The sequence below is a fragment of the Sulfitobacter sp. M85 genome (assembly GCF_029285915.1).
In the GTDB taxonomy this organism is placed as follows: domain Bacteria; phylum Pseudomonadota; class Alphaproteobacteria; order Rhodobacterales; family Rhodobacteraceae; genus Sulfitobacter; species Sulfitobacter faviae.
In genome coordinates this window covers 337,305-393,793 of the sequence record NZ_JABECQ010000002.1, presented here as the reverse complement: position 1 = coordinate 393,793, position 56,489 = coordinate 337,305, and the positions used below count along the sequence as shown (strand labels likewise).

General features: G+C 60.5%; 53 protein-coding genes and 2 pseudogenes (2 of these 55 cut by a window edge). 19 read left to right on the top strand and 36 right to left on the bottom strand.

Features of this window, described 5'->3' with window-relative positions:
• The 3 genes from HKX24_RS05755 to HKX24_RS05745 form a co-directional block, all read right to left on the bottom strand.
• On the bottom strand, positions 1 to 311 hold the 5' portion of the coding sequence (locus HKX24_RS05755; RefSeq protein WP_276153859.1) for a hypothetical protein. 262 nt of this gene lie to the left of the window's left edge; only the first 311 of its 573 coding nucleotides appear in the window; its start codon is at positions 309 to 311; its stop codon lies off the left edge, out of view.
• A gap of 506 nt (positions 312 to 817) precedes the next feature.
• Positions 818 to 1,465, bottom strand: a complete 648-nt coding sequence (locus HKX24_RS05750; RefSeq protein WP_276153858.1) for a hypothetical protein — start codon at positions 1,463 to 1,465, stop codon at positions 818 to 820.
• A gap of 51 nt (positions 1,466 to 1,516) precedes the next feature.
• Positions 1,517 to 2,125 carry a hypothetical protein gene (locus tag HKX24_RS05745; protein ID WP_276153857.1) on the bottom strand — a complete coding sequence of 203 codons (609 nt, stop codon included), beginning with the start codon at positions 2,123 to 2,125 and terminating at the stop codon, positions 1,517 to 1,519.
• Between the two features lie 85 nt (positions 2,126 to 2,210).
• Between HKX24_RS05745 and HKX24_RS05740 the strand changes: the two genes are divergently transcribed.
• Complete coding sequence (locus HKX24_RS05740; RefSeq protein WP_276153856.1) at positions 2,211 to 2,468, top strand: helix-turn-helix transcriptional regulator; 258 nt, start codon at positions 2,211 to 2,213, stop codon at positions 2,466 to 2,468.
• Between the two features lie 151 nt (positions 2,469 to 2,619).
• On the opposite strand, the gene HKX24_RS05735 is transcribed toward HKX24_RS05740, so the two are convergent.
• The 6 genes from HKX24_RS05735 to thyA form a co-directional block, all read right to left on the bottom strand.
• Entirely contained in the window at positions 2,620 to 3,996 is a 1,377-nt protein-coding gene (locus HKX24_RS05735) for a site-specific integrase (protein WP_276153855.1), read from the bottom strand.
• 155 nt (positions 3,997 to 4,151) lie between these two features.
• The gene (locus HKX24_RS05730; RefSeq protein WP_276153854.1) at positions 4,152 to 4,706 is read right to left on the bottom strand and encodes a hypothetical protein; all 555 of its coding nucleotides are present in this window, start codon (positions 4,704 to 4,706) and stop codon (positions 4,152 to 4,154) included.
• A gap of 5 nt (positions 4,707 to 4,711) precedes the next feature.
• On the bottom strand, positions 4,712 to 6,739 hold the full coding sequence (locus tag HKX24_RS05725; protein ID WP_276153853.1) for a hypothetical protein: 2,028 nt from the start codon (positions 6,737 to 6,739) through the stop codon (positions 4,712 to 4,714).
• A 4-nt stretch (positions 6,740 to 6,743) separates the two neighbouring features.
• Positions 6,744 to 9,419 (bottom strand): hypothetical protein, encoded by a 2,676-nt coding sequence (locus HKX24_RS05720; RefSeq protein ID WP_276153852.1) that lies wholly within the window; start codon positions 9,417 to 9,419, stop codon positions 6,744 to 6,746.
• 8 nt (positions 9,420 to 9,427) lie between these two features.
• Positions 9,428 to 10,324, bottom strand: coding sequence for a thymidylate synthase (locus HKX24_RS05715; protein WP_276153851.1), 897 nt, complete (start codon positions 10,322 to 10,324; stop codon positions 9,428 to 9,430).
• A 194-nt stretch (positions 10,325 to 10,518) separates the two neighbouring features.
• The gene (gene thyA / locus HKX24_RS05710) at positions 10,519 to 11,241 is read right to left on the bottom strand and encodes a thymidylate synthase (RefSeq protein WP_276153886.1); all 723 of its coding nucleotides are present in this window, start codon (positions 11,239 to 11,241) and stop codon (positions 10,519 to 10,521) included.
• 223 nt (positions 11,242 to 11,464) lie between these two features.
• Here thyA and HKX24_RS05705 point away from each other — a divergent pair, with 223 nt between their 5' ends.
• Together HKX24_RS05705 and HKX24_RS05700 are read left to right on the top strand one after the other, a co-directional pair.
• A complete protein-coding gene (locus HKX24_RS05705; protein WP_271693263.1) occupies positions 11,465 to 11,899 on the top strand; it encodes a VOC family protein in 435 nt (144 codons plus the stop codon).
• 104 nt (positions 11,900 to 12,003) lie between these two features.
• Positions 12,004 to 12,747 (top strand): DUF1194 domain-containing protein, encoded by a 744-nt coding sequence (locus HKX24_RS05700; RefSeq protein ID WP_271693262.1) that lies wholly within the window; start codon positions 12,004 to 12,006, stop codon positions 12,745 to 12,747.
• Here the strand turns inward: HKX24_RS05700 and HKX24_RS05695 are convergent.
• Positions 12,741 to 12,989: pseudogene (locus tag HKX24_RS05695) on the bottom strand (winged helix DNA-binding protein); the annotation flags it as partial. The gene HKX24_RS05700 and the pseudogene HKX24_RS05695 sit on opposite strands and share 7 nt — an antisense overlap.
• A 47-nt stretch (positions 12,990 to 13,036) precedes the next feature.
• Here HKX24_RS05695 and HKX24_RS05690 point away from each other — a divergent pair.
• Entirely contained in the window at positions 13,037 to 14,596 is a 1,560-nt protein-coding gene (locus HKX24_RS05690; RefSeq protein ID WP_271693261.1) for a recombinase family protein, read from the top strand.
• Between the two features lie 1,764 nt (positions 14,597 to 16,360).
• Here the strand turns inward: HKX24_RS05690 and HKX24_RS05685 are convergent.
• The 4 genes and pseudogenes from HKX24_RS05685 to HKX24_RS05670 form a co-directional block, all read right to left on the bottom strand.
• Positions 16,361 to 17,584, bottom strand: coding sequence for an AIPR family protein (locus HKX24_RS05685; RefSeq protein WP_271693260.1), 1,224 nt, complete (start codon positions 17,582 to 17,584; stop codon positions 16,361 to 16,363).
• 762 nt (positions 17,585 to 18,346) lie between these two features.
• Positions 18,347 to 18,622, bottom strand: a pseudogene (locus HKX24_RS05680) (winged helix DNA-binding protein); the annotation flags it as partial.
• Positions 18,623 to 18,706: 84 nt separating this feature from the next.
• Positions 18,707 to 18,973, bottom strand: a complete 267-nt coding sequence (locus HKX24_RS05675) for a succinate dehydrogenase assembly factor 2 (RefSeq protein WP_271693259.1) — start codon at positions 18,971 to 18,973, stop codon at positions 18,707 to 18,709.
• Positions 18,966 to 19,367: a helix-turn-helix domain-containing protein gene (locus HKX24_RS05670; protein WP_271693258.1), complete on the bottom strand. Its 402-nt coding sequence runs from the start codon at positions 19,365 to 19,367 to the stop codon at positions 18,966 to 18,968. Before HKX24_RS05670 ends, HKX24_RS05675 begins: the two co-directional genes overlap by 8 nt.
• Before the next feature lie 85 nt (positions 19,368 to 19,452).
• On the opposite strand from HKX24_RS05670, the gene HKX24_RS05665 reads away from it, so the two are divergent.
• Together HKX24_RS05665 and HKX24_RS05660 are read left to right on the top strand one after the other, a co-directional pair.
• Entirely contained in the window at positions 19,453 to 20,655 is a 1,203-nt protein-coding gene (locus tag HKX24_RS05665; RefSeq protein WP_271693257.1) for a pyridoxal phosphate-dependent aminotransferase, read from the top strand.
• A gap of 11 nt (positions 20,656 to 20,666) precedes the next feature.
• The gene (locus HKX24_RS05660) at positions 20,667 to 21,068 is read left to right on the top strand and encodes a hypothetical protein (RefSeq protein ID WP_271693256.1); all 402 of its coding nucleotides are present in this window, start codon (positions 20,667 to 20,669) and stop codon (positions 21,066 to 21,068) included.
• A gap of 3 nt (positions 21,069 to 21,071) precedes the next feature.
• Here HKX24_RS05660 and HKX24_RS05655 read toward each other — a convergent pair whose 3' ends face one another.
• Entirely contained in the window at positions 21,072 to 22,427 is a 1,356-nt protein-coding gene (locus tag HKX24_RS05655) for an MATE family efflux transporter (RefSeq protein WP_271693255.1), read from the bottom strand.
• A 149-nt stretch (positions 22,428 to 22,576) separates the two neighbouring features.
• On the opposite strand from HKX24_RS05655, the gene HKX24_RS05650 reads away from it, so the two are divergent.
• From HKX24_RS05650 to HKX24_RS05625, 6 genes are all read left to right on the top strand, one after another.
• Positions 22,577 to 23,464, top strand: coding sequence for an alpha/beta hydrolase (locus HKX24_RS05650; RefSeq protein ID WP_271693254.1), 888 nt, complete (start codon positions 22,577 to 22,579; stop codon positions 23,462 to 23,464).
• Positions 23,465 to 23,511: 47 nt separating this feature from the next.
• Positions 23,512 to 23,760: a hypothetical protein gene (locus HKX24_RS05645; RefSeq protein WP_067263649.1), complete on the top strand. Its 249-nt coding sequence runs from the start codon at positions 23,512 to 23,514 to the stop codon at positions 23,758 to 23,760.
• Positions 23,757 to 24,134 (top strand): type II toxin-antitoxin system death-on-curing family toxin, encoded by a 378-nt coding sequence (locus HKX24_RS05640; RefSeq protein WP_271693253.1) that lies wholly within the window; start codon positions 23,757 to 23,759, stop codon positions 24,132 to 24,134. The genes HKX24_RS05645 and HKX24_RS05640 overlap by 4 nt, the downstream gene beginning before the upstream one ends.
• A gap of 96 nt (positions 24,135 to 24,230) precedes the next feature.
• Positions 24,231 to 26,186, top strand: coding sequence for a DNA topoisomerase IV subunit B (gene parE, locus HKX24_RS05635; protein ID WP_271693252.1), 1,956 nt, complete (start codon positions 24,231 to 24,233; stop codon positions 26,184 to 26,186).
• A 94-nt stretch (positions 26,187 to 26,280) separates the two neighbouring features.
• Positions 26,281 to 26,619: a DUF6693 family protein gene (locus HKX24_RS05630; RefSeq protein WP_271687912.1), complete on the top strand. Its 339-nt coding sequence runs from the start codon at positions 26,281 to 26,283 to the stop codon at positions 26,617 to 26,619.
• A 387-nt stretch (positions 26,620 to 27,006) separates the two neighbouring features.
• Complete coding sequence (locus tag HKX24_RS05625; RefSeq protein WP_276153850.1) at positions 27,007 to 27,684, top strand: hypothetical protein; 678 nt, start codon at positions 27,007 to 27,009, stop codon at positions 27,682 to 27,684.
• Position 27,685: 1 nt separating this feature from the next.
• Here HKX24_RS05625 and HKX24_RS05620 read toward each other — a convergent pair whose 3' ends face one another.
• The 4 genes from HKX24_RS05620 to proS are packed head-to-tail and all read right to left on the bottom strand — an operon-like array spanning position 27,686 to position 31,567.
• Positions 27,686 to 28,369, bottom strand: coding sequence for an ABC transporter ATP-binding protein (locus tag HKX24_RS05620; RefSeq protein WP_271693250.1), 684 nt, complete (start codon positions 28,367 to 28,369; stop codon positions 27,686 to 27,688).
• A complete protein-coding gene (locus tag HKX24_RS05615; protein WP_271693249.1) occupies positions 28,362 to 29,657 on the bottom strand; it encodes a lipoprotein-releasing ABC transporter permease subunit in 1,296 nt (431 codons plus the stop codon). The genes HKX24_RS05620 and HKX24_RS05615 overlap by 8 nt, the downstream gene beginning before the upstream one ends.
• A 54-nt stretch (positions 29,658 to 29,711) precedes the next feature.
• A complete protein-coding gene (locus HKX24_RS05610; RefSeq protein ID WP_271693248.1) occupies positions 29,712 to 30,218 on the bottom strand; it encodes a DUF2937 family protein in 507 nt (168 codons plus the stop codon).
• Between the two features lie 8 nt (positions 30,219 to 30,226).
• Positions 30,227 to 31,567, bottom strand: coding sequence for a proline--tRNA ligase (gene proS / locus HKX24_RS05605; protein ID WP_271687920.1), 1,341 nt, complete (start codon positions 31,565 to 31,567; stop codon positions 30,227 to 30,229).
• A 201-nt stretch (positions 31,568 to 31,768) separates the two neighbouring features.
• On the opposite strand from proS, the gene HKX24_RS05600 reads away from it, so the two are divergent.
• The 4 genes from HKX24_RS05600 (at position 31,769) to HKX24_RS05585 (ending at position 37,435) form a co-directional block, all read left to right on the top strand.
• Positions 31,769 to 32,851 carry an AI-2E family transporter gene (locus HKX24_RS05600; RefSeq protein WP_067265471.1) on the top strand — a complete coding sequence of 361 codons (1,083 nt, stop codon included), beginning with the start codon at positions 31,769 to 31,771 and terminating at the stop codon, positions 32,849 to 32,851.
• Position 32,852: 1 nt separating this feature from the next.
• Complete coding sequence (locus HKX24_RS05595) at positions 32,853 to 33,533, top strand: DnaA/Hda family protein (RefSeq protein ID WP_271693247.1); 681 nt, start codon at positions 32,853 to 32,855, stop codon at positions 33,531 to 33,533.
• 61 nt (positions 33,534 to 33,594) lie between these two features.
• Positions 33,595 to 35,769: an RNA degradosome polyphosphate kinase gene (locus HKX24_RS05590; RefSeq protein WP_271693246.1), complete on the top strand. Its 2,175-nt coding sequence runs from the start codon at positions 33,595 to 33,597 to the stop codon at positions 35,767 to 35,769.
• Between the two features lie 82 nt (positions 35,770 to 35,851).
• Complete coding sequence (locus HKX24_RS05585) at positions 35,852 to 37,435, top strand: Ppx/GppA family phosphatase (protein WP_067265464.1); 1,584 nt, start codon at positions 35,852 to 35,854, stop codon at positions 37,433 to 37,435.
• Here HKX24_RS05585 and HKX24_RS05580 read toward each other — a convergent pair.
• The 5 genes from HKX24_RS05580 to scpA form a co-directional block, all read right to left on the bottom strand.
• Positions 37,432 to 37,797 (bottom strand): hypothetical protein, encoded by a 366-nt coding sequence (locus tag HKX24_RS05580; RefSeq protein ID WP_276153849.1) that lies wholly within the window; start codon positions 37,795 to 37,797, stop codon positions 37,432 to 37,434. The genes HKX24_RS05585 and HKX24_RS05580 overlap by 4 nt on opposite strands.
• Before the next feature lie 77 nt (positions 37,798 to 37,874).
• On the bottom strand, positions 37,875 to 38,876 hold the full coding sequence (locus HKX24_RS05575; protein WP_271693801.1) for an endonuclease/exonuclease/phosphatase family protein: 1,002 nt from the start codon (positions 38,874 to 38,876) through the stop codon (positions 37,875 to 37,877).
• Positions 38,876 to 39,556 (bottom strand): molecular chaperone DjiA, encoded by a 681-nt coding sequence (locus tag HKX24_RS05570; RefSeq protein ID WP_067261634.1) that lies wholly within the window; start codon positions 39,554 to 39,556, stop codon positions 38,876 to 38,878. Before HKX24_RS05570 ends, HKX24_RS05575 begins: the two co-directional genes overlap by 1 nt.
• Before the next feature lie 52 nt (positions 39,557 to 39,608).
• Entirely contained in the window at positions 39,609 to 40,130 is a 522-nt protein-coding gene (locus HKX24_RS05565) for a GNAT family N-acetyltransferase (RefSeq protein ID WP_271693244.1), read from the bottom strand.
• Positions 40,130 to 42,271 carry a methylmalonyl-CoA mutase gene (gene scpA, locus HKX24_RS05560; protein ID WP_209219048.1) on the bottom strand — a complete coding sequence of 714 codons (2,142 nt, stop codon included), beginning with the start codon at positions 42,269 to 42,271 and terminating at the stop codon, positions 40,130 to 40,132. Before scpA ends, HKX24_RS05565 begins: the two co-directional genes overlap by 1 nt.
• 165 nt (positions 42,272 to 42,436) lie before the next feature.
• Between scpA and HKX24_RS05555 the strand changes: the two genes are divergently transcribed.
• Positions 42,437 to 42,892 (top strand): DUF4174 domain-containing protein, encoded by a 456-nt coding sequence (locus tag HKX24_RS05555; RefSeq protein WP_271693243.1) that lies wholly within the window; start codon positions 42,437 to 42,439, stop codon positions 42,890 to 42,892.
• 42 nt (positions 42,893 to 42,934) lie between these two features.
• On the opposite strand, the gene HKX24_RS05550 is transcribed toward HKX24_RS05555, so the two are convergent.
• The 7 genes from HKX24_RS05550 to HKX24_RS05520 form a co-directional block, all read right to left on the bottom strand.
• Positions 42,935 to 44,980 carry an acetyl/propionyl/methylcrotonyl-CoA carboxylase subunit alpha gene (locus HKX24_RS05550; protein ID WP_271693242.1) on the bottom strand — a complete coding sequence of 682 codons (2,046 nt, stop codon included), beginning with the start codon at positions 44,978 to 44,980 and terminating at the stop codon, positions 42,935 to 42,937.
• 137 nt (positions 44,981 to 45,117) lie between these two features.
• Positions 45,118 to 45,324 (bottom strand): hypothetical protein, encoded by a 207-nt coding sequence (locus HKX24_RS05545; protein WP_067261646.1) that lies wholly within the window; start codon positions 45,322 to 45,324, stop codon positions 45,118 to 45,120.
• Positions 45,325 to 45,643: 319 nt separating this feature from the next.
• Entirely contained in the window at positions 45,644 to 45,991 is a 348-nt protein-coding gene (locus tag HKX24_RS05540; RefSeq protein ID WP_271693800.1) for a hypothetical protein, read from the bottom strand.
• Between the two features lie 81 nt (positions 45,992 to 46,072).
• Positions 46,073 to 46,213 (bottom strand): hypothetical protein, encoded by a 141-nt coding sequence (locus tag HKX24_RS05535; protein ID WP_168613065.1) that lies wholly within the window; start codon positions 46,211 to 46,213, stop codon positions 46,073 to 46,075.
• 214 nt (positions 46,214 to 46,427) lie between these two features.
• Entirely contained in the window at positions 46,428 to 46,928 is a 501-nt protein-coding gene (locus HKX24_RS05530) for a DUF6497 family protein (RefSeq protein WP_276153848.1), read from the bottom strand.
• Positions 46,826 to 47,080 (bottom strand): Rho termination factor, encoded by a 255-nt coding sequence (locus tag HKX24_RS05525; RefSeq protein ID WP_271693241.1) that lies wholly within the window; start codon positions 47,078 to 47,080, stop codon positions 46,826 to 46,828. The genes HKX24_RS05530 and HKX24_RS05525 overlap by 103 nt, the downstream gene beginning before the upstream one ends.
• A 105-nt stretch (positions 47,081 to 47,185) precedes the next feature.
• Positions 47,186 to 48,718: an acyl-CoA carboxylase subunit beta gene (locus tag HKX24_RS05520; protein ID WP_168612268.1), complete on the bottom strand. Its 1,533-nt coding sequence runs from the start codon at positions 48,716 to 48,718 to the stop codon at positions 47,186 to 47,188.
• A 169-nt stretch (positions 48,719 to 48,887) separates the two neighbouring features.
• Between HKX24_RS05520 and HKX24_RS05515 the strand changes: the two genes are divergently transcribed.
• Both HKX24_RS05515 and HKX24_RS05510 read left to right on the top strand, forming a co-directional pair.
• Complete coding sequence (locus tag HKX24_RS05515; protein ID WP_271693240.1) at positions 48,888 to 50,102, top strand: multidrug effflux MFS transporter; 1,215 nt, start codon at positions 48,888 to 48,890, stop codon at positions 50,100 to 50,102.
• A 78-nt stretch (positions 50,103 to 50,180) separates the two neighbouring features.
• Entirely contained in the window at positions 50,181 to 51,581 is a 1,401-nt protein-coding gene (locus HKX24_RS05510) for a helix-turn-helix transcriptional regulator (RefSeq protein ID WP_271693239.1), read from the top strand.
• On the opposite strand, the gene HKX24_RS05505 is transcribed toward HKX24_RS05510, so the two are convergent.
• The 5 genes from HKX24_RS05505 to HKX24_RS05485 form a co-directional block, all read right to left on the bottom strand.
• Positions 51,582 to 52,172 (bottom strand): thermonuclease family protein, encoded by a 591-nt coding sequence (locus HKX24_RS05505; protein ID WP_271693238.1) that lies wholly within the window; start codon positions 52,170 to 52,172, stop codon positions 51,582 to 51,584.
• A 145-nt stretch (positions 52,173 to 52,317) separates the two neighbouring features.
• Entirely contained in the window at positions 52,318 to 53,976 is a 1,659-nt protein-coding gene (gene betA, locus HKX24_RS05500; protein WP_271693237.1) for a choline dehydrogenase, read from the bottom strand.
• Positions 53,977 to 54,133: 157 nt separating this feature from the next.
• Positions 54,134 to 55,591 carry a betaine-aldehyde dehydrogenase gene (gene betB, locus HKX24_RS05495; protein ID WP_271693236.1) on the bottom strand — a complete coding sequence of 486 codons (1,458 nt, stop codon included), beginning with the start codon at positions 55,589 to 55,591 and terminating at the stop codon, positions 54,134 to 54,136.
• A gap of 76 nt (positions 55,592 to 55,667) precedes the next feature.
• A complete protein-coding gene (gene betI / locus HKX24_RS05490; protein ID WP_209219056.1) occupies positions 55,668 to 56,243 on the bottom strand; it encodes a transcriptional regulator BetI in 576 nt (191 codons plus the stop codon).
• Between the two features lie 92 nt (positions 56,244 to 56,335).
• Positions 56,336 to 56,489: the final stretch of a DMT family transporter gene (locus HKX24_RS05485; RefSeq protein WP_276153847.1), read on the bottom strand. Its footprint extends 776 nt past the window's final position; the window shows 154 of its 930 coding nt (coding positions 777-930); its start codon lies off the right edge, out of view; its stop codon occupies positions 56,336 to 56,338.

The window sequence follows — 56,489 nt, the reverse complement described above, 5'->3', positions numbered from 1 at the left end:
AAAACTGAATCACGGTATTCATCATAGGCCCATACCCTCCCATGAACCCGCCAGGCTCTCGGCAGTTCGAAATCATCAACAAGAAGCATCTCACGCTCGATTTCGATCGCATCTGTTTCAGGATCAAAGTCCGTCGTTGCAGCGAGGACGAACCCGCTTTGCTTGTCTACACTGACGGCGTGATGCACCGGGACATTCAATACGCGATGAGCATGACGCCAGTTGGTAAGAATGGTCTGGACGTCAAAAGATATAACTCGGTTTCTCTTAGCGAAGCACTGCTTTGAGTTCTTGTCCTTACGGGCCGACATGTCCCTGCATTGACGATAAAGAAAATCTATACGCCTGTAGAGCTGGTCAGGGGCACACCTGTGATCTCCATGATCCGTCTTAATGGGACATTGTTGACCAAGAGGCGAAATATATCACCGGTTTCTTTAGTTTCTTGATGCCGCCGCGTAGGAGATCCCGCTGAAAAGGTCTTTAGACAAGATTTGCATTGAAAACGCGGATCACCTTTCGGCGTCGTGCCATGCGCGCGATATGCAGAAGGCATGAGCTCTGTGGGACTCCATGCGAAATACAAGCACGATTAGGGCATCGTTCCCTATATGTTCCCCAATTCAATGCTCTTAGCCGTGCGTATTAAATCGGTCATCGATGCAGTCATAAAGCATATCAATGCCTTATGCTGAGAGGTTGTCAATCCCTACACCCAAGCACCACACGAGCCAGAACGGCTGGGGGCCGTCCCCCCTATTCTGCCCCTTTTTTCGCTTCCAAAAGTGTCCCGCTTGACGCGCGGGTAGGCGCGAGATCACTGAGGTGGTGAAGTCTCTCTGCTACTGGCATTCGCACGGTAAGCAAGCTCAGCGCGTTGGCCTTCACGTTTCTCGAACACAGCAACCCGCACATTCGAGATAGACAATTTGTCGGCCAACCATGTGATCTCTGCGGTAGAGGTGCCCCAACTTTCCGGCACGACAAGGATGGACAATTGTCCATCCGCTGCTCGAAGGGCTGCCATCGCGAGGGTCTCCACGAGGTATCGGCGATGCCGGGTGCCGCGATGTGCTTTGCATTCCACCGCGGCGACCGATTGCCCGTCTCGCAAGGCGGTGAAGTCTGAAGGAACAAGACTGTCCTTCGATGTGCGAACGATTTCAACATTGTGACCGAGCTCGAGCTTTGAGGGGTGCCGCTTGAGGAATGTGAAAACCTCCTCCTCAAAGGCCATGGCACGCTTCATCCTCTCATGCCCGGCGACAAGTCGGCCGTGCTCCTGCTCGGCACGCCGCAGAGCGATGTCGAGCTGCCTCCTTGAAATCTCACCAGAAAAAAACTTCGGCGCAAGCTCCTCGGCTAAGCGCTTGGAAACAATTGAGATCTGCGACAGCTTGAGAACACCCGCCATCGAAACCCGGAGATCTTTTTCCGCAAGTGCTTTGGGCGCATTCTTTTTCATCCAATTTACTGCTGCGAGAGGGTTCCTGAGGCTCTCCTTGAGGGATGTTGATTATAGCATTCGGGTAAGATCGATAATCTGCTTCTCTTCCGCACAATTGCCTAAGCTGGCCGAAGAACCCACATTTTTGCTGCGCCGCAAAGCCACTAAGGTATCTCCAGCCAGCGGCGATTGACCGTCGGAGATCCGGACCACACGTTTAAGGAAGCGACTGTTCTTCCGGCGAATTTCCTCTTCGAGAAGTGCTTGCTGAGGGACAATTCCGTAGCCGTTATCGATGCACCGATATCGCCGAACCCCAGAGAGGAAAGTCTCTGCCAGCTCATTTGAGCAGAGTTCTTCGAGCAATGCGTGCAGTTCCGACCGTGCAACCCTGGTGGTTACGAGAGTCTCGAACTGGGCTTTGTAAAACAGGGGCTCATCAAGCGTAACTTCGTCATATGTGGCCAATAGATTCTCAAGCAAGATCCGAGCACCGGCGAGTGTCGTGCACTCATTTTCCACCAGTTCGGCCAACGGCAGTAGGTAGGGGTGGTCTACGAGACGCGCGAATGCGACTGCATGCTCGGCGTTAAGCAAACAGTGCTGGAGTTCGGCATCGCGTGCTCGGCGGGCTGCTAAGAATGCCTCCGTGATCAGGTCGTGTGGTAGTTTTACCATCAGCTAAACGTGCCCCAAATTATCTGAATTTTAGATAATCTATAAACCAGATTACGGCAACCGGTATCCTTTATTGTTGGTTGCCGTGCCGAAAACGATCCGAAGTTCCGGGCAGATCGCCCTGACCAAGATTTTGGTCAAAGAAAGAAAGAACGCTGCGTTGAGCCAGTCTTCTCTGGCTGAGCGCCTTCGTTGCCATCAGTCCTTAGTGGCAAGAATCGAAAGCGGCGAACGAAGGATCGATGTAGTCGAACTGATCATTATTGCCAGAGCGATAGGGATAAGGCCGGAAGAGATCGTGGCTCGCATTAGCGAGGTGGTTCCTCCAGACGAGTCGATTTAGGATAAACTACGCGGCCGCAGGCTTGCCATCTCGAGCGACCTGAACGTGATAGGTTGTTCCCGAGGTAATCTTCGTTCTGACATTTTCAGCGCTTAGCCCACTATTGGACCTATCGATCGCGCCGCTTAGAGAGCGGAAAATGCAACGCATTTTAATCCAACTGATCAGCTATCTTTCTCAATATAGCCGCCGCGTCGGCATTTCTTCCGGCTTGAATGAGTTCGGAGGAACGGTGAAGTCCTGTCTGGTGCTTCAGGCGGCGTTTCAATGTATCTTCATGTCGGCTCAGTTGACGCAGGCAGGAAGCCAAACGTTCTGCCTTGCTTGCGTCAGCAGTCTGAATTCGGCGGTTTAACACGCCTGTAAGATAGGGGCGAAGGGATTGAGGGCTGGTGTGACCCATCTGTTCTGCGGCCTTAGTGAGAATGGTTTCTACCCAACTGGATTCGGTTCCGACCTTGGTGCCGTCGAAGATTGCATCGACCATAGCCTCAATGGTTCGAACCGCGTGTCGAGCTCGAAGCCTGTGGATGTTCGCCCGCTCTACACCCGCCTCAGCGAAAATGTCCCGACCAATCGCAGTGACGCTGTCCAAGTGCAGAGGCATGCCAGTCGTGCTTGATAAGAAAATCTCGTCGGGTTCGCGATATCCTACGATCTTATCTCGGCAGTTGTTCACGATGTCTCGCCGCCCGAATTGGATATAGTCAGCCGTTCGGATTAGCAGCTCCGGCAAGACTGTAAAATACTTGGATTTTCCACCTTTTCGCGTGCTTAATATTTTCCATGGTTCATCGCGTTCAATCAAATCGGTCAACTGATGAGGCGAGGGCAACTGAGATTTACATAGGCGCATAAACTCTGCTCGTCGTAGGCCAACTTCTTCGGCCCACGACAGCATTAACGAGTCTCGCTCCCCATGGATGCGTTCGACAGCTACCCCATGTATGTCACGAATCTCATGCTCCGTTGGCGTATGACGGCTGTGATGCCCCCCTTCTGAAGGGCCTAAGGTCAAAGGCGTTGTCCAGCCCCCGTATACCCGACCGTTCCGCCCCTTTGTGTAGCTCCGTTTTGCACTAATCGGGAACGTGATGCCCGCTATCGCAGCAGGCAGCTCATCCAAAGGATAAATCCCCACGTGAAATCGGATACGCTTAGTCTCCTCCGCCCATTTGTAGAACGCAAAAACAGCATTCAAAGACGCATTGACCCGTTTTGAGGAAATTTTCTTTGTCCGGAGCTGATGCTCGCGCCAAAGGATAAGGAACGCATCATCTACCGACTGCCATGTCCTTCCGCTCTTTCGGCAAAACCTTAGAAACGGTCGAATTATCTTGGCATACTCCCGAGCGCTGCTAATGGCTACACCGTTTTCTACGACAAGAGCACGCAGCCAATCAGACGCGTCCTCATCAATCCCGTCAGGCCATATTAGTGTCGGTATACCTTCCCATGATCGCCCACTGAATTTACACGTTGTATTTGTGCAAACGATCAAACCAAGGTTGGGATTGGAGCTACGCATGTGGCTGTCCCCAACGCATATAAGTAGCACCGCGATTTGAAACTCTACGGGTCACTATGAGAGACTCGTGACGAGTATCAGGCCGATTGACCAAGGCCGGGGGGGGCGGAGAAGCGGCTTTCTGCTGATCAATGCCGTGTGGAAAGAGGTATGTTTCATTTCATTACTCGTAGCCCCTTAAAAGCGCCTATCTGGCGACGAAGATCAGCGATGAGCTGATCTTTTAGAGCGTTCTCCTCCAAGAGTAGAACGCTTCTTGCCTCTGCGCTGTCAGCGCGTTTCTGCTCTCGCAGGCGCTGCTCGCGCTCCGAATGCCACTGCGACACAGTTGCTTCAAGCTGCCGTTCAAAAGCTCTTTTATCAAAGCTCGGCAGGGCTCTTGATGTCCGACCTGCCCCGGCCTTTGCCGAACTACCTGACTCACGCCTCAGTTCGCTAAGTAGCACCGCAACTTCCCGCACCCTATCGCCATAGGTGTGATGAGTTTTGGTAAATTCGTTGGGAGACCTAATAGACTCGATACCAAGCTCTGGATCATCCCATAGGCGCACTGCTGTTAGACTCTTGGGAATTGCCTTGTCCGCCGGAACTCCCTCGCGAAGCCAACTCTGCAATACTTCCAACCTTCTTTCTATACGTGCTCCAACAGTTTGTCGTTTATCAGAGCCCCCAGACAGCATGTCGCAAACTGACTTATCTTTTTTACTCATCTGCCTTACTCTTTGTCCGAAGCCGGGTCGCCAAGCGGCTGAGCATGATCATAGCGCGTCCGTTTTACTTCGAACAACTCTAACAGCCTTGCCTGTTCCAGTTCACCGAAAAGGGTGCCACCTCTCGGCTTTGTTTCTGACACTGCTTCGAGATAGCCGATTTCCTCTTCGATAAAGGGCTTCCGGCCTCCTTCAATCATGGCATGCGGGCATGAAGGGCAAACCGAGGGACCAGCAGCTGCAAAGTTTGGACCGACCTCGTCGGTCTGGCGGGGCGAGCTCCGCCGACAAGCCGCCTGGGAAGTCGCAACGTATGTCCTGGGGCACGTGCAAGTTACCCAAGGCTTGGGCCGCAGCACCAACCCGCGGCGCTGCATGATCGTCGATAGACTTGCCCCAACCCGTTCCGAGGACGTTACATGCAGTTTGCGGCGGAAAGCATCATTCAGGCGGCGGGTGGTTTTCTTCATACGTTCTCCAGCTGCCCCGGACACGACACGTTCGCCGGCTACTATAGTGCGGGCTACATGTCCCATGTAGCCCCACTCTACATCAGTCCAGAGGGCAGCAGCTTCAGGATCTTGAGTGAGGTATTGCCTTGTCATTTCAAGATTGAAGTGCCTGAGATGGTGAGAGAGCGCCTCAATCGTAGCACCTTCGAAGCGGTAGAAGTATAAAATTGCGAAGAAACGTCGGAATTGGTGAGGGTGCCAGTGCCAATCAAAGGGCGGCTTGCCAGGAATTTGATGTTGAGGGACGTTTATTGCCGCTGCAAATTCGTCCAGCTGACGTCCCACATCAAGGCGAAATATGTTTCCGAGAGGACTACGCCACTGAAAAAGGTGGTCAGTGCCTGTTTGCTGCCTTGCCGAAAAGCTTATTTGTTCCAGTTTTCGAATAGCTCTTGCAACGAGGCCAGGCACCGGAATCCACTCCTTTCGTTGGAGTGTCTTCTCGATATATATTTGCAACCACCAGCCGGACTCGTCATCCCCCCGCAGACAACCATTCCTCAGGTCATCAATTTCCTCATCCCGTCGCGCAGAGAACGCTGCGATCAGAACCCAGCACGCGGCCACGTCAAGTAGAATTTCAGAGCGGGTAGTTGGTTCTGTTGAGCGATCTTCACAAATCCAGCGAACGGAATGCTCGAGAAGATATAATACGAGTTTCGGCGGTGGAGTAGGCGTTCGTTCTGTCCCCACCCCCTTCACTGCCGCTACCCGTGCCGCTCCATGAGGGAACGGCTTGAAGGAGATTCCGTCTGCTGCAATTCGGCGCCGCATTATATAGAGATCCTCAAGCGGAGCGAGCCATCGCTGCATCGATTGAGATGTCACATTGCTCAAGGGGCGTAAGGGTTTTAGCTTTGCACCATTTCTTTTTTTCAGACCATTGCGTTTAGCTTCTCGACCGATCAGTGCCGCAACGCGCGGCAATACCTTGGCATTTGAGGGCAACCCGCACGCTGCCATGATAGGGTCCACGTGAACGATCTTGGTCCGCGCGCCAGTGGTCGGGATAACATATCGAGGCAGGCCTCCAAAAAGCTTGGGCTTCAGGGCATTCGCTGCTCTTAGGGACTCCAGGTATGCTTCAACTCTTTCAGACGCACGGAGGACTGCATCCGCGCCGTATCGAATTTCCTCAGTCAATTGCTCGATATCATACGGCTGCAAATGTGCGAAGGACCAGATATTGCGGAGACTTAGCGCGTGGGCAAGGTGCATAAGGCTCTGCACCATCGTTGCGTGTGTAGATGCATCGTCTATTTTGCTATATCGAGGGTCGCGCAGCCACCAAGCATACTCTTTCACCGTAGCATACAAGCGATCAGCGTTAATTAGGTTACGACCGTCTGCAAGCCTGTAGTTAAAATTGATCAGAGCAGTTTTATTGGCATCATGGGTGTCCGCAACGGTCCAAACCGATGCAGAATAGTCACTTTGGAGCCATTGAGAACGACGGTATTCATCGAGTTCGGCCAGATGGGAACCGACTTCAGAAGGACGTGGAGCAGATGGTTTGGCCATACAGTTACCAAGGGCGCGGCGGCGAATAGCCGGTTTGAGCAGAAATTTCTGACGCTCGTTTCCGCGCTAATTTCCATACTTTTATCATCGGACCGCGCACCATCTTCTCTTCGACTACATCCGTAAGGCAAAGCCACGGCAGCCACACCTCTTCCCATCGTTCGGGTTGATCGCGTTCCCATTCTCCTTGCACAGCTCGCAATGACGCTTGCCAGAGCTGGAGAGCTGCGATTGCTTCGACCTCCGCTATGATTAGAAGGTGCGGACAGTTGTTCCAGCAATCAAGCGTCGAGCATGAGCTTTTCGCATCGCCTGAACGGTTGAATCCATCTTTGCAAAAGGTTCCAAGACCTGTTGCGCGAAGATCGCCCAGCCTTTTCTTGAACTGTTCAATTGAGAGTCCCAATTTCGCAGCGGCATCCTCCGTGCCCGACATGATCAAAGTTTCAAATGCATTCTGAAATTTGCGTATGTTCTCATCATATTTTAACCGCGTTGGCCACTTCTGTTGATACCCTTGACTAACTTGGAGCCCATGTTGACCCTGTGCAATGCCTACCATGAGCCGCCCGTCGTTGGACAGGGCGGTGTGCAAAAGGACGCTGGGCCTGATCATGCTTGGAACAAGCAGGATGTCCTCTAACCCGGGAACATCGGCGGCAAACTTTTTGAACCAATTCGTATACCAATGCTCGGTTACAAGCTGGAAGCGAGAGCCGATCCGCATCTTAAATAACCTCTTCGCGGAGGTTACCTCATCGCTTTGCTGGGCACCAACTATAGAAACCAACCATTCTATTGCGCGGACTGAGCGTGAGCTTTCCGGCAAGTCTACTACGATTGGTCTACCTCGCGCCCTTGTTTTGCTGCCAGTGATACGTCGATACCCAACTTGGTCGCTGGGTTTCAAACAATCCCCTCGCAGATTGCGCCCAACCGCTACGTTTGCCCCGCTTTCGATTAGGTAAAGCGTAAGAATTGCACCTATGGTATCGCGCCCCGGGCTTAACATTGGTGCTATTTTCGCCAATCCGCCATACTCGAGAAGCCGCTTGGCAAAGAATGCGCCGTAAGGACCTGCGGTTGTGGCCTGGATTGACGGAAGATCGCCGTCATAGCATTCGCGTATCAGTCTAATTAGGTTGGCAATGCCCCGCGCTACTTCTGATTGGTCTGCGCTCTTGGGGTTCGGGAAGCAACTTCGAACCAGCTTCGACCGCTCATAGCTGTTCAGAGATTTATCCAAATAGGCTGCTTCGAAGGCTGGCACATCAATATCTGCTTTTTCGAGAAGTTCACGGCCACGCTCATACGAGGCCATGGCGTCGCCTACTATTGCCGCCGCGCTCTCTTGGAGGGAGTTAAGTCGCTTTTCGAGCACCAAGCGAACGGCGTCAGCAGTGTCTATGGGGTGATTTCGGGAATAGCGAAACTCCCTGCGTAAGCTTTCGCAGAACGCCTCCGCTCCAGTTTGCCCCAAATCGAAACCGTTCGCCTTCGATAATTCTTGTAGACGCTCTTCAGCGAAGGCAACGTAGTCGTTCGCCTTCTGCGTAGCGTTAGAAGTCGTTGCTTCCGCGACGCTTTTTAGTCGTCCGCTCCTACGCATAGCGTGCTTTATACCAGTTAAACGAGTAGGGATTTCTGGGATGAGCCCGCCGGAAGCCAGTGCTGAAAGGATATTCCGGAGTGCTTTAAGTGCGCCATTGATCGAATTTGCTGATCTGCGGGCCTCCGAACCTTCGGCAATTAACCAGTCGCGATAGGACAGAAGAGTATCCTCCCACTCATCTGCCGATGATATGCGCCCCATTGCAAAGGCTTCCATCATCACTGCTTTGCAACTCGGTTGAGAACTGTTTCCAATCCAAGTTAGCAATCCAAAGAGTTTCAAATAAAGGCTCTTCAGGGTCCCGGGGGCGACACTCGGGGCAAATTGCTTAAAGCGGACTCCCACTCGTTCGAGGAAGAGAGTAGGCCAAGATGGCGCCAGATCGCTGAATGCATAGACTCGACCATGAACAAACGGATCTATCCGACTTGCACTAACTTTTTCCAAAATCATTGTCTGGTGTTCGGCGATTACCTCAGCAAAAGGCTGTCGCAATAGGAAGGCCTTGGGAAGATTGATCGTCCTTGCCAGTGCCACTAAGTTAATGGTTTTTCGATCCTTGTTCAGGGCGGGATGGTTGGCCAAGGCCTTCTTTAATCGATCGAGATCTTGCTTTGTCGAATTTGGCAAATATCCTTCTGCTTGGGCACGTGCATCCAGATCTTCAAATAGAGCGCGAATTTCAGGGTAACGAACGAAGGTGCCCCCTCCCTTCAGGCCGAAGCGTTGATAAGCGGCAGTGCGGTCCACCTTGCCGTTGCGAAGTCCAAGTCTTCCAGCGTCATATTCCTCGTAGAGCCAATCGCGCATTTCCGAAAAATGCCTCATCGGCCCAGTTTCGACACCGAGCTTTTGCTCGTATTCTGCGAATACGTGGCGAAACTTTGTTAAAGCTCCAGGTGTGTAACCAAGTTTGGTAGCATAGTATGCGCGATTGATTTTTCCATTCCGACTGGCCGGAATGCCGCCATTTGCGTGATCGCTATCGAGCAGTTCCCGAATCTTTGAATCGGTTAGCTTACCCCCCTCCGGCGGGGATTTCTGTTTGAGGGATGCCTTGACGGCCACGCCGATCGTTACACTGCAACTTCCGCACGAATCGCGGCATGAGGAGCGTATCCCTCAACTTGAAAATCCTCGATCCGGTAGTCATCGATACTCTTCGCCTGACGCAGTAGCTTCATTTGTGGGAATGGGCGAGGCTCTCGCGAGAGTTGCACTCGCGCTTGATCTACGTGGTTGAGGTATAGATGAACATCACCGCCGACCCATACCAGTTCTCCTGGACGTAGCCCCGCCTGCTGCGCCAACATCAGTTGTAGGGCAGTTGCGCCAACATAATTGAATGCAGCACCAAGCAACAGGTCGACAGACCTCTGAAACAAAAGGCAATTTAAGCGACCATCAGAAGTAACGTGGTATTGGTAGACCATGTGGCAGGGCGGTAAGGCCATGGTGTTAAGTTCCGCGACATTCCAACCATGGAAAAGCATCCGCCTGCTCGTTGGGTTTTCGCGAAGAGTTTGGATTAAATCTGCGATCTGATCATACTCATTGCCATCAGAACCCAGCCACCGGCGCCATTGTTTGCCATACACGGGACCAAGTTCTCCCCAGCGCGCCGCGAATGCATCGTCTTCGACAATCTGGCGCTCGAAGGCCTCCTGAGAAATATGTTCGCCAGTCTCCCGGCGGTAAGACGCCAAGGGCCAATCTGTCCAAATACGAACTTTTTCGCGCAAGAGCGGCTGTATGTTAGTTCCCCCAGTAAGAAACCACAGCATTTCTTTCACTGCGGCCTTCCAGTAGACGCGCTTCGTCGTAAGGATGGGGACCGTGCCGCTGGAGAGGTCAAAGCGCACCATCGCCCCGAAGATGGACCGAGTGCCAACGCCCGTCCGATCGACGCGCTCGTCTCCATTTTCCAGAACTTGGGAGAGCAAGTCGAGATATTGATACTCAGGATGGCGCATGCGCGGGCCTCGCGTTAATAAGGTGGAGGATCATGATAGAGACATTAACGAAATCGGAACGCTACAGCCAGCGCTTCTAACTGGGACAATAGCGCTATTGTGGGCGGATGCCGGAATAGCGGTCTCGCAGATTTGCGTGGTTTTGATTGACCGCATCCGACGCCTTTCTAAAGCGTCAGACGCTCGCGTGCCGATCAGGCGCTGTGGCGGTTTGCGCGAAGCCGCGCCGGCCGGCAGGACGCTACGCCCGCACTGTCTGTGCCGCGCCGGTTCGTCAGCAGCCGGGGCCGCCAGTCGGCCCTTGCAACCTTTTGCCTCGGCGGCCAAACTATTTTTGCTATGCCGGAAAAGAAGGGCACGCCGAGGAACATATCCGCCGAGCGCTGGTAAAGCTGCAAATGCAGCTTGCCGCCCGCGATGCGCACCTGCCAGAGCGTATGGCAGGGCGGCAGCGCCATCTGGTCCACCTCGCCCGGATTCCACGCCGAAACGATCAGGCGGCGGCTGTCGGGGGTCTTGCGGATTGCCTCGACCAGTTTGGCGATCTGATCGACCTGCCCGGCTTGATGGAGCAGCGTGCCATCGGGCTGGGGCATCGGGTCACCCACCATCGGGAAACGCCGCCACTGGTGGCCGTAAACCGGGCCGAGATCGCCGTTCTCATCGGCCCATTCGTCCCAGATGCGAACGCCGTTTTCCTTGAGATAGGCAATGTTCGTATCCCCGGCGAGGAACCACAAAAGCTCATGCACGATGGATTTCAGATGCAGCTTTTTGGTGGTGACCAGCGGAAAGCCTTCGGCCATCCGGTAACGCTGCTGCATCCCGAAATGAGAGATCGTCCCCGTCCCCGTGCGGTCGGTCGAGGTCACCCCCTGCTCCAGCACTTCGCGCAGCGCATCATGGTACTGTTTCACGCGGGCTTCCTCATCATTCGTGGCGGTTGCTTCTGCATAGCCTTCCGGGCCCTCGGCCTCAAGCCGATCAACAGACATCGCCCGCCCACTTTGACTCCGCGGGTTTCGCCCCTATCCTCCACCGCGAAGCGCGAAGGGTTGATTTACCCCCGCCCGCTTTGAACGACATTCAAGCTTGAAAGGGGCGCCGCCCCATTCAGGCCAGCCAACCAAAGGAAAACCGATGCCCATCAAATACCTGCACACCATGGTGCGCGTGAAAGATCTCGACGCCTCCATCGCATTTTACAAACTTCTGGGGTTGGTCGAGCGGCGCCGGATCGACAACGAAGGGGGCCGTTTCACGCTGGTTTTCCTCTGCCCCCCGGGCATGGACGACGGTCACGCCGATGTCGAACTGACCTACAATTGGGACGGCGACGATGCGCTGCCCAGCGACAGCCGCCATTTCGGCCACCTCGCCTATACGGTCGAGAATATCTATGAGACCTGCCAGTATCTGCAAGACAACGGCGTCACCATTAACCGCCCGCCGCGCGACGGGCGCATGGCCTTTGTCCGCTCGCCCGACAATATTTCCGTCGAACTGCTGCAAGAGGGTGACGCCCAGCCCGTGCAGGAACCATGGGCCAGCATGGAAAACACCGGTCATTGGTGAGCGGCTGCATTGGTGCCGCTCTGGCGCTGATGGGCTCTGCGCAGGGGGGCTTCCCGCCTCCCGCGCTTTTCTGATGCCCTGCCGAAGGCGGAGAAAGTAGAGCGATGATCCGTGCCGCCCTCGCCCTTTTTATCAGCCTATCAAGCACGCAATGGGCCGAGGCCGCCTGTCGTCAGGCGCTGGCCTTGGGGCTGGACGTTTCAGGTTCGGTCGATGCGCGGGAGTATCAGTTGCAGATCGGCGGCGTGGCCGAAGCGCTGGAGGACCCGCGCGTGCGAGACGCCCTATTGGCGTTGCCGGGGCATCACGTCGATCTGATGGTCTATGAGTGGAGCGGGTCCAGCGATCAGCGGGTAATCCTGCCTTGGACGCCATTGCGCGATGCAGCTACGCTTGACGATGCAATCGCTCAATTACGCAACACGGAGCGGCGCGCGGCCTCGCCCGGCACGGCCTTGGGCGATGCCATGCAATTCGGCGCGCGGCAGTTGGCGGCACGGTCGGACTGCCGGAAGCACACGCTGGATATCTCCGGCGATGGCATTTCGAACTTCGGGCCGCGGCCCCGGGATATACGCCACAATTTGCAAGCCCAGCCCCTCACGCCGCAGAGGCTGACCATAAATGGCTTGGTGATCGGAACAGAAGACGCAGCCGTTGGCGACAGCGGACAGGCCGAGGTCGGCGGGCTGGCGTCATACTACCGGGCCGAAGTCGTCCTCGGCCCCAGGGCATTCGTTGAGGCGGCAGAGGGGTTCGAAGATTACGCCCGCGCCATGACCCGAAAACTCCTACGTGAATTGGACGGGCGGGCCTATGCCCACCTCCCCCCTGCCCGGGATCAGTAGATATAGCGGATCTGATCCGTCCAATACCGCTCCATCCGTTTGAGCGAGCGGGTGATATCCTCGATCCCCGCATCCCCCAAGACGCCCTTTTTTTCCATCCCATCGGCATGGCGCGAGAAAAGATCAGCGACCACATCTCGGATATAGCGCCCCTTTTCGGTCAGCCGCACGCGCACGGAACGGCGGTCAATCTCGCAGCGTTGATGGTGCATATAGCCCATTTCGACCAGTTTCTTGATGTTTGTGATAGAGCGCAATAAAGGAGGGGTACTGGATAGGAGCTTATATCGTGATCACCCAACACCGCGTCGACTCACCTGCGAGCGTTGAGCAGCGCCCCCTCGCCTTTTCATACGTCCGCTTCAGTAGTGAAAAGCAAAGGCAAGGCGCCAGCCTCGAGCGGCAGACTGAGGCAGCGAGGAGATGGGCTGATGAAAACGGGTACGTCCTCTCGACTACGACCTTCGAGGACTTGGCAGTTTCAGCCTTCAAGGGAGACAACAGTTCCGCAGGGCGTCTCGCAGCGTTCCTTGCCGCCGTTGAGAGCGGAGCTGTCCCTACAGGTTCAGTGCTGCTGGTAGAGAACCTTGACCGCATCTCACGACAGAAGATCAGGAAGGCCCGGAATACGCTCGAAGAGATCATCGACGCCGGTGTGGACGTCGTTACCCTCGCAAACAACAAGCGGTACAGTCAGAACGATCTGGATGAAGATGCGATGACCGGGATCGAGATCATTCTCACATTCCAGAGGGCACACGAAGAGAGCCTCACAAAGTCCAAGCGCGTCAGACATGGATGGCAAAGGAACCTCGAGCAGGTACGCGAGGGCAAACGGCTCCGCTCAAGAGCAATCCCAAACTGGCTGAAGCTGGTTGGGACCATGGACGATGGTCAGTTCGAGATCATTGAGGATCGCGCCGCGGTGACACGCGAGTTGTTCTCAAGGTTCGCGGATGGTGACACCGTATGGTCTATCGCAAAGAGCTTCCGTGACCGAGGCATCAAGACCCCGAGGGGCAAGACTTTCGCAAGTGGCAACATCTACAGGCTGGTTAAATCGAAGGCCCCCTATGGTATTCTTGAGATCGGACGAGGGACCAAAAATGACCGGACCGTGTTCGATCAGAAGGAGGACTACTTCCCGAGAATAGTCGACGAGGATGTCCAGCGCCGAGTAAGGATGCGTCTCAATGGCATCGCCCAGCGCAAGGAAGGGAACCGGATCGTCAACAACCCGAAACGAAGGACCCACGGCATACTCACTGGGGTTATTCGGACCAAGGAGGGGGAACGCTGCGTCTGTCGCAAGGGAACCGATGGTTCTTTTGCCTACGTTGAAACTACGACGAGGCGCTGGCTTGCGTCGAGGAACGTGATTGAAAGCCGGTTTCTTAACGGTTGGTCTGAGATCGTCGCAGCACACCAGACTGATAGTAACCCTGAAATCGAGAGCATTGAGGCGGCTTTGGCAACTGCTCTGGGCGATGCTCATGCGGCGACAAAAAGACTGGAAGAAGAACCACTTTCCCCACGGTTCAAGGCCATTGTTGAAAGTAACCTTCTGGCAGCTGAAGCGAATATCGAGGAACTGCAGGGATACCTCAAGGATTTGCGTAGAGGGCAAGCGCTCGCGGCACAGGAGGTACCTGATGATCTCCCAGACGCTCTTCAGCGCGGGAGAATGGAACCTTGGGAAGCCAACCAGTGGGTGCGAATGATCATCGAACAGGTGACCGTCCTCAGAGGTGACAAGAAACGAGGGCCGGAGAGAAAGACCATGCTGATCGTCACGCTGAAAAATGGCGCAACCATAGACCTTGGGGATACCGAACTGATGTTCCAATAGCGACCTTATTTCGTCTTCCTATTCTTGGTCATTCGATCCTTTACGGTTACCGCGATCTGAAAGCGACCATTACAAGTGCATGCGCCGACCGAACCATTTGGAAATCATCACGCAACTTGGCTTTGAAAACGACGAGCGTTTAACATTGAGGAACCCACTTTCTCTATAGGGCAGACACCGTGGACCTGACAGAGCCACGAAAATAAGGATGCGGTATTCCACCCCTCTTCTGAGACAAGAGATACGTAATGATCTACCTTATGTTTGGAGGGGAAAGGGAGTTACTGCTCCCCCATGAGAAGAAAATACCAAGAGATCTACCTATAGTTACCATCCTGAGTGCACCTCAGGTGATCGCCTGAGGATGACTGTCAGGCAACCAGCGCGAAGCTGCAGAGCTGAATGTTGATGCAAACAGGTAAGCGCCTCAATGATCCGACCCACAAGGCAGGATTGGCCCCGCGCCAACTCAGATAATTGAGACCTTCGATATTCCACCTCACAACTACGAGCAGCTCTCCCATCATGCCTGCTTGCTCCAACCTTGTTGGGCTATTGCGTTACCTCAGATAGACCTCAAGGCCTGTGCAATGACTGTCCTATGCCCCTTTTATCGTAGTCGATAGCAACTCATCTCCGGATGGTCGTCAGCATCATTGACTGACCAAATAGGTCCGTTCCCGCCCCACCATTCTCGTTTTCTAATACTGGTCTCCACCTCGAGTGATCGCTCGAGATGCACACAGTGTCCTCAGTTAAACAACGCCCTCAAGGTCTCTTCATTACATGTGCGGAGGCGGATTGGTGCGCCCTCCTCCCAATCCCTATACGCCTGAAAGAGACAAACATGCTTCAAGCATTACTATGCCCGCAGTGTAACTTGCAGTTCGCGCCCAGACGCTCAAACCAAAAGTACTGCTCCGATCCGTGTCGAAAAAACGGGGCCCGAGGTGACAGGTCTACCGAGAACCGAACACGGAGCATGCGTCATTTTGAGAGGTCCCAACGCCTTCGCGAAGCCCTCTACGTTGTCCCACCCGGGTATCGCCTTGGTGTAATGCGTGAAATCCTCGATCAAGTTCCATCGGACGGTGGTCTTCGTAACATTCTCACTGACCCAGCGCTGCTTTCGGAGCGTCCCCGGGCAGATAACAGAATGAACATCGCAAGAGCGGCCAGCGCCTACACAGAGATGTTTTTCGGGGTCTCAATCTCGACTTACGTACGAAAAGTACGCAGTGGGGAGAAGATCGAAGGAATCGCGATTCAACAAACGTGAGCCATTTGACTGTAGGCACCCGCAGCGACCCTGTGGGGCGCCTCTCAGATCAACTGATGTTTGTCGGGAGGGCACTGCCGCAAGCGCACCGGGAGCGACTCTGCAGGCTTCCCCACACAGTCCTGCGAGAGAGCGTATCTGGCCCTTCTGTGCCACTTCCAGCACAACATAGGAAAATGGATGGTACTGAGCTGCGTTTGGGCTTTCAGGCACAAGCAGGCAGAAAGGTCGTCCTTGGCTTTCCCACCTTTTTTCGGAATAGTTTGCAAAAATCGAACGGTTCGAAAAAATCCACCTGAAGAGATGGTAGCGGCCACGGGGAAGCAGCCGCCACTGTGATCAAAGGAAAGAGTAGCCGATCCCCATAGAGACCAGAACAATCACAAAGACCGCTGCAACGGCTACGTTGCCACTGGCATTGGCCTCGAAGTGCTTTCCAATTCGGATGAGAAGTTTGCTTTCTGTGCTTCGCATCACAAGCCTCCTCAACCCATTGTATCCAGCTGTTGCTGCATGACATGCAGCCTCACGGTCTTGAAAAGGTTGGCCCAATGGTTCCGGTTTTTGCCAAGAGAATCCGGTGCATTGCCGATATCGCGGATTGCCTGTTTGGTCTCCGAAACCAGCTCGGGAGCAAGCTCTTTCCACGAGGACAGTACATTGTCAAACCCTCCAGCCCACTCTCCGACCCCAGTTGTGGGGTCGATGGTGACAAAGTTCCTGAAGGCACCCAGAATCGGATACGCGGCGCCTTTGGTGAGCCTTTGATCGTGATCATCGAGCTTCGCATACCGAAACTGATAGCGCCCTCTGGACGGCGGAGCTTTTTCAACGATACGGAGGTTCCCAGCGCGGCCGCCTACAGTGTCATTGTACACTCGGAGGAAGTCACGGCGAATATGATCATAGAGAACGAGAGTATCGAGCAACAAAGGCTCGAATGCCGCGTACTTTCTCCCCGCCGGGTTATCGCGATGCTCTTCAAAGTCATCGCCGAACTTCTTGAGAGGAGCAGACCATTTTTCGTACGCAGCGATCGGGTGCCTTGAGTCTCGAACGGGGTAATCTGTGACGTTCATTAACTCGAGCATGGACACCAGTTCACGGACGTCGATGTCTTTCCTATCCGATTCCTTGAAACCAATATCATCTGCCCAATCTTGGCCTTCCACCACCTCTTTGAGACTCTTGAAGGCACCATCAAGCTCAAAAATCGAACGAGGCTGAACCGAGATGCCAGTGTTCTGGCCTCTGGCGATATCCACGCGAAGTGTATGGTTGTCTACACCATCAAGTCCCGTGATGATTTTGACCTCCACATGCTGGCCTTCGGCGATTGAGTCATCCTCTTGGCAGCCGTAAATGATCTCTGTGGTATGCCCACCATTGGCAATGCCGTAGTCATCGTCAATCATGACATCGAAGATCCGCTTGTCGATCATCTCAATGTCTTCGGCAATGATCGTAATACCAAGGTTCAGCAGATCAAAGGTGCCGGGAAGCGCCTCTTTACCTTCAAGGCTGGCTTTCACATCTTTGTAGACTTGCCGGTTCATGCCAACCGGGTCACGCAAATTCGCTCCGGTCGGGACGCCTTTGGGAAAGAGTCGCGCCGGGACGAGAAAAGTATGCTTGACGATGTTCGGAAGAGTTGGGTGTTTGACGCTACGCGCTTCGGACACCTCAAACCGATATGGTTTGATAGCCATGTTTGTCTTACTCCATGAGCCGCGATGGGCCTATGTTACAGGGCGCGATGGCCCTGGCAGGCAGGATTACCTGAGATTATGTTATCACATGAACCATCAACGCGCAACTATCGCTGATTTGAACCACCATATGTGGTGGGTCACTGTAAGATGACCTCATGTGCCAGCGCGGCCCCAAAGCCAACCCCAACATCGCCCATAGCCGCCTTAAACTTACGTTCGCTGATAGTCCCGGCGTGCAATGCCCTACTTGCTGCGAAAGCGGCGCCGACGAGAAGAGAGGACACAGCACCGCTCACTATTGTCTCGTTGATATCCGTTCCGTAAGTCGCGAGAAGAGCCTCGCGCATCCGCCTCCAGCTCGTCCGCTATGATTCCTTCAGCAGCAAGCTTGGATGCTGCGACTACCACCATCGTCCCCGCGACACGATCGGGCTTTTGAAGGATCGAACTGAATACGACTGTGCGCTTCTTCAAGTTGCTTGAGGTCAGCAAGGTTGGTCTCATGTTGCTCCATCGTTGCATCATATCTCGGAACTTCGCAGAGAAAATGAGCGAGGACTTGTGGTTCGCAATCTTGGTTCCGTACTGCCAACTGGTGATAGAACTCTACAGCGCAAACAAAATGCGCCGTACAATATTGGGCAAAAAAATCTGAAAGGCTTTTATAGCGAAGACCTTCCTCGGCTTCCCCCCGTGCCCCCCGGCACGATAGCGACAATGGCTGTCATGGGGCAGCTGCCTATCCTCCCCTTTTACTTTTAATTTTACTAACATCTTGAGGTTGTAGCTGACGTTGCTGCCCTGATAGTAACCGCGGCTTTTAAGCTCTCCCGCGGTCACTTCATTATCGCCGATATTGAACAAAAGCAGCGCTTGGACGGCGTTGATCTCCAACACGCCGACGCGCTCGAATTCGTCCTTGATCACGTCCAGCAGCAAGCGGTGCAGCCGCTCGACCAGCGACAGGGACTCAAGATAGCCTGCCATGAAACCCTTTATGGCCATCGGCTGCGTGGCGGGGTCTTGAATGCTCATGCGAAATCTCCGGTTCACCTTGTTTGAACCGGAAACTCGCTAAAAAATCAGAATAATTCGTTAAACCCTTTCGGGTTTTCTGAATTAGCCCCGCGCCTCGGCCAATTGCCCACGGATATCCGCGATCAGAGCCGCATATTCCGCCGGAGCCTCGGTCTGTCCGCTGACCCAAAGATAGAGGTCGTGGTCATTCTCGTTCAGCATTTGGTCGTAGAGCGTGAGGCCCGCGTCATCCATCTGGGGCAACCGCGCCTCGGCATAGGCCGAGAGGATCAGGTCCATCTCTTTGATGCCCCGGCGCATAGAGCGCATTTGCAGGCGTTTGATCCGGTGTTCGGGGGCTTCAGGCATCTGCGGGCTCCGTCATGAGGCGCCGAATGCGCTTTTCCAATTTGCCGACAGTCTCGGCCTTTTTCAGCAGGTCGCTGCGCAGGGCGCGCATATCGGCTAGCACCTCTTCGAGATCGACACGGCGCGCGGTCTCGCCCGCTTCGGGGGCATCGACGCCCTCCCCCTCGCCCGTGATCAGCCACATCATCGAGACATTGAGCAGCCCCGCCAGCATCGACAGCCGGTTGGCGCGCGGCTCCGACAGGTCGTCTTCCCAACCGCGCAGGGTGGACAGGCGCACGCCCAGCCGTTTGGCCAGCATCGCCTGTGTCATGCCGGTCTGTTCGCGGGCCGCCGCGACCCGGTCGCCAAAGGTGGCGGCCTCGGGGCCGTACCAGTCAATCTCGTCGGTCATGCTTCCTCTCCTGCCAGACACCCTTGCCGGGTGCGGGGACGCCCCCTATGAACGTGGAGATATTCATAAGCAACCCGAGGCTGAAATGGAACTGCTGTCCGCGACCCTTGATCGGGTCAAACCGTCGCCCACCATCGCCGTCACCACCAAAGCGGCAGAACTCAAGGCCGCGGGGCGCGACATCATCGCGCTTGGCGCGGGCGAGCCGGATTTCGACACGCCGCAGAACATCAAGGACGCAGCCGTGGCCGCGATCAACGCGGGCAAGACGAAATACACCCCCGTCGACGGCATCCCCGAGTTGAAACAGGCGATCTGCGCCAAGTTCAAACGCGACAACGGGCTCGACTACACGCCCGCGCAGGTCAGCGTCGGCACCGGGGGTAAGCAGATCCTCTACAACGCGTTGATGGCCACGATGAACCCAGGCGAAGAGGTCGTGATCCCCGCGCCCTATTGGGTGAGCTACCCCGACATGGTGCTTTTGGCGGGCGGCACGCCGGTCATCGCCCCCGCGACGCTTGAGAATGATTTCAAGCTCACCCCCGAGGCGCTGGAAGAGGCGATCACGCCCAAGACCAAATGGTTCATCTTCAACTCCCCCTCGAACCCCACCGGGGCGGGCTACAGCCACGACGAGCTGAAGGCGCTGACCGACGTGCTGATGCGCCACCCGCATGTCTGGGTGATGACCGACGACATGTATGAGCACCTCGCCTACGACGGTTTCGAGTTCTGCACGCCCGCGCAGGTGGAACCCGCACTCTACGACCGCACGCTGACGGTCAACGGCGTGTCGAAAGCCTATGCCATGACCGGCTGGCGCATTGGCTATGCCGCAGGGCCGGAAAAGCTGATCGGTGCGATGCGCAAGATCCAGTCGCAGAGCACCTCGAACCCCTGTTCGGTCAGCCAATGGGCCGCGGTGGAGGCGCTGAACGGCACGCAGGATTACATCGCCGAAAACAACGAGACCTTCGTGCGCCGCCGCAATCTGGTGGTGGAGATGCTCTCGGCCATCGAGGGCATCACTTGCCCGACGCCCGAGGGGGCGTTTTACGTCTATCCCTCTATCGCCGGGCTGATCGGCAAGACCTCGGCGGCGGGCACCAAGATCACGGATGACGAGGCTTTCGCCACCGCTTTGCTTGAGGAGACCGGCGTTGCGGTCGTCTTTGGCGCGGCCTTCGGGCTTTCGCCGAATTTCCGGGTCAGCTACGCTACCTCGGATGAGGCGCTGAAAGAGGCGTGCAGCCGCATCCAGAGCTTCTGCGCCGGGCTGACGTAAGGGACAACACCATGGCGGGCGATCTTCCCGACTATTACTTCAGGGTCCGCGAGAATGGCGCGGCGGTGTTTCGGCTGGATGCCGCGAACCGCCAGCGCCGGATCGAGATGGAGCAGATCGCCGTCGTCAACATCCGCAACGGAGAGGTAAAGCCTCATGGGCAGCACCGTTTGACCGAGGCCGATCAGGCCGAGATTGCCCGCTGGACCAAGGCCCGCCGCGAGACCCTTGCGGCGCGCGAGATTGACGACATCCGCCGCGCCGTGGAGCATCTGAACCTCACCACCCAATGGGCGCAGTCCCGCGCCACGGATGCCGAGCTTGAGGCGGTGACGGATGAGCTGTTGCTGGCCATGCACGACCTGCGCAGCACGCTGGTGCGCAAAAAGGCGGATCGGATGGATCGGGGCTGACGCTTAGACCGCCAGCCGCTTCACGATCACGCCCCAGAAACGCGCATTCAGCAGCAGCCCGGCCACCGCCAGCCCAGCCACCAGCCCGGCCCAGATGCCCATGGCCCCGAAGCCCAGCACAAAGCCCAGCAGGTAGGAACAGGGCATGCCGACGATCCAATAGCTGACCGCGGCCATGACCATCGGCACTTTGGTATCCTGCACCCCACGCAACAGCCCAAGGGCCACCACCTGCGCCCCATCGACCAGTTGGAACAGCGCCGCCATCACCAGAAGCCCGGTGCCGATGGCAAGGATTTCAGCCCGCGCGGGCTCATCCTCTTGCATGAAGACCGAGATCAGCGGCTCAGGCCAGCCGACAAAGCCAACCATGGTGAGCAGCGCAAAGACCAGCGACAGCACGGTCACGATCACCGCGCCGCGCTTCATATGCGGCACGTCGCGGCGGCCATAGGCATTGCCTGCGCGGATCGTGGCGACATTGCTCAGCCCCAGATGCACCATGAAGGTCAGCGAGGCGAGTTGGATCGCGATGCCATGTGCCGCCAGCGGGATCGTCCCCAGCCAGCCCATCATCAGCGAGGAGGCCGCGAAGAGGCCGACTTCGCTCAGCGTGGTCAGGCCAATCGGCAGGCCCAGCGTGAACACCCGCAGCAACATCTGCCCGTCCACCCGCCAAAGCCGCACGAACAGGCTGTGCTGCGGCAGGGCGATCAGCACATAGATCACCACCCCGATCAGCGAGACGCATTGCGTCGTGACCGAGGCCACAGCCGCCCCCATCACGCCAAGCTCCGGCGCGCCCCAGTTGCCGAAGATCAGCGCGTAATTCGCCAACGCATTGACCCCGGCGGCCAGCAGGGTGATCCACAGCACCACCTGCGTGCGCTCCAAGGCGGCGAGGTAGGATTTCAACACCATCACCAAAAGCGCAGGGAGAATGCCCCAGCCCGCCACTTTGAGGTAATCGCCCGCCCGGTCGGCAAGGTTCGGCCCCTGCCCCAAAAGGTCCAGCACCGCGGGCGACCAGATCATCGCGGGCAGCGCGATCATGGCGAACCCCACCGAGAGCCACAGCCCCATGCGCGTGGCGCGGCGCAGGCCGATCTCGTCATCTTCGGCGTCATAGGCGGCCACCAAGGGCATTACCGCCATGGCAAAGCCCGACCCAAAGATAAACAGGACGAAGAAATAGGTGCTGCCCAAGACCACCGCCGCCAGTGCCTCGACCGAATACCAGCCGAGCATGACGGTATCGGTCACGCCGATGGCCATCTGTGCCAGATGCCCGCCGATCAGCGGCAGGCCGAGTGTCAGGATCGCCCGGACGTGATTGCGGTTGGTCATTGTCTTGCTCATGGCACGAGCCTTACGCCGGGTCGCTGCAAAGGGGAAGTGCGGTTTTTACGCTCTGCCATGGGTTTGCGCGGGGCCGATGCCACTGTTTTGCCATGAAATCCTTGCGTCCGCGGCCCTTAACGGCAAAGCTGGTGGCAGGAGGGCTCGCGATGGAACCGACACGGACCGAAACCCGCCGATTGAACGGTCAGGAGATTTTCATTCGCCACTGGGGCGATGAGAGCCTGCCGCCGTTGTTGATGCTCCACGGTTTTCCCGAATACGGCGGCGCGTGGCGGGATCTGGCACCGCTGCTGTGCCAAGATTTCCACTGCATCGCCCCCGACCAGCGCGGCTATGGCCAAAGCAGCGCGCCCGAGGGGATCGAACCCTATGCGATGGCGCATCTCATGGCCGATATGGCCGCCCTGATCGGCGACAGGCCAGTGACCGTCTTGGCGCATGACTGGGGGGCCTCCGTGGGCTACGCCTTGGCGATGTTCCGGCCTGAGCTGGTGGCCCGGCTGGTCGTCCTCAACGGCGTGCATCCCGTGCCGTTTCAGCGCGCCATGGCCGCAGGCGGGGCGCAGTCGCGCGCCTCGCAATATGTTAACGCGCTGCGCGCCGAAGGCAGCGCGGTGCGGCTGGCGCGGGACGATTTCGCGGGACTGCTCGACCTTTTTTCCGCCAATATGGACCTCAGTTGGCTGACGCCCGCGCGGCTTGAGGACTACCGCGCGGAATGGGGGCGGCCTGGGCGGCTCAGGGCGATGATCAACTGGTATCGTGCCTCCCCCCTGCAAGTCGCCGCGCCCGGCAAGCCCCTGCGCGACCTGCCAGAATTCCCGGTCGACCGTTTGCGCGTCCCCTGCCCGCATCTGCTGATCTGGGGAACGGAAGACACCGCCCTTCTGCCCGAAGCCACCGCCGGGTTGGAGGCTTTCGCGCCGGACCTCACCCGGGTCGAGATCGAAGGGGCGGATCATTGGCTGCACCATCAAAAGCCGTCGGAGGTGGCGGCGGCGGTGCTCAACTGGTGCAGGCGGCGGCCCTTGTAAAATGGGCGAAAGAATGTATATTCAGTTATGCATTCAGGAGCCGCGCCATGACCCGCATTCACACCAACCACATCGCCACCATGACCGAGATGCGCGAGCCGCATAAGGTGTTAGAACGTTCGGGCGGCAAGCCCGTGGCGGTGATGAAGAACTCGCGCTGCGTGGGCTATTTCGTACCCGCCGAGGCGACTTTGCAAGAAGAGCCGCGTGTGGCCACGCTGGATGAGGTGATGGAGAGCATTGCCGCGACCCGTGAGCAAACCCAGCCCGTGCTCGACTACCTCAAAGACAAATGACCTATGTCCTGCTGAACGCCGAGCTTGTCGAAACGATTCACGATGCCGTCTTGAACCACGGCGAACTCGCGGGTCGGGCGCTGGATAAATCTCTCGATGGTGCACTGGGCCGCGTGGACAACAGGCTGGTTTACGGGATGATCGCGGATACCTTCGATCTTGCCGCCGCCTATTGCGTCGCCGTGGCCACCGGTCATGTCTTCAATGATGCGAACAAGCGCACCGCCTATAAGACCATGATCGTCTGCCTCCACCTCAATGGCATCCGGATCGACCACGAAACCATCGAGGCAGGCGATCTGATCCGCGAAGTGGCCCAAGGCCGCGTCGATGAAGAGACCCTTGCCGACTGGCTGCGCGCCAAAGCTGGCTGACCCGGGCAAAACAGCAGCCCAAGACAAACCCGCGATTGCCCCCGGCGCGCGGGGCTGTCAAAATGGCCCCCACCCACAAACAAAGAGCAGGCCCGCATGACCGACCTTCTTTCCGGCCAGGAACCCACCGAATACGATGCCTCCTCCATCGAAGTGCTGGAGGGGCTGGAGCCCGTCCGCAAACGCCCCGGGATGTATATCGGCGGCACCGATGAGCGCGCGCTGCACCATATGGTGGCCGAGGTGCTCGACAACTCGATGGACGAGGCTGTCGCGGGCCATGCCAACCGGATCGAGGTGGAGTTGAACGCCGATTACTCGGTCACCATCCGCGACAACGGCCGCGGCATCCCGATCGACCCGCACCCGAAGTTTCCCGACAAATCTGCGCTCGAGGTGATCCTCTGCACCCTGCACGCGGGCGGCAAGTTCTCGGGCAAGGCCTATCAGACCTCGGGCGGTCTGCACGGGGTTGGTGCTTCGGTCGTGAACGCGCTGTCGGATTCCATGGTCGTTCAGGTCGCGCGCAACCGTGAACTCTTTGAGCAGCGTTTCTCGCGCGGCATCCCGCAAGGCCCGGTCGAGAAAATCGGCGCGGCCCCCAACCGGCGCGGCACCACCGTCACTTTCCACGCCGACGAACAGATTTTCGGCGCGCACCGCTTCAAGCCCGCACGCCTGCTCAAGATGGTCCGCTCCAAGGCCTATCTCTTCTCCGGCGTCGAAATCCGCTGGAAGTCCGAGATCGAGGACGGCGACACGCCGATGGAGGCGACCTTCCACTTCCCCGGCGGTCTGGCCGACTACCTGCGCGAGACGCTGGGCAAGGCCACGACCTATGCCGAGAACCCCTTTGCCGGCACCGTCGAGTTCCAAGAGCGTTTCGGCGTGCCGGGCAAGGTCGAATGGGCCATCAACTGGACGCCGGCGCGCGACGGTTTCATCCAGTCCTATTGTAACACCGTCCCCACGCCCGAGGGCGGCACCCATGAAAGCGGCTTCTGGGCTGCGATCCTCAAGGGCATCCGGGCCTATGGCGAGTTGGCCAATAACCGCAAGGCCAAGGACATCACCCGCGACGACCTGATCACCGGGGGCTGCGCGCTGGTGTCCTGCTTCATCCGCGAGCCGGAGTTCGTGGGCCAGACCAAGGACCGCCTCGCCACCACTGAGGCGCAGCGACTGGTGGAAAACGCGGTACGCGACCACTTTGACAACTGGCTGGCGGCGGACACGAAATCCGCCGGCGCCATCCTCGATTTCCTCGTGCTGCGCGCCGAAGAGCGGATGCGCCGGAAGCAGGAAAAGGAAACCGCCCGCAAATCCGCCACCAAGAAGCTGCGCCTGCCCGGCAAGCTGACCGATTGCACCAGCAAATCCCGCGAGGGCACGGAGCTTTTCATCGTCGAGGGCGACAGCGCCGGCGGCTCGGGCAAAGGCGCGCGCAATCGCGAGAAACAGGCGCTGCTGCCGCTTAAGGGCAAGATCCTCAACGTGCTGGGCGCGGCCTCGAGCAAGCTTTCGACCAATGCCGAGATCAACGACCTGTGCGAGGCGCTCGGCGTCGGGATGGGCACGAAGTTCAACCTCGACGATCTGCGCTATGATAAGATCATCATCATGACCGACGCCGACGTCGACGGCGCGCATATCGCCTCGCTGTTGATGACCTTCTTCTTCACCCAGATGCGCCCGCTCATTGACGCGGGCCACCTCTACCTCGCCTGCCCGCCGCTGTTCCGCCTGACCCAAGGCGCCAAGCGGGTCTATTGCCTTGATGAGGCCGAGAAGAATATGTGGCTGGAGAAGGGCCTCGGCGGCAAGGGAAAGATCGACGTCAGCCGCTTCAAGGGTCTGGGCGAGATGGACGCGAAGGACCTCAAAGAGACCACGATGGACCCCGAGACCCGCAAGCTGATCCGCGTGACCGTGGACGAGGACGTGCCGGGCGAGACCGGGGATCTGGTGGAGCGGCTGATGGGGAAGAAGCCGGAGATGCGGTTCGCGTATATTCAGCAGAATGCGCAGTTTGTGGAGGAGTTGGATGTTTGAAAGAGCTGAAAAGAGCCAACCCGAAGCTTAAGTTGAGTTTGACCGAAGAAAACAACTATGGGAATAGTTACTTTTTTAACTGAGGTAATTTCCCATGACCCTAAACGGCTATAAGCTTAAATGCGATTTTTCGGTTGGGGAAGCGATAGGCCAAATCATCATTTGGATTCTGCTTTCCGTTATAACTTTTGGATTGGCTTTGTTCGTCCTGCCTTATTACTTTTTGAAGGCGCCGATGAACCGATCCACCTTGGTCGACCCTGCGGGAAACACTGTGGGGAAGATCAATGTTGAGGTCTCTTTCGCGGACATCATAGGGCACGCATTGTTCTGGCTTCTACTGTCGATCATCACATTAGGCTTGGCGTATTTTGTTTACTGGCCTGCTGTGATCAAACGACTGCTTAATGCCGCTACAATTCGGCCTCTTTAAACGTCTTTTCTTAGGTGCTGGCAGGTCATCGTCGGCTCTAAGCCCAGCAGCATCAGCGCCCCTTCTTCCAGAAGTAAGGCGTTTACGCTCAAATCGAAGTCATCTGAAAACCAGCCCGGGACCCCGTCCCGGGCCGCGCCTGTCCGGGGCTCCGCCCGTTCAGACCTCAAACTCTCCCCCAGAGAGTTTGCGAGACGGTCTTCACCCTCCCCACGGGGAGGGCGCACATGCGTGCACCCCGCGGCTTGCGCCGCCCTCCGGGCTGAAAAGGTCCACTGGACCTTTTCCAAGTAGCCCTTCGGCCCGAGGTCGGGCGCGGCCCTAATGTTTCGCGGTTGCCCAAACTTCCCCCTTGATCCACAGCCTCCCCCGCGCCTAACTCATCCCATGATCCGCGCGCTTCTCCTCTGCCTCCTCCTCACCGCCTGCGGTCGGCCGCTGACCGAGAACGAACGCGCCTATCTCGCCACCATCCACGGGCCCACCCTCAACTACGACCGCGTGCGCCTGCACGACGGTGCCCCCACCCGCGCGGTCACCTTCCGCCGCAAGCCGCGCCCGCGCACGACTTGTCGCGAGCGTATCTTGCCGCCGCAGGTGGGCGAGACCGTCACCTCGAAACCCGCCGCCGTGGCGCTCTTCGATCATGTGCTCTTCGACAAGGATTGGTACCTCGAGGATTACCTGCCCGATCACCCCGACCGCATCGGGCTGATCGCCGCCATGCTGCTGGCGCATGAGATCACCCATGTCTGGCAATGGCAGAACCGCGACCTCACCGGCTATTCGCCCCTGCGCGCGGCCTCCGAGCAATTCACCAGTCCGGACCCCTACCTCTTCGACGTGGATACCAAGCCGCGCTTCCTCGACTTTGGCTATGAGCAACAAGGCTCGATCGTGGAGGAATTCGTCTGCTGCCGCGCGCTCGACCCGCAGGCGCCGCGCACCAAGCGGCTGCATGCGATGCTGTCGGAGGTCACGCCCGTCGCCCCCCTGCCCCAGAGCCGCCCCTATGACGTGGGCCTGCCCTGGGACGGGGTCGAGTTAGAAAACATCTGCGGCTGAGTCAGACCGGCACCAACTGCCCCGCCTCGAGCCGGATTTGCCGGTCCATCCGGGCCGCCAGTTCGAGGTTATGGGTGGCGATCACCGCCGAAAGCCCGGTGCCGCGTACCAGCGCCATCAGCGCGGCAAAGACCTGATCCGAGGTTGAGGGGTCGAGGTTGCCCGTTGGCTCATCCGCCAGCAGCAGGCGTGGCGCATTGGCCAGCGCGCGGCAAAAGGCCACCCGCTGCTGCTCACCGCCCGACATGGCGGCGGGGCGGTGATCGGCGCGCTCGGCGATGCCGACCTGCGTCAGTAGCTCCCGCGCCCGCGCCTCGGCCTCCTTGCGCACCACGCCATTTGCCAGCTGCGGCAGCACGATGTTTTCCAGCGCCGTGAACTCGGGCAGCAGGTGGTGGAACTGGTAGATGAAGCCCACGTCGGCGCGGCGCACGGCCGTGCGGCGGCGGTCGCTCTGGCCCGTCAGGTCATCGCCCGCGATCTGCACCGTGCCGCTGTCGGCGGTGTCCAAAAGCCCCGCGATATGCAGCAGCGTCGACTTACCCGCCCCGGAGGGCGCCACCAGCGCGACCACCTCGCCGGGGGCCACCTCAAGGTCGATGCCGCGCAGCACCTGCACCTCGTTCGGCTTGCCGGGGTTGTAGGCCTTGGAAATGCCGCTCAGGCGCAAGACGGGATCATTCATAGCGCAGGGCCTCCACCGGGTTCATCCGCGCCGCGCGGCGGGCGGGAAAGATCGTGACGACAAAGGACAGGCCGAGCGACAGCGCAACGGCCGATAGGACGTCGCCCAGTTGCAGTTTCGCGGGCAAGAAGTAGATGCCGCGGATCGAAGCATCCCAAGCCGTGCCGCCACTGAGATAGTTCACGAAGGCGAAGATCTGGTCGACGTAAATGGCGAAGAGCACCCCCAGCACCACGCCCGCCGCCGTGCCAATGATGCCGGTAAAGGCGCCGCAGATGAAGAACACCCGCAGCACTGAGCCCTCACTGAGCCCCATGGTGCGCAGGATGCCGATGTCGCGGCCCTTGTTCTTGACCAGCATGATCAGCCCCGAAACGATGTTCATCGCCGCGATCAGCACCAACACGCTGAGGATCACGAACATCACCCGGTCCTCGATGTCGAGCGCCGAGAGGAAGGAGCTTGAGGCGTCGCGCCATGTCCAGACCTGCGCGCGCTCACCCGCTGCCTGCATCAGCGCGGGCGCCATGGCGTCCACGCCTTCCGGGTCTTCGACCATAACCTCCAGCTCATCCGCCACGCCCTCGCGGTTGAAAAAGCTCTGCGCCTCGGTGATCGGCAGGTAGACCCGTGTTTTATCAATATCGTAGCGCCCGGCAGAGAAGATATAGACCACCTCATAGGCATTGACCCGCGGGCTGGTGCCAAAGGCGGTCTTTACCCCATTGGGCGAGATCAGCTTGACGCTATCGCCGACCTGCACGCCCAAGGACTGCGCCACGCCGCTGCCGATGGCCATGCCCTCTTCAAAACGCGTGATGTCACCGAAAGAACGCTCCGAAGGCTGGATGCCGGGGATGGTCATCAAATCATCCGAAGCGATGCCGAAAACCTCGACGCCTGCGTTCGACTGGCGGCGATTGGCCATGACCTGTTGCCGCACCAGCGGCGCCACACGTGTCACGCCCTCAACGGCTGCCACCCGCTCGGCCATCGCCTCGTAATCATCGATGGTGCGGTCGATCTGGCCGTTGGGCAGCACCTCGCCCATCGTGTAGACCGTGACATGGGCGTTGGCCCCGAGGATCGTGTCGACAAATTCGGCCCTAAACCCTGAGCGGACTGAAAGCGTAGCGATCAGCGCGAAGACCGCCAGCGTGATGCCGATGAGGCTGATCCACGTCATGACGCTGACACCCCCTTCGGCGCGGCGGGCGCGCAGGTAGCGCCAAGCGATCATCCATTCAAAGGCCGCGAATGGGGCGGTGCGTGTGGGTTTGCTGGCCATGCGGGAAGGCTCCGGTCTGAGGTGCGCGCAACCTGAGGCTTTGCCCCAGCAGGGTCAAGAACGCAATGCCCGGCGGCGGCGGAAGCGTGCAGGCCACGTGGGCAGCCATAGCAGCAGGCGGGTGAGACTGGCCCCCGCGATGAACCCCAAACCGGCGAAGAGCCATTCGGTCCGGCTGCGCGGGGCGGTGGGGGCAAAACCGCGCAGGGCGGCGCGCAAGGCTTCGGCATCCGGGCTGCGCCATAGCAGATAGCAGCGCAGGAAGGGGCCCGCCGATTGGAGCCGTGGCAATGTGGCCTCAAGCCCCCCTTGCCGTTCAATGTTGCGGCGCAGGTCCAAGCCCCGGCGCTCTAGCAGCGCCGATCCGCGCAGCCGCGCCACGGCGTCTTCCCGCACCAGCCCTGCGGCCTGCGCGGCGGCATCGAAATCCGCCACGACTTTGGCGAGGCGCTGCTCCGCCGCCTCCAGTTGAAACACATAGGCCCGGGTGAACCCCGGGCCTTGTGCGGCAATGCCTGCGCTTACGATCCCACCGGCCAATGTCAGCGCCCGCAGGATCATCGCGGCCCTCAGACGATACCGGCGTAGATCTTGGCGATCTTCTCAACCGCCTGTTCGGGCGGCAGTTCCTCGCTCTCGCCCGTGCGGCGGCTGGTGAGTTCGACCACGCCGTTCTTCAGCCCGCGCGGGCCGACGGTGATGCGCCATGGCAGACCGATGAGATCCATCGTGGCGAACTTCATCCCCGCCCCGCCTTTGCGGTCGTCATAAAGCGGATCGAGGCCCAGCGCCTTGAGGCTCTTGTAAAGTGCGTCGCAGGCCGCGTCGGCCTCCGCATCGCCCTGTTTAAGGTTCACGATCCCCGCGTGGAAGGGCGTCACCCCTTCGGGCCAGATGATGCCCTTGTCATCATGGCTGGCTTCGATGATCGCGCCCAGCAGGCGGCTGACGCCGATGCCGTGGCTGCCCATATGCACCGGCACCTGTTTGCCGTCGGGGCCTTGCACCTTGGCGTTCATCGCATCGGAATATTTGGTGCCGAAATAGAAGATTTGCCCCACTTCGATGCCGCGGGCACTGCGCTGGCGCTCTTCCGGCACCTTGGCAAATACTTCCGGATCGTGGGTCTCATCCGTGCGGGCGTAGCGGGAGGTGAACTCCTCCAACACCGCGCGGCAGGCGTCGTGATCATTTGGGTCGATCTCGCGGTCACCAAAGGTCAGATCGGTGATCTCGCTGTCATAGAAAACCTCCGATTCGCCCGTTTCGGCCAGCACGAGGAACTCATGCGTGTCGTCGCCGCCGATGGGGCCAGAGTCGGCGCGCATCGGGATCGCTTGCAGGCCCATCCGCTCATAGGTGCGCAAGTAGCTGACCAGATGGCGGTTATAGGCGTGCAACGCGTCCTCTTTGGTGAGGTCGAAGTTATAGCCGTCCTTCATCAGGAACTCACGACCCCGCATCACGCCGAAACGCGGGCGGATCTCGTCACGGAATTTCCACTGGATGTGGTAGAGCGTCAGCGGCAGGTCTTTGTAAGAGCCGACATGGCTGCGGAAGATATCGGTGATCATCTCTTCATTGGTGGGACCATAGAGCATGTCGCGGTCCTGCCGGTCGCGGATGCGCAGCATCTCGGGGCCATAGGCGTCATAGCGGCCCGATTCCTTCCACAGGTCCGCCGATTGCAGCGTCGGCATCAGCATCGGGATATGGCCCACGCGCTGCTGCTCTTGGTGCACGATCTCTTCGACCTTGCGCAGCACCTTGTAGCCCAACGGCAACCAAGAATAGATCCCCGCGCTGGATTGCTTGATCATCCCCGCCCGCAGCATCAACCGGTGGCTGACGATCTGCGCCTCGGCAGGGTTTTCCTTCAGCACGGGTAGAAAATATTGGGACAGACGCATGGTGTTTCCTCATTGACGCATTGCCCCCTGACTAGTGCATGTCAAAGGGCGAGACAATCACATCGCTGAGGTCTGGCGGACCGCTGGGCCAGTTCCACCGCTTGCCCGTTCCGCGCCTTTGACGCGCGCGCCACCCGCAGCCAAGGCTTGAAACGAAACGCCACATGGGCGATGTGATGGCATTCCCTGCCGGAGAGCGCCATGGCCCTGCCAATCAGAGACCAATTGAAGTACTGGGGCATCGCGGCTGCGGTGTTCATGGTAGCACTATGGTTCATCGGCGATGTGATGCTGCCCTTCCTGCTGGGCGGGGCGATTGCCTATTTCCTCGACCCCGTGGCCGACCGGTTGGAGCGTTTGGGCCTCAGCCGCACCATGGCCACCGCCGTCATCACCGTGGTGGCGCTTTTGGTCTTCGTGCTGATGGCGCTTTTGGTGATCCCGACGCTGGTGAACCAGACCGTGAACTTGATCGAGACCGCGCCCAAGCTGACCCGTAATTTCACCGATTTCATCACCGACCGTTTCCCCTCTCTCTTGGACGATGATTCGACCCTGCGCACCTCGCTGACGACGCTGGGCACCACCATTCAGGAACGCGGCGGGCAATTGCTGCAAACCGCGCTGGCCTCCTTTGCGTCGCTGATCAACGTCCTGCTCTTGTTCGTCATCGTCCCCGTGGTCGCGGTTTACCTGCTGCTCGATTGGGACCGTATGGTCGCCGCCATCGACCGGCTGCTGCCACGTGACCACGCGCCGACGATTCGCCAGTTGGCACGCGAGATTGACGCGACGTTGGCCTCTTTCGTGCGCGGCATGGGCACGGTCTGCCTGATCCTTGGCACCTATTACGCCGTGGCGCTGATGCTGGTGGGGCTGCAATTCGGCCTCGTCGTCGGCTTTGTCGCGGGGCTGGTCACCTTCATCCCCTACCTCGGCGCGTTGATCGGCGGGGCGCTGGCGATCGGTCTGGCGTTGTTTCAATTTTGGGGGGATTGGCTTTCCATCGGTCTCGTCGCGGGCATCTTCGTGCTGGGCCAAGTGGTCGAAGGCAATTTGCTGACGCCAAAGCTCGTGGGCAACTCGGTCGGTCTGCACCCGGTCTGGCTGCTGCTGGCACTGTCCGTCTTCGGCACGCTTTTCGGCTTCGTGGGCCTCTTGGTTGCAGTGCCCGTGGCCGCCGCCATCGGCGTGATCGCGCGTTTCGCCACGGCACGCTACCGCGAAAGCGTGCTCTACAAAGGCCGAGAGCCTGAAACGACCGTCGACGAGGACATCCGCTAGCATGGCCCACCAACTCGGGTTGAACCTGCCCAGCCGAACGGCTCTGGGCCGCGACGCTTTCTTTGTCGCGCCTTCCAACGCCATGGCCATGGCGATGATCGACGGCTGGCGCGGTTGGGCGGGCGGCAAGCTGGCGCTGACTGGGCCGCAAGGCTCAGGCAAGACGCATCTGACGCATGTTTGGGCAGACCTTTCGGGCGCGCGGATCATCAGCGCGGCGGATCTGTTGGAGGCCGACATTCCCGCCCTCGCCCGTGGTCCAGTTGCCGTGGAGGATGTGCATCTGATCGCCGGGGATGCAGCGGCGCAAACGGCGCTGTTCCATCTGCACAACCTCGTGCTGGCCGAAGGTCAGGCGCTGCTGCTCACCGGCACCGGGCCGGTGGCGCATTGGGGCCTTACGCTGCCCGATCTGGTCAGCCGGATGCGCGGCGCCACGATGGTCGAGATGGAGGCGCCCGACGATGCGCTGCTCTCGGCCCTGCTGGTCAAACTGCTGGCCGACCGGCAGTTGACGCCCAAGCCTGAACTGATCAATTACCTGATGACCCGGATGGATCGTTCCTTTGCCGCCGCCATCGCGCTGGTCGACCGGCTGGATGCTGCCAGCCTCGCGCAGAAGCGCCCCCTGACCCGCGCACTGGCCGCGCAGGTGCTGGACATCGCCCCGCCGCGCGCGTGATACTGGAATAATTAACGCAAGCCTTCGCAAACCCGTTACATTCCAATGTCATGAGGCCCGCATGACCCAAGCCGATTTCCTGCAAGCGCCCTTTCCGCCCGCCACCGATCTGCCCGATCTCGACACCACCGGGCCGGGCCGGTTCTTTAACCGTGAGCTGAGCTGGCTCGACTTCAACTGGCGCGTGCTGGAAGAGGCCGAAAACCCGCGCGTGCCACTTTTGGAGCGGCTGCGCTTCCTGTCGATCTCGGCCACCAATCTAGACGAATTCTATACCGTGCGCGTGGCGGGCCTGCGCGAGCTTGCGCAGGCGGGCAACACCACCGCCGCCGCCGATGGGCTGAGCCCCGGCGAGCAACTGGTGTTGATCAACGAAGACGCGCGCAATCTGATGATGTCCCAGCAACGGGTGCTGGTCGACCTCATGGCCGAGATGGACGCGCAGAACATCATGCTGGAACGCACCGCCGACCTGACCGAGGCCGATTACAAACATCTCGAAGGGGTCTTCCTCAACCAAGTCTTCGCCGTGCTCTCGCCGCTGGCGATCGACCCCGCGCACCCCTTCCCCTTCATTCCCAACACCGGCTACGCGCTGGCGCTGCAACTAGAGCGCACCCGCGATAAACGCCCGCTACAGGCGCTGCTGCCGATCCCGGCGCAGATCGACCGTTTCGTGCCCCTGCCCGCCCCCGATGGCAGCCTGCGCTATCTGCCGCTCGAAGATCTGCTGATCATCAATATTCCCAACCTCTTTCCGGGCTACAAACTCAAGGCGCATTTCGAATTCCGTGTGCTGCGCGACAGCGATCTTGAGGTAGAGGACGAGGCCGAAGACCTCGTGCGGGAATTCGAAGTCGCCCTGAAACGCCGCCGCCGGGGCGAGGTCGTGCGACTGACCCATTCCGCAGGCGCGCCGGAAAAGCTGAAATCCGTCGTCATGCGCGAGCTTTGCGTGCGCCCCCAAGACGTGATCGAGATCGACGGCATGTTGGGCATCGCCGACCTGTCAAAACTGGTGACCGACGCCCGGCCCGACCTGCTCTGGCCGCAGTTTACCCCGCGCGTGCCTGAGCGGGTCAGCGACCATGACGGCGATATGTTCGCGGCGATCCGGCAGAAAGACATGCTGCTGCACCACCCTTACGAGACCTTCGACATGGTGGTGCGTTTCCTTGCCCAAGCGGCGCGCGACCCAGATGTGGTGGCGATCAAGCAGACGCTCTACCGCACCTCGCGCGACAGCCCCATCGTTAGCGCGCTTTGCGAAGCGGCGGAGGATGGCAAATCGGTCACCGCGCTGGTCGAGCTGAAGGCCCGCTTTGATGAGGCCGCCAACATCCGCCAATCGCGCCGGTTGGAGCGGGCGGGCGCGCATGTGGTCTACGGTTTTCTCGACCTCAAGACCCATGCCAAGATCTCGACCGTGGTGCGCCGTGAGGGCGATCAGCTGGTGACCTATACCCACTACGGCACCGGCAACTACCACCCGATCACCGCGCGGATCTATACGGACCTGTCGCTCTTTACCTGCGACTTGAGCCTTGGGCGCGATGCGACGAAAGTGTTCAACTTTCTGTCGGGCTACGCCCCGCCAGAGCAGTTGGAAAACCTCGCCATCTCCCCCACGACGCTGAAGCCGCGCCTGCTTGAGATGATCCGCGCCGAGGCCGAACATGCCCGCGCCGGACGCCCCGCCGTGATCTGGGCCAAGATGAACGCGCTCATTGACGCCGAGGTGATCGACGCGCTGTATGACGCCAGCCAAGCCGGGGTGGAAATCAGCCTCGTCATTCGCGGCATCTGCGGGCTGCGCCCTGGGGTGAAGGGGCTGTCGGACAACATCCGCGTCAAATCCATCATCGGGCGCTTTCTGGAGCACAGCCGCATCGTCTGTTTCGGCAATGGCCACGGGCTGCCACACAAGAAGGCGCGGGTCTTCATGTCTTCCGCCGATTGGATGGGCCGCAACCTCAACCGCCGGGTCGAGACATTAGTCGAGATCGAGAACCCCACCGTCAAGGCGCAGATCACCAGCCAGATCATGGCGGCCAATCTGGCTGACGTGGCGCAAAGCTGGGTCATGGGGCCGGATGGTAAATTCACCCGCCCGGCGATCCCCGAAGGCACTTTCGCCTTCAACTGCCACCGCTTTTTCATGGAAAACCCCTCGCTCTCGGGCCGGGGCAGCGCCGGGGCCTCGGATGTGCCCAAGCTGACCCATACCGAGGATTGACCGGCAAGCCCCCTTTGGCAATTGACCTCACCGCCCCCCTGCGCCAATTATCCAGTGAAACGGATGGCCCGCAGGAGCATTGATGGCAGACCAGACCGACCCTTCCCGAGCCGCCCCCGTCCCTGAGACGGGCGTGGCGGAACTGGGCCTTTTCGGAAAACCCTTGTTTCAGGATCCGGGCGCGCGGGCGCTGGCCCGCGTCGGCGTGGTGGATGTGGGGTCGAACTCCGTCCGGCTGGTGGTCTTTGACGGCGCGGCGCGCTCTCCGGCCTATTTCTACAACGAAAAGATCATGTGCGCCTTGGGCGCGGGCATGGCCGAGACCGGGCATCTGTCGCCCGAAGGCCGCGCCCGCGCCCTTTCGGCGCTGCGGCGGTTCAGCAAATTGGCCGATGGCATGGGCCTGTCGGAGCTTACCGTCGTCGCCACGGCGGCGGTGCGCGATGCCAGTGACGGGCGCGCCTTCTGCGCCGATGTGCTGCGCGAGACCGGGTTGCGCATCTGGGTGATCGACGGCGAGGAAGAGGCGCGGCTCTCGGCGCAAGGGGTGCTTTTGGGCTGGCCCGGCGCTTACGGCCTCGTCTGCGACATCGGCGGCTCTTCGATGGAGCTTGCGGAAATCTCGGGCGGGCGTGTCGGGCGGCGGGTGACCTCGCAGCTCGGACCGCTCAAGCTGCGCGACCTCAAGGGCGGGGCCAAGGGGCGGCACGCGCATATCAAAGAGGTCATCACCGGGCTTCAGGAAAAGATGGGCAGCCAGCGTGACCGGCTGTTCCTTGTCGGCGGCTCATGGCGGGCAATAGCACGGATCGACATGTACCGCCGGGGCTATCCACTGCATGTGCTACACGAATACCGCATGACCGTAACCTCGGTTCGCGAGACCGTAAAATTCATCCAAACCTCCGATCTGGAAGAGCTGCGCAACGCCTGCGGCGTATCCTCAAGCCGGATGTCGCTGGTCCCCTATGCCGCCGAGGTGCTGAGCCGTCTGGTCAAGACCTTCCGCCCCAAGGACATCGCCATTTCCAGCTACGGCATCCGCGAAGGCATGCTTTATGAGCAGATGCCGCAGCGCCTGCGCGACCGGGATCCGCTGATCGAAGCCTGCTATTTCGCCGAGGCTAAAGACGCGCGGATGCCCGGTTTCGGCAAGGTGCTTTATAACTTCATCCTGCCGCTCTACCGCTCTGCCCCCCATGCGCGCAGACGGTTGGTCAAAGCAGCCTGCCTGCTCCATGACGTGAGCTGGCGTGCGCATCCCGACTACCGCGCCGAGACCTGTTTCGACAACGCCACCCGCGCCAACCTCGGTGGCCTGAAACACGCCGAACGCATCTACCTCGGGCTGGCCTTGCTGCACCGCTACTCCAACAAGCGTGAGAACACCCGTTTCGAAGACCTCTATGAAATGGTCGACGAAAAGACCCGGTTGGAGGCCGAAATCCTTGGCAAAGCCATGCGCTTTGGCGCGATGCTCTGGATGGACAAAGGCGAACAGCGCGGCGAATTGCGCTGGTTCCCCAAGAAGAAGCAATTGGAACTCTGGCTCACCCCCGACATGGTCCCCCTTTTCGGAGAGGTCGCAGAGGCGCGGCTGAACTCACTCGCCAAATCGCTTGAGGCAGAGGTGCATGTTCGGACCGGCAAACGCGCCGCGCGTTAAAGCTCGATCTGCGGCGCGGGTTCGGTCGGGGTCTCTGGCGGGACCATCGGGTGATCGGGCTTGCGGCGGATGATGATATCGCCGTTGGGCTGCATCTCGGGCGCTTGATAGGCGCTCCAATCCTCGACCTCGTCCAAAAGCTCCGTAAGCTTCGGCCCCATCTCTCGCGCGAAGTCACGCAGCGCGGGGCGCATGGCCTCGGTGAACCCTTCAAACCCCTCCATGACCGGGCCCATCTCATCCATGATCCCGTCCATGAACATCTGCGCGCCGCGCTCCATCAGGCCGAGGCCGCGTTCTTCGGATTCTTCCTGCGCATGGGCTGCGAGGGGCAGCACCGTACAAAGGGCGATAAGGGGCATAAAGCGTGTCATGAGATTGAGGTAGGTGGCGCCGCGCGCATGTCCAGTCTTACGCCACGCCGCTGGCAGCCCCCCGCCTAAAGATCGACATCCAGCGTGACGGGAAAGTGATCCGAAGCGGCCAGCAGCGCGTCACGCAGGGCGACGTTTTGCCAGCAGGCCGGATCATCCATCGGGTGCCAAATCCGCCAGCGGGCCGCGCGGGCGGCGATCTGCGGGCTGACCATGATGTAGTCCAGCAGCGCCTGAAGATAGCGTTCCTCCGGCGCGATCCAGAAACGCGCGCTGGTGGGCGCGGCCCCCAAACGGCGGCTGAGCGCCTGTTTGGCATGGGGGTCGAACAGCGCCGTCGCCCCCTGCCCTAGCACGATCTCGACCGAGGACCGGCCAAACAGGCTTTCAAATTCATCCAGCCCCGGCCCGTCGTTCAGATCGCCCAAGACCATCACGGGCCGTTCCGCCGCCAAATGCATGTCGATCCGCCGCCTCAACCAGATCGCCTGTGCCAATTGCTTGCGCCGGTTGGCGATGGCGATGCGCAGCACATCGGCCTCGGACTTGGCCCCATGGGGCGCCTTGGATTTGAGATGCGCGCCGATCATCTGGAAGGTGAAACCGGCCTGCGTGGTCACCTCCAACTCCAAGGGCGGTTTGGAAAAGACCACCGCGTCTTCCGTCGCATCCACGTCAAGGTCGATCCGCAGCGTCTGGTCAAAGCGCGGGGCATTGGTGGCACCCTGAGGTACATGGCGGGCGCTGAGCTTGTCGGGGTCATAGAGCAGCGCGATCTCTTGCTCAGTGTCGTTGGAAAACCCCATGACAGCGGCCCGCGTGCGCAGGGAAAACCGCGCGGCAAAATGCTCAAGCGCCGCCACGGTGGATTGCCGCCGCCCGTGGTTCGGCGCTTCGATCACCATGACCGCATCGGCATCCAGCGCGCTGAACACTTGCCCCAAAGCCGCCGTCTGCTGGGTACGGGTCACCCCGTGCCGCCCGGCCCAAGCGTCATCGTCGTAAAGCAGGTTGTCATCGTCAAAAAGGCTCGCGAACCACTCAACATTGTAGGTCGCGATGCGCATCAAGCGTGTTTGCCCGAGAGCGTTTCCCATGCGCGGTTGATGTCGATCATGCGTTTCTCGGCCATCTTAATCGCCTCTTGCGGCAAGCCCCGCGCCACCAGCGCGTCGGGATGGTTTTCGCGCACCAGCCGCCGCCACGCGCGGCGGGCCTCTTCCAACGTCGCATTGGGGCCGATGCCCAGAACCGTGCGCGGCAGGGGCGAGCTATCCGGCACGAAACGCGCTTTGAGCGAGGCGAAAGCCTCTTCATCCATGCCGAAAATCGCGGCCACATCCTCAAGAAAGGCGTTCTCGTTGGGATGGTAGATGCCATCGGCCATGGCGATGTGAAACAGCCCCTCCATCAGGTCATGCAGGGTCTGGGGCTGGTCACTGAACATCCGCGCGATGCGGCGGGCGTAATCCTCGAAACCGGTGACGTCTTGGCGAGCAAGGTTAAAGACCCGCGCCGCCCCCTCCTGATCCGCCTCGGCGATTTGGAACACTTCGCGAAAGGCGGTCACCTCATCGCGGGTCACCAGCCCGTCGGCCTTGGCCATCTTGGCGCCAAGCGCGATCACCGCGATGGTAAAGGCGACCGAGCGTTCGGGCGGGCTGCGCAGCCGGTCAAAGACAGCCGACAGCCCCTCGCCCGCGGTGAGGGCTGACAGAGCTTCGGAGATGCGCGTCCAGATCGACATGGGCTGACCCTTTGGTATTCGGCCCCCAGCTTAACCGCTGGCATCGGGGAAGTCAGGATGCAGTCAGCGTTTTTTGCATCAAGATGAGATCGAGCCATTGGCCATGTTTGCGCCCCACCTCGGGCATCCGCCCGACCTGCGCAAAGCCCAGTTTTTCATGGAACGTCACAGCGCCGGGATTGGCGCTGCTGATCGCTGCGACCATAGTATGACGGCCCTGCGCCGCTGCCGCCTCTATGGCCTGTGTCATCAGGTCGCGGCCCAGCCCCCGCCCCTGCGCCGCCTCGGAGAGAACGATGCTATGCTCCACCGTCGCGGCATAGCCCGGCCCGCCCCGAAAGCTGCCATAGGTGACAAAGCCCAGCACCGCGCCCTCCCCTTTGGCCACCCAAAAGGCATCGGCGCGGGCGGCGATCAGCGCCGCGATTTCCTCCGGTGTCTTTTCGTCGGTGGTGAAGGTCGACAGGCTGTCGCGGATCATGCCGTTCCACAGCGCCGCCACGGCGGCGGCATCCTGCGCCATGGCGGGGCGGATCACGCCGCCCTTCAGGGCGACGCTCCCGTCTTCTTGCATCACTTCCGCGTCTCGCGGATCAGCTTCAGGATGTCCTGCGCGGCGGTCGGGATATTGGTGCCGGGACCAAAGATCGCCTTCACGCCCGCGTCTTGCAGGAACTTATAGTCCTGCTGCGGGATCACCCCGCCGCAGATCACGAGGATATCCTCCGCCCCCGCGTCCTTCAGCGCCTGAATGAGCTGCGGCGCCAAAGTCTTGTGCCCCGCCGCTTGGCTGGAGATGCCGATGACATGCACGTCGTTGTCCACGGCGTCCTGCGCCGCCTCGGCGGGCGTCTGAAACAGCGGGCCCACGTCCACGTCAAAGCCGATGTCGGCAAAGGCAGTGGCGATCACCTTGGCACCGCGGTCGTGGCCGTCCTGACCCATCTTGACCACCAACATGCGCGGGCGACGGCCTTCGGCCTCCGCGAACTCATCGACCGATTTCTGAATGTCGGCAAAGCCCGCGTCGCCCTCATAGGCCGCGCCATAAACGCCCGAGAGTGTCTTGACCTCGGCCCGGTGCCGTCCAAATTCCTTTTCCATCGCCATGCTGATTTCCCCCACTGTGGCGCGTGCGCGCGCGGCCTCGACCGCGGCGTCGAGCAGGTTGCCGCCCTCGGCCGCCCGCCGTGTCAGTTCCGCCAAGGCCGCGGTGCATGCCTCTTCGTCGCGCTCGGCGCGGATGCGCTCCAGACGCGCCACCTGTCCTGCGCGCACCTTGACGTTGTCGACGTCGAGAATGTCGATCGGCTCTTCCTTGTCGCGGCGGTACTTGTTGACGCCCACGATCACTTCGGTCCCGCGGTCGATGCCCGCCTGTCGCTGGGCCGCGGCTTCCTCGATGCGGAGTTTCGGCATCCCCGAAGCCACGGCCTTGGTCATGCCGCCCATCTCCTCGACCTCCTCGATCAGCTTCCACGCCGCCTCGGCCAGATCGGCGGTCAGTTTCTCGACGTAGTAGCTGCCCGCCAGCGGGTCGACGACATTGGTGATGCCGGTCTCTTCCTGCAGGATCAGCTGGGTGTTGCGGGCAATGCGCGCCGAATGGTCGGTGGGCAGGCCGATTGCCTCGTCGAGCGAGTTGGTGTGTAGCGACTGGGTGCCGCCCAGCACCGCCGAGAGCGCCTCATAGGCCGTGCGCACCACGTTGTTGTAGGGGTCCTGTTCGGCAAGGCTCACGCCGGAAGTCTGGCAATGGGTGCGCAGCATCGAGGACTTAGGGTTCTTCGGCTCGAACTCCTCCATTACCCGCGACCACAGGAGGCGCGCGGCGCGCAGCTTGGCAGCCTCCATGAAGAAGTTCATGCCGATGGCGAAGAAGAACGACAGACGCGGCGCGAAGCGGTCCACGTCCATCCCCGCCGCAATCGCCGTGCGCACATATTCGCGCCCGTCGGCGATGGTGAAGGCCAGTTCCTGCACGAGGTTCGCCCCCGCCTCCTGCATGTGGTAGCCCGAGATCGAGATCGAATTGAACTTCGGCATGTGGTCCGAGGTATATTCGATGATGTCCCCGATGATCCGCATCGACGGCTCCGGCGGGTAGACATAGGTGTTGCGCACCATGAATTCCTTGAGGATGTCGTTCTGGATCGTGCCCGAAAGCTTGGCGCGGTCATGGCCCTGCTCTTCGCCCGCGACGATGAAATTGGCGAGGATCGGGATCACCGCGCCGTTCATCGTCATGGAGACCGAGACCTGATCAAGCGGGATGCCATCGAAGAGGATCTTCATGTCCTCGACGCTGTCGATGGCCACCCCCGCCTTGCCGACATCGCCCTCAACGCGGGGGTGATCACTGTCATAGCCGCGGTGGGTGGCGAGGTCGAAGGCCACCGAGACACCCTGCTGGCCCGCCGCCAAGGCGCGCCGGTAGAAGGCGTTGGATTCCTCGGCGGTGGAGAAGCCCGCATATTGCCGGATCGTCCAGGGACGGCCGGCGTACATCGTGGCCTTCACGCCGCGCGTAAACGGCGCCTCGCCGGGGATGCTACCCAAGTGCTCCAGCCCGTCCACGTCCTCGGCGGTGTAGAGCGGCTGAACGTCGATCCCCTCCAGCGTTTTCCACGTCAGATCGTCAAGGCTGCGCCCACGCAATTCGCCGGTAGCCAGTTCCTGCCAACGCGCCTTCGCGTCCTTTTGGTCGGATGTCATATGCTTGTCCTTCTCCCTTAGCGCCCGGCGGCAGGCATCGGCCTGCGCAACTGTGGCGGCTGAATTGTCAAAGGCCGCGCCCCTAGGGGGATAAATTCCCCCTGCGGCGCTTTGCCCTTCGCAAACTGGCACATGCCCCCTATATTTGAGGGGACAGGAGCCTTGATGAAACGTTTGATCTCACTAGTTTTTGCAGGATTGATGACCACGGCGGCCATCGCCCAAGGGGCCGATGCCCCGGTGGAGGATCCGTTGTTCCTGCCTGCTGATATGGCCGATCTCAGCACCTTCCAATGGACCAAGCGGCCCGTGCTGGTCTTTGCCAATTCCAAAAACGACCCCGCCTTCGTTGCGCAGATGGAATACCTGCGCAAGCGCGAGGATGAGCTGCGCCTGCGCGATGTCGTCGTGCTCACCGATACCGATCCCGCTGCGCAGAGCCCGCTGCGGCTGCGGATGCGCCCGCGTGGTTTCATGCTGGTGCTGGTCGACAAGGAAGGCCAGATCGAACTGCGCAAACCCTTTCCATGGGACGTGCGCGAGATCACCCGCAGCATCGACAAGATGCCGCTCAGGCAGCGGGAGATCAGAGAGGCGAAGGAGCGCGACATCATCCGCTGATGCCCCGCCCCCTGCCCGCCATGATCGCCCCCGCGTCGCACCCTATTCGAACTCCATGATCACATCGTCCACCGCAAGGCTGTCGCCCGCACCGGCGTTGACCTTGCTGACGACGCCCTTCTTCTCAGCGCGCAGGATGTTTTCCATCTTCATCGCCTCGATGGTGCAGAGCGCTTGGCCCTCCTGAACCTCGTCACCCACTTCGACGTCGAGCTTCACCACCAGACCCGGCATCGGGCAGAGCAGCATCTTCGACGTGTCAGGCGGCAGCTTTTCGGGCATCAGGGCCGCCAGTTCCGCCTGACGCGGCGTGCGGACATGGACTTTCAGGTCTGCACCGCGGGTGCGGATGCGGAAGCCGCCTGAGATTTTGCCGACCTTCAGCACCAAAGGCGCGCCATCGACGGTCATCTCGGCCAGTTGGTCGCCCGGGGTCCAATCACCGCTGACCCGCATTTCGCTGCCGTCAGAGAAAGCCACCGTCGCCCCTTCGGGATCGGCCTTGGTGATCACATCAAAGTTCTCACTCTGAAGCTTCACGTTCCAGTCGCTGCCGACTTTGCGCTCGTGGTTGTCCATCCGGCCCGAGACGCGGGCGCGGCGGATTTCGCCAACCCGGTGCATGGCGGCACAGGCGGCGGCGATGCGGCGCAGCTCGCTCTCCGGCAGGGACACCCCTTCGAAACCATCGGGATATTCCTCGGCGATGAAGGCGGTGGTCATCTCGCCCGAGACGAACTTGGGGTGATCCATCACCGCGCTGAGGAACGGCAGGTTGTGCCCGATGCCCTCGACCTCGAAACTGTCGAGCGCCACGCGCATCTTCTCGATCGCCTCGGCGCGCGTCGGCGCCCAAGTGCAAAGCTTGGCGATCATCGGGTCGTAATACATCGAAATCTCGCCGCCCTCGTAGACGCCGGTATCGTTGCGCACGGCCATGTCGCCGGCGGGGGCGTCGCCCTGCCATGTGCCCTGCTCCAGAAGCGGCCCCGCGGCTACTTCCTGCGGCGGGCGGTAGCGGGTCAGGCGGCCGATGGAGGGAAGGAAGCCGCGGTAGGGATCCTCGGCATAAAGACGGTTTTCGATGGCCCAGCCGGTCAGGGTCACGTCGTCTTGGGTGATCGACAGCTTCTCGCCATTGGCCACGCGGATCATCTGCTCGACCAGATCGACGCCCGTGATCAGCTCGGTCACCGGGTGCTCCACCTGCAGGCGGGTGTTCATCTCGAGGAAGTAGAAGTTCTTGTCGCCGTCGACAATGAATTCCACCGTGCCCGCACTGGTGTAGCCCACGGCTTGGGCCAGCGCGACGGCCTGTTCACCCATCGCTTTACGGGTGGCTTCGTCAAGGAAAGGGCTCGGCGCCTCTTCGACGACCTTCTGGTTGCGGCGCTGGATTGAACATTCCCGCTCGCCCAGATAGATGCCGTTGCCGTGGGCATCGCAGAGCACCTGAATCTCAATGTGGCGCGGCTGCGTCACGAATTTCTCAATGAAGATACGGTCATCGCCGAAGGAATTAGCGGCCTCGTTCTTCGACGATTGGAAGCCCTCGCGCGCTTCTTCGTCGTTCCATGCGATCCGCATGCCTTTGCCGCCGCCACCGGCAGAGGCTTTGAGCATCACCGGATAGCCGATCTCATTGGAGATCTTCACGGCCTCTTCGGCGTCTTCGATCAATCCCATGTAGCCCGGCACGGTGGAAACACCGGCCTCTTTGGCGATCTTTTTGGATGTGATCTTGTCGCCCATCTTCTCGATGGCCCCTTTCGGCGGGCCGACGAAGGCCACGCCAGCGGCCTCCAGCGCCTCGGCGAACTTGCTGTTTTCGCTCAGGAAACCATAGCCCGGATGCACCGCCTGCGCGCCGGATTGCTTGACCGCCTCCATCACCTTGTCAATGACGATATAGGACTGGTTCGCGGGGGGCGGGCCGATGTGAATGGCCTCATCCGCCATTTCCGCATGCAGCGCCTGTGCGTCCGCATCGGAATAGATCGCCACGGTGGTCAGACCCATTTTCTTGGCGGTCTTGATCACGCGGCAGGCGATCTCGCCTCGGTTGGCAATGAGGATCTTGTCAAACATCAGCAGTTCCTTTGACGGTGACAGGCCACGCAAAATGCCGCGTCAGCCGGAGCTGCGCGGGTGCCTGTAGGGTAAGGTTGGAAAGGGGAGCCGCCCTGCCCGCGCGAATGGCGGGCAAAGCGGCTATTGCGGCGTGATCAGTTACACTTGCCGGGGTTGAGTTGGCAGTAGCCGACGTTGGCTGCAGCGCCAATGGCTGCGCCCTGCGCCAGCGACCCGCCTGTGACGGCTGCCGCACCTGCGCCGACGGCTGCGCCGCCCAGACCCTGCTCGCCGATGTTGTCACCGCATGCGGCCAGACCGGCTGTCGCGCCAAGCGCGAGAATGATGTTACGAATGGACATGTGCCTGTTCCTTCACTGCTGTCTACTATCCGACCAACGCCCTGCCGTTTGACAAGTTCCCGGTCGGTTTTTCGGTCTGCTGCCCTGTGGCGCGAAAACCACCCTTTCGAAAAGTCGGGCAGCCCCGCACAAGCGCGCGACTGCCCGATAGGGGAAGGGGTATGGTCTTCATGTCCAGCAGCACGAAGAACAAATGATGTGCCGCCAGCCATGGCAAGCTTGGCCCAAGCCCGCAGCGGCGCCAAGCCTGCGCCAGTCCCGAACGGAACTTCGGCAAAGCCATGCTGATCTGTGAACAGGCGCGGCGACATCATGCCGATCAATCCTCGAAAGCTTCGGGGAATGCGGCGCGGGCAGCAGGCACGTCGAGCACCAGCAGAGCTTCGTAATCGGCAGGATCGAAAGGATCGGTCGCGGGCAGAACCTCACGGCCAAAAAGCCAAGACAGACGGCCCGCATCCAGATTGCCACGCTCGAAAGGATGCTCGCCAAAGGCCTCCCAGAGGGCTTTGACAAAGGCGGTATCGGCACGGCGGTCCGGGGCGCGGCGGTCGGGGCGACGCTCACGCCGGGTGATGGGCGTGACCCCTTTGGGGTTCGGACGGCGAATTGTGAATTGGAAATCGGTGCCGGGCAGACGCCCGGGGAACCCGCGGTGTTTCAACATATAGGCGGGCATCAGACACCCCTCCCGGTTGTAGGGGTGGCTGGGATCAGGGCAGGCGCAAACGCCTGCCCTGCGACGGCATTACTTGTACTTGCCGGTGTAGACGGGCTCAACCGAGATGGGCTCGGGCTCAACCACGACGTACTCTTCTTCTTGCTGTGCGCAGGCCGAAACCGCTGCGACGAAACCGATAGCTGCCAGCAACTTGATGCTCTTGGACATGTATATCTCCTATTAATGTTAAATGAACCTGACACGACAACACGCCGGCCAAGCCCGGGTTCTGAGGTAAGGGATACGTGGGTATTCCTTGACCGCATCATATGCGATTCACATGGCAATGGATACGGTTGCAAGTGCAATCGGTCACGTTGTGACTCCAAAGCATCATTCCAATCCGAGGATCGGCGGATTCTTGCAAGATATTGCCTGCGCATCACAAACCCTCCCAAATGCAGGTGTCATCCTGCGCCCGGAAAGCTTCAAAATACTGGGTCGCTTCGGGGTCGGCCGCGCCGAATTCCACCGGACGGTCGGCGAGGGAGACGACAATCACCTGCCCCGCCAGCGCATGTTCGGTCATGTAAGGAAGTGCGACGACCGCGCAGAGATGTTCCATATCCGGCGCGGCGCGGTCATAGGCGATGGCCCCCGGCCCTTTGGCGATCTGCGGCGCGATAAAACGGAAGCGAAGCCAAGTCTCACCGCCGAGTTCCTCGACCAAGACCTCTTGCAGATCAACGGTTTGGCCAGAGGGGACATCAATGGCCCGCGCGGGGGCTGCAAGCCCGACCGCCAGCAGGGCTGGCAGCCAGGCCCGGCGCAGAAGAGCGCCTAGTGGTTGCGCAGCGCGTCGATCAGCGCGTCCTTGTCCATGTCCGAGCGCCCTTCGATCCCGAGCTCCTGCGCCCGGTCGTATAGATCGTTCTTGGTCCAATCCTCGTAGGGCGGCTGTTTGCCCCCCTTCTTGCCGGGGTGCTGGCTGTCGTTGGCCTGCGCATTGGCGATCCGGGCGGCTTTCTCCTTGCTCGCCCCATCTTCGCGCAGGGACTTGTAGGTCTCTTCGTCCTTGATGGATGAATTCGGCATGATCCGGTCCTCCTTTGCAAGGAAAACCACCCAGCCCGCCGAGGGTTCCGCGCGCGGCCCTCGTGGGATCGGTATTTGAGAAAGGATGAAGCTGCATGATGGCGCTCAGAGCGGGATGTTGTCGTGTTTCTTCCACGGGGTCTGCACTTTCTTGTTGCGCAGAGAGGCGAAGGCGCGGGCGACCCGTTTGCGGGTGCTGCGGGGCTGGATCACCTCGTCGATGAAGCCACGTTCGGCGGCGACGAAGGGATTGGCGAAACGATCCTCGTAATCCTTGGTGTGTTTGGCGATCTTTTCGGGGTCGTTCAGATCCTTGCGGTGAATGATCTCGGTTGCGCCTTTGGCGCCCATCACGGCGACTTCGGCGGTGGGCCAAGCGTAGTTGAAATCCGAGCGCAGGTGTTTCGAGGCCATCACGTCATAGGCGCCGCCATAGGCTTTGCGCGTGATGACGGTGACCATCGGCACCGTCGCCTCGCCATAGGCGAAGAGCAGTTTCGCGCCGTGTTTGATGACGCCGCCGAATTCCTGACCGGTGCCGGGCAGGAAGCCGGGCACGTCCACCAGCGTGAGGATCGGGATCTCGAAGGCGTCGCAGAAGCGCACGAAACGCGCCGCTTTGCGCGAACTGTCGATGTCGAGGCAGCCGGCCAGCACCATCGGCTGGTTGGCCACCACGCCAACGGTACGCCCCTCAAGACGGATGAAACCGGTGATGATGTTCTTGGCGAATTCCTCTTGGATTTCGTAAAAGTCGCCCTCATCCGCCAGTTTGAGGATCAATTCCTTCATGTCATAGGGGGTGTTGGCGTTCGACGGTACCAGCGTGTCGAGCGAGGGCTCGATCCGATTGGGATCGTCGAAGAAGGGGCGGACCGGTGGTTTCTCGCGGTTGTTGGCGGGCAGCAGATCGACGAGGCGGCGCACCTCGGCCAATGCCTCAACATCGTTCTCGAAGGCCGCGTCGGCGACGGAGGATTTGCGCGTGTGGGTCGTGGCGCCGCCCAGCTCTTCGGCGGTGACGACTTCGTTGGTGACGGTTTTCACCACGTCCGGACCGGTGACGAACATATAGGAGCTGTCTTTGACCATGAAGATGAAGTCGGTCATCGCGGGCGAATAGACTGCCCCGCCCGCGCAGGGGCCCATGATGACGCTGATCTGAGGGATCACGCCGGAGGCTTCGATGTTGCGCTGGAAGACCTCGGCATAGCCTGCAAGGCTGGCCACGCCTTCTTGGATCCGCGCTCCGCCGGAATCGTTGATGCCGATCACCGGGGCGCCGTTTTGCACTGCCATGTCCATGATCTTGCAGATTTTCTGAGCATGGGTTTCAGATAGGGAGCCGCCGAAGACGGTGAAATCCTGACTGAAGACATAGACGAGGCGGCCGTTGATCGTGCCCCAGCCGGTGACCACGCCATCGCCCGCGGGCTTTTGATCCTGCATGCCGAAATCGGTGCAGCGGTGGGTGACGAACATGTCGAATTCCTCGAAGGAGCCTTCGTCGAGCAGCAGATCGACACGCTCCCGCGCGGTGAGCTTGCCGCGGCCGTGCTGCGCATCAATCCGTGCCTGACCGCCGCCCAAACGCGCATCTTCGCGACGCCGCTCCAGTTGTTCGAGAATGTCTTTCATGACGCACCCCTATTGTGATTTCGACCAGTCTACCGGAGGAGCGCAACCGACCAAAGCGCAATTTTGCAAATTTGCAAAATCACTACAGGCGTTGCGAAGCAAAATGAAAAGTTGCAAAACAATCTAGTTAACATGGACATTTCCCATACCCGCGACTACTTGCATTTGCATGAGCGATATCCCCCTAGTCCGGTATTTAGACCGGACGACCCCGCCCCATATTTCAACGCTGATCCTGCTGGCCGGGCTTTCGGCCATGGTCATGAACATCTTTCTGCCCAGCCTGCCGAAGATGGCAGAGCATTTCGGCACGGATTATGCGGTGATCCAGCTTTCAGTGCCGCTCTACCTGTTCTTCAGCGGGATACTGCAAATCTTCATCGGGCCGATTTCGGACAACCTCGGGCGGCGGCGGGTGATGCTTTGGGGCTTGGGCGTCTTTTTCGTGGCCACGGTGGGCTGTCTGCTGGCGCCGAACATCGCCGTGTTTCTGGTATTCCGCATGGCGCAGGCTGTGATCGCCACGGGCATGGTCCTGAGCCGCGCGGTGATCCGCGATCTCTATACCCAAGACGAATCGGCCTCTATGATCGGCTATGTCACCATGGGCATGGCGCTGGTGCCGATGATCAGCCCAGCCTTGGGCGGGTTGCTGGAGCAGGGTTTCGGCTGGCAGGCTTCCTTCTGGGCGATGCTGATCCTTGGCGGGCTGGTCTTTTGGGTGGCTTGGGCGGATTTGGGCGAGACCGCCCGGGCCAGCGGCAAATCGCTGCGCCAGCAGTTCGGCGAATACCCCGAGCTGCTCCGCTCGCCGCGGTTTTGGGGCTATGCGCTGGCCACGGGCTTTTGCTCGGGCGCCTTCTTTGCCTATCTCGGCGGCGCGCCCTTCGTGGGGACCGTGGTCTTCGGGATGGAGCCTGCGGTGCTGGGCCTCTATTTCGGCGCGCCCGCGATTGGCTATTTCATCGGCAACTTCGTCACCGCGCGGACCGCGACCCGTTTCGGCGTCAATACGCTGGTGCTTTGGGGCTGCATCTCCAATGCCGTAGGTGGCACGGTGTCGCTGCTGATCTTCCTTGCGGGCTACGGCTCTCCACTCAGCTTTTTCGGGCTGATGACGCTGGTGGGCCTGGGCAACGGGCTCTGCATCCCCAATGCCACCGCCGGGATGCTGTCGGTGCGCCCGCATCTGGCGGGCACGGCCTCCGGGCTGGGCGGGGCAATCATGATTGTCGGCGGCGCGGCCTTGAGCGCGCTGGCGGGCGCCCTGCTCACCCCTGAGACCGGGGCCTATCCGCTGTTGTGGCTCATGTTGTTGACGGCCATCGCCTCGGTCGCCTCCATCTGGGTGGTGATCCGGCGTGAGAAAGCTTTGGGCCTCTAGGCCCACGCTCTCCGCGCTTGTGACCCCGGCTTTGCAAAGCTAGGCTGCACCCGACTGCAAAGTTGCAAAGGTGCGCGGATGGCGATCCAGAAACTCTATGCCGGTGTAAAACTGCGTGAGACCCGCACCCGCGCGGGGCTGACGCAGAAAGATTTCGCCGCTCGGCTGGGCGTGTCCTTGCCCTATCTCAACCAGATGGAGAACAACAACCGACCCGTCAGCACCAATGTCGTGCTGGCCTTGGCGTCGGAGTTCAGGCTGGATGTGACGGAGCTTTCCAGCGGCGATGGGGAGCGGTTGGTGAGCGATCTGCGTGAGGCGCTGGCCGATCCGGTTTTCGCTGGAAAGGCACCCCCGGTGGCTGATCTGCGCCTCACCGCCTCCAACGCGCCGGGGCTGGCACATGCCTTTCTTGCGCTGCATCAAAGCTACCGACAGGTGCATGAACGGCTGGCCTCGCTGGACGAAGCATTGGGCCGTGAGGATGCCCGCGCGATGCCCTCCCCTTGGGAAGAGGTGCGGGACTTCTTTCACTATTGCGACAATTACATCGATGCCGTCGACCGTGCGGCAGAGCATTTCGCGACCCGCGAAGGCAGTGGCAGTGACACGCGGGCGACCGCGGCGCGCGCGCTTGAGAGTGCCGGGGTGCGCGTGGTTTTTGAGGATGACGACCGGCTGCGCGCCTATGATCCCGCACGCAAGGTGCTGCATCTATCGGCCCGTGCAGCGCCTGAGACGCAGACCTTTCAGATGTTGTTGCAGGTGGCGCTGACCCAGCAGGATGCGCTGCTGGAGGCGACGCTGGACCTCGCCCGCTTCCACAGCGCCGCGGCGCGGGATATCGCAAAGATTGGGCTGGCCAATTACTTCGCGGGGGCGGCCCTGTTGCCCTATGGGCGGTTTTTGCAAAAGGCGCAGGATTGCCGCCATGATCTGGAGGTGCTGGCCGGGCATTTCGGTGCCTCAATCGAACAAGTGGCGCATCGGCTATCGACGATGCAGCGCCCCGGCGCGAAGGGGGTTCCCTTTTTCTTCGTCCGGGTCGATCAGGCAGGAACGATCACCAAACGCCATTCCGCGACCCGACTGCAATTCGCGCGTTTCGGCGGCGCCTGCCCGCTCTGGAACGTCCACCGCGCCTTTGAGACGCCGGGGCGGTTCCTGCGGCAACTGGCCGAGACGCCGGATGGGGTGCGCTATATCAGTTTGGCGCGGGACATCTCGAAACCGGCGGGGCGGTTTGGCGCCCCGGTGCGGCGCTACGCGATCTCACTCGGCTGCGAGGTGCGCCATGCGCCCGCGCTGGTCTACGCCGATGGGATGGACGTCACCCGCAGCGATGCCTTTGAACCGATTGGCATTTCCTGCCGGATTTGCGAACGCCGGGATTGCCATCAACGCTCCGTCCCGCCGCTGGAGCGGCAGTTGGTGGTCGACCCGCATCTGCGCGACACCCTGCCCTACCGGGTGGAGTGATCAGCGCCGCGCGCGCCGCCACCCCGCGCCGCGGGCCTCGGCTTCGGAACAGAACCAACGCTCGCCTTTGCGGGCGCTGATGCGGGTGCGGCTGTAAAACTCCTGCCCCGGCATATGGTAAATCTTGACCCCCTCGGCGCTGATATTGCCTTTGATCTGGCAGCTCCCCTCGGGCCGGGCAGGCTCGGACCCGCTGCGGCGGGTCACGCGGTAGCGGGCGGGGGAAACCGTCTTGAACCCGTGAATCCCACGGCCTGCGACAAAGGCGGCCTTCTCATCCAGATCATAGTCCATCGAATATTTACGATAAGCAAAGGCCAGCCCGTCACGCACCAGCGCCTGCCCCACGTCAACGTCGCCCACATGGCAGCGGGCGACGATGCGATCATAGCGGTCGCGGTCCAGTGCCTCACAATGCGCGTTGGCCCCTTGGTATCTGTCGCGCACCTCCCTCGTTGTCCAATCTCCGCAGGCCCAAGCCTGCCCGCCCTCGGTCTCGCAGGTCTGGCTGGACTCCAGCGCATCGATGCCATGCAAGCGGATGCGCGTACCGCCGAGATCGAAAGTATCCCCATCGATCACGCGAACCACGCCCGAAACGCTCTGCGCCCCCGCTGATCCAGTTGCGAGGCTCAGTGTCAGACTGAGGGCGAAAAGTGAACAAATCCTTAACATGAGGCAGGTATGACGCCCTGCCCCGCGGCCTTCAAGACAGGATGTTAAGGCAGGTTAACGATCAGCGCTGCGCCACCTGCCAGTTCGGATGCAGCCAAGGTTCGTCATTCGCGCGCGGCAGCGGATCGCGGCCCAGAAGCAGGTCCGAGACCTTTTCGCCGACCATGATCGAAGGCGCGTTAAGGTTGCCATTGGTGATCCGCGGGAAGATCGAACTGTCGGCCACGCGCAGCCCCTCGACCCCAATCACCCGTGCTTGCGGGTCGACCACGGCGCCCCGATCGTCCGCCTCCCCCATACGGCAGGTGCCGCAGGGGTGATAGGCGCTCTCGGCGTGTTCGGCGATGAAGGCATCAAGCTCCGCGTCCGACTGCAGCGCGGCGCCGGGCTGGATCTCGTGTTTAACGAAGGGTTTGAAGGCGTCCTGCGCAAAGATCTCCCGCGTGAGGCGGATACAGGTGCGAAACTCCTCCCAATCGTCGGGATGCGACATGTAGTTGAACCGAATGCGCGGCGCCTCGCTCGGGTCGGCGGAGCGCAGGGTGATCTCGCCCCGCGACTTGGAGCGCATCGGTCCGGTATGGGCCTGAAAGCCATGCCCCTCGGCCGCCGCCTGCCCGTCGTAGCGCACGGCAATGGGCAGGAAATGGTATTGGATATCAGGGTATTCCACGCCGGGCTTCGAGCGAATAAAGGCCGCGGATTCGAACTGGTTCGAGGCGCCCATACCGGTCTTGGTAAACAGCCATTGAGCGCCGATGACGGCCTTCGACAGGAGGTTCCAGTGCTTGTAAAGCGTGATCGGCTGGCGCGAGGCCATCTGGATGTAAAGCTCCAGGTGGTCCTGCAGGTTCTGACCCACGCCCGGGCGGTCGGCCAGCACCTCGATCCCGTGTTCGGCCAGATGGGCAGCCGGGCCGATCCCCGAAAGCATCAGCAGTTTCGGCGAGTTGATCGACGACGCCGCCAGCACCACTTCGCGGCTGGCGCGGATCACCTCCGTCGCGCGGCCACGCTTGACCTCGACACCCACAGCACGGCCCTCTTCGATCACCACGCGCTGCGCCAACGCGCGGATCAGGGTGACGTTGCCGGTCTTCTGCGCCGGGCGCAGATAGGCATTGGCCGCCGACCAGCGCCGCCCGTTCCAGACGGTCTGCTCCATCGGGCCGAAACCCTCTTGCTGCTCGCCGTTATAGTCATGGGTCACCGGGTAGCCCGCCTGCGCCCCGGCCTGCACGAAGGCGTCGAAAAGCGGGTTCTCGCGCGGGCCGCGGCTGACGTGCAGCGGGCCGTCCTTGCCGCGCCATGCAGCATCGCCGCCGTGGCCGTTCTCGTGCCATGTTTCCATGCGTTTGTAGTAGGGCAGCACATCCGCGTAGGACCAGCCGCGCGCGCCGGACTCCTCCCAATGGTCGAAGTCCTTGGCGTGGCCGCGGACGTAGACCATGCCGTTGATCGACGACGAGCCGCCGATCACTTTACCGCGCGGGCAGACCAATTCGCGGTTGTTCAAATGCGGCTCGGGCTCGGATTTATAGCCCCAGTCGTAGCGCGGCATGTTCATCGGATAGCTGAGCGCCGCGGGCATCTGGATGAAAGGCCCGGCGTCGGTGCCACCATGTTCGATGACGATGACCTTGCGGCCCGCCTCGGCCAGACGGTAGGCCATGGCGCAGCCCGCGGAGCCCGCGCCGACGATGACAAATTCAGCTTCCATAGCTCTTCCTTCCGTGATTCCGCGCCGGGTCAAGGATGCGCAGCACCGCGCGAAGACGCGGCTTGTCCTTGAGGCGGTGGGGAATCGCTCCCCAGAATTGACGCGGTGACTTGAGGATCAGGCTGATCCCTCAAGCACCTCTCAGCAAATTCACCCCTTAGAAGGGCGCCTCGACATCACCCATGCGCACGTAAACCGACTTCACTTGGCTGTAGTGCTCGATCGCCGCCTTGGCGTTCTCGCGGCCCACGCCGGAGTTCTTCATGCCGCCGAAGGGCGCTTCGACCGGCGCGTCGTTGTAGCTGTTGATGTAGCAGGTCCCGGCCTCGAACCCCGCCGCCACGCGATGCGCGCGGGCAAGATCACGGGTGAAAACACCGGCGGCGAGGCCGAACTCGGTGGCATTGGCGCGGGCCATGACCTCGGCTTCGTCCTCGAAGTCGAGCACCGCCATGACGGGGCCGAAGATCTCCTCGCGGGCGATGATCATGTCGTCGGTCACATCGGCAAAGACGGTCGGCTGCATGTAGAAGCCATCACGCTCGATCCGCGCGCCGCCATAGACCAGCCGCGCGCCCTCGGCTTTGCCCTTCTCGACGTAGTCCAGCGCGATCTGCATCTGCCGCTCGCTGACCATCGGGCCAAAGCTGGTGTCGGGGTCCATCGGATCACCGATCACGGCGTTGTCCAGCCGCTCGGAAAGCCGCGCGAGGAACTTCTCCTTGATGTCGCGGTGCACGAAGACGCGGGTGCCGTTCGAGCAGATCTGGCCCGAGCTGTAGAAGTTGCCCAGGATCGCGCCGCCGACGGCATTGTCGATGTCCGCGTCCTCGAAGACGATCAGGGGCGACTTGCCGCCCAGTTCCATCGTCACATGTTTGATGCCCTCGGCAGCCGCGGCATAGACCTTGCGCCCCGTCGGCACGGAGCCGGTGAGCGAAACCTTGTCGACGCGGGTGTCGGTGACCAGCGACTGGCCGACCTCGCCCATGCCCTGCACCACGTTGAAGAGACCCGCGGGCAGCCCGGCCTCGATCAGGATCTCGGCGACCTTCAGGGCGCAGAGCGGCGTGGTCTCGGACGGTTTGAAGATCATCGCATTGCCGCAAGCCAGCGCGGGCGCGGCCTTCCAGCAGGCGATCTGGGTGGGGTAGTTCCATGCCCCGATGCCGACACAGACGCCCAAGGGCTCGCGGCGGGTATAGACCCAGTCCTCGCCCAGTTGGATATGTTCGCCCGTCAGGCTGCCGGCGAGACCGCCAAAATACTCCAGCGCGTCCGCGCCGCTGGTGGCATCGGCGACGGAGGTCTCCTGATAGGGTTTGCCGGTGTCTTGGGTTTCCAGCACCGACAGATCGTGGTTGCGGTCGCGGATCATGTCGGCGGCGCGGCGCAGGATGCGGCCCCGCTCGGTGCCGCTCATCGCGCCCCATGCGGCCTGCGCGCGGCGGGCCGAGGCGATGGCCTGTTCGACGATCTGAGGCGTGGCGGCATAGACCGTGGCGATCTTTTCGCCCGTGGCGGGATAGATCACCGGGATCGGCGTGCCGTTGGTGTCTTCGACATAGACGCCGTCGATAAAGTGGCTGGCGGTGGGTTGGGGATCATAGGACATCAAAGGGACTTTCTTGCCTGAGGCGAGGAGTGTTCAGAGAGGCGGAGCGCGGCGGTGCCGCCCGTCTCCGCGGTGTTCAACGGCCCGCTTTGAGCAGCAGGTCGAGTGTATAGAGCGCGCGAGTCATAGCCTCTGCCGCGCTGACGCCATCCGACAGCGCCGCGCGCAGGTAGAGCCCGTCGATCAACGCCGCCAAGGTTTCGGCGTCGCCTTCGGGCTGAGGGCTGATCGGGCGCAGCGCATGTGTGAGGTTGGACCGCAACCGGCTTTGGTAAGCCGTCAGCAGCCGCCGGGTTTCGGGGTTGGTGCGGGCATGGGCGTAGAGTGTCATCCACGCGCTGATCGTGCCGGGGTGAAAGCCGGTATCGTCGAAACTGGCGACGATGATTGCTGCCGCGCGGTCATGCGGCGTGCGGGCCGTGGCCAAGCGTTCGCGGACCCCGGCGGCATATTCCGACAAGATGTGCCGCATCGCCGCCAGAAAGATCTGGTTCTTACCGCCGAAGTAATGATGCGCCAGCGCGCTCGACATGCCTGCCCGCTTGGCGATCTGGCTCACCGTCACATCCAGCGACTGGGCCTCGCCGATCTCGGCGATGGTGGCTTTGACCAGCGCAGAGCGGCGAATGGGTTCCATTCCGACTTTGGGCATTGGATTCGGATCCTTGGGGCAGTGTTGACCGCCTCAGGATAGGGGAATCTTTATTGACTCGTCAATCAAGTACCAACCTACGGGGCGGAAGGTCAGAATTTCGTCGCATGCGAGGGGGGCGTGACCTGCCGTTTCAGCATCGCTTCGCGCCATGTGATAAAGGTGACAGAGCCCAAGATCACCGACCCGCCCAGCACGACCCAGAGGTCCACCGGCTCGGCAAAGACCACCACGCCGAGGATCGTG

Bases quoted from the DNA above. Each gene is read 5' to 3' on its own strand.
- betA (WP_271693237.1), bottom strand. From the start codon at position 53,976: ATGGAAGCTGAATTTGTCATCGTCGGCGCGGGCTCCGCGGGCTGCGCC.
- HKX24_RS05600 (WP_067265471.1), top strand. From the start codon at position 31,769: ATGGCCCTGCCAATCAGAGACCAATTGAAGTACTGGGGCATCGCGGCT.
- HKX24_RS05730 (WP_276153854.1), bottom strand. From the start codon at position 4,706: ATGAGTAAAAAAGATAAGTCAGTTTGCGACATGCTGTCTGGGGGCTCT.
- HKX24_RS05540 (WP_271693800.1), bottom strand. From the start codon at position 45,991: ATGTTGAAACACCGCGGGTTCCCCGGGCGTCTGCCCGGCACCGATTTC.
- proS (WP_271687920.1), bottom strand. From the start codon at position 31,567: ATGCGTCTGTCCCAATATTTTCTACCCGTGCTGAAGGAAAACCCTGCC.
- HKX24_RS05570 (WP_067261634.1), bottom strand. From the start codon at position 39,556: ATGTCGATCTGGACGCGCATCTCCGAAGCTCTGTCAGCCCTCACCGCG.
- parE (WP_271693252.1), top strand. From the start codon at position 24,231: ATGACCGACCTTCTTTCCGGCCAGGAACCCACCGAATACGATGCCTCC.
- HKX24_RS05660 (WP_271693256.1), top strand. From the start codon at position 20,667: ATGGCGGGCGATCTTCCCGACTATTACTTCAGGGTCCGCGAGAATGGC.
- scpA (WP_209219048.1), bottom strand. From the start codon at position 42,271: ATGACATCCGACCAAAAGGACGCGAAGGCGCGTTGGCAGGAACTGGCT.
- HKX24_RS05550 (WP_271693242.1), bottom strand. From the start codon at position 44,980: ATGTTTGACAAGATCCTCATTGCCAACCGAGGCGAGATCGCCTGCCGC.
- betB (WP_271693236.1), bottom strand. From the start codon at position 55,591: ATGTCCTATGATCCCCAACCCACCGCCAGCCACTTTATCGACGGCGTC.
- HKX24_RS05685 (WP_271693260.1), bottom strand. From the start codon at position 17,584: ATGGCTATCAAACCATATCGGTTTGAGGTGTCCGAAGCGCGTAGCGTC.
- HKX24_RS05650 (WP_271693254.1), top strand. From the start codon at position 22,577: ATGGAACCGACACGGACCGAAACCCGCCGATTGAACGGTCAGGAGATT.
- HKX24_RS05745 (WP_276153857.1), bottom strand. From the start codon at position 2,125: ATGGTAAAACTACCACACGACCTGATCACGGAGGCATTCTTAGCAGCC.
- HKX24_RS05615 (WP_271693249.1), bottom strand. From the start codon at position 29,657: ATGGCCAGCAAACCCACACGCACCGCCCCATTCGCGGCCTTTGAATGG.
- HKX24_RS05620 (WP_271693250.1), bottom strand. From the start codon at position 28,369: ATGAATGATCCCGTCTTGCGCCTGAGCGGCATTTCCAAGGCCTACAAC.
- HKX24_RS05525 (WP_271693241.1), bottom strand. From the start codon at position 47,080: ATGCCGAATTCATCCATCAAGGACGAAGAGACCTACAAGTCCCTGCGC.
- HKX24_RS05750 (WP_276153858.1), bottom strand. From the start codon at position 1,465: ATGAAAAAGAATGCGCCCAAAGCACTTGCGGAAAAAGATCTCCGGGTT.
- HKX24_RS05535 (WP_168613065.1), bottom strand. From the start codon at position 46,213: ATGTCCAAGAGCATCAAGTTGCTGGCAGCTATCGGTTTCGTCGCAGCG.
- HKX24_RS05665 (WP_271693257.1), top strand. From the start codon at position 19,453: ATGGAACTGCTGTCCGCGACCCTTGATCGGGTCAAACCGTCGCCCACC.
- HKX24_RS05515 (WP_271693240.1), top strand. From the start codon at position 48,888: ATGAGCGATATCCCCCTAGTCCGGTATTTAGACCGGACGACCCCGCCC.
- HKX24_RS05640 (WP_271693253.1), top strand. From the start codon at position 23,757: ATGACCTATGTCCTGCTGAACGCCGAGCTTGTCGAAACGATTCACGAT.
- HKX24_RS05700 (WP_271693262.1), top strand. From the start codon at position 12,004: ATGATCCGTGCCGCCCTCGCCCTTTTTATCAGCCTATCAAGCACGCAA.
- HKX24_RS05575 (WP_271693801.1), bottom strand. From the start codon at position 38,876: ATGCGCATCGCGACCTACAATGTTGAGTGGTTCGCGAGCCTTTTTGAC.
- HKX24_RS05590 (WP_271693246.1), top strand. From the start codon at position 33,595: ATGACCCAAGCCGATTTCCTGCAAGCGCCCTTTCCGCCCGCCACCGAT.
- HKX24_RS05705 (WP_271693263.1), top strand. From the start codon at position 11,465: ATGCCCATCAAATACCTGCACACCATGGTGCGCGTGAAAGATCTCGAC.
- HKX24_RS05725 (WP_276153853.1), bottom strand. From the start codon at position 6,739: ATGGCCAAACCATCTGCTCCACGTCCTTCTGAAGTCGGTTCCCATCTG.
- HKX24_RS05715 (WP_276153851.1), bottom strand. From the start codon at position 10,324: ATGCGCCATCCTGAGTATCAATATCTCGACTTGCTCTCCCAAGTTCTG.
- HKX24_RS05580 (WP_276153849.1), bottom strand. From the start codon at position 37,797: ATGCCCCTTATCGCCCTTTGTACGGTGCTGCCCCTCGCAGCCCATGCG.
- HKX24_RS05670 (WP_271693258.1), bottom strand. From the start codon at position 19,367: ATGACCGACGAGATTGACTGGTACGGCCCCGAGGCCGCCACCTTTGGC.
- HKX24_RS05510 (WP_271693239.1), top strand. From the start codon at position 50,181: ATGGCGATCCAGAAACTCTATGCCGGTGTAAAACTGCGTGAGACCCGC.
- betI (WP_209219056.1), bottom strand. From the start codon at position 56,243: ATGCCCAAAGTCGGAATGGAACCCATTCGCCGCTCTGCGCTGGTCAAA.
- HKX24_RS05520 (WP_168612268.1), bottom strand. From the start codon at position 48,718: ATGAAAGACATTCTCGAACAACTGGAGCGGCGTCGCGAAGATGCGCGT.
- HKX24_RS05645 (WP_067263649.1), top strand. From the start codon at position 23,512: ATGACCCGCATTCACACCAACCACATCGCCACCATGACCGAGATGCGC.
- HKX24_RS05545 (WP_067261646.1), bottom strand. From the start codon at position 45,324: ATGTCCATTCGTAACATCATTCTCGCGCTTGGCGCGACAGCCGGTCTG.
- HKX24_RS05675 (WP_271693259.1), bottom strand. From the start codon at position 18,973: ATGCCTGAAGCCCCCGAACACCGGATCAAACGCCTGCAAATGCGCTCT.
- HKX24_RS05630 (WP_271687912.1), top strand. From the start codon at position 26,281: ATGACCCTAAACGGCTATAAGCTTAAATGCGATTTTTCGGTTGGGGAA.
- HKX24_RS05625 (WP_276153850.1), top strand. From the start codon at position 27,007: ATGATCCGCGCGCTTCTCCTCTGCCTCCTCCTCACCGCCTGCGGTCGG.
- HKX24_RS05595 (WP_271693247.1), top strand. From the start codon at position 32,853: ATGGCCCACCAACTCGGGTTGAACCTGCCCAGCCGAACGGCTCTGGGC.
- HKX24_RS05610 (WP_271693248.1), bottom strand. From the start codon at position 30,218: ATGATCCTGCGGGCGCTGACATTGGCCGGTGGGATCGTAAGCGCAGGC.
- HKX24_RS05555 (WP_271693243.1), top strand. From the start codon at position 42,437: ATGAAACGTTTGATCTCACTAGTTTTTGCAGGATTGATGACCACGGCG.
- HKX24_RS05735 (WP_276153855.1), bottom strand. From the start codon at position 3,996: ATGCGTAGCTCCAATCCCAACCTTGGTTTGATCGTTTGCACAAATACA.
- HKX24_RS05565 (WP_271693244.1), bottom strand. From the start codon at position 40,130: ATGCAAGAAGACGGGAGCGTCGCCCTGAAGGGCGGCGTGATCCGCCCC.
- HKX24_RS05655 (WP_271693255.1), bottom strand. From the start codon at position 22,427: ATGAGCAAGACAATGACCAACCGCAATCACGTCCGGGCGATCCTGACA.
- HKX24_RS05585 (WP_067265464.1), top strand. From the start codon at position 35,852: ATGGCAGACCAGACCGACCCTTCCCGAGCCGCCCCCGTCCCTGAGACG.